This window comes from Uliginosibacterium flavum, from assembly GCF_040566545.1.
Lineage (GTDB): Bacteria > Pseudomonadota > Gammaproteobacteria > Burkholderiales > Rhodocyclaceae > Uliginosibacterium > Uliginosibacterium flavum.
In genome coordinates this window covers 109,718-166,382 of record NZ_JBEWZI010000009.1, presented here as the reverse complement: position 1 = coordinate 166,382, position 56,665 = coordinate 109,718, and the positions used below count along the sequence as shown (strand labels likewise).

General features: G+C 60.6%; 49 protein-coding genes (1 of these 49 only partly in view). 25 read left to right on the top strand and 24 right to left on the bottom strand.

The window, feature by feature from the left end:
- Positions 1-2: 2 nt before the first annotated feature.
- The 6 genes from ABXR19_RS10505 to ald form a co-directional block, all read right to left on the bottom strand.
- Complete coding sequence (locus tag ABXR19_RS10505) at positions 3-632, bottom strand: hypothetical protein (RefSeq protein WP_354601073.1); 630 nt, start codon at positions 630-632, stop codon at positions 3-5.
- Positions 633-944: 312 nt separating this feature from the next.
- Positions 945-2,306 carry a chromate efflux transporter gene (gene chrA, locus ABXR19_RS10500; RefSeq protein WP_354601072.1) on the bottom strand — a complete coding sequence of 454 codons (1,362 nt, stop codon included), beginning with the start codon at positions 2,304-2,306 and terminating at the stop codon, positions 945-947.
- 390 nt (positions 2,307-2,696) lie between these two features.
- Positions 2,697-2,912: a hypothetical protein gene (locus ABXR19_RS10495; RefSeq protein ID WP_354601071.1), complete on the bottom strand. Its 216-nt coding sequence runs from the start codon at positions 2,910-2,912 to the stop codon at positions 2,697-2,699.
- Between the two features lie 103 nt (positions 2,913-3,015).
- Positions 3,016-4,839: a glutamine--tRNA ligase/YqeY domain fusion protein gene (locus tag ABXR19_RS10490; RefSeq protein WP_354601070.1), complete on the bottom strand. Its 1,824-nt coding sequence runs from the start codon at positions 4,837-4,839 to the stop codon at positions 3,016-3,018.
- A 120-nt stretch (positions 4,840-4,959) separates the two neighbouring features.
- A complete protein-coding gene (locus ABXR19_RS10485; RefSeq protein WP_354601069.1) occupies positions 4,960-5,412 on the bottom strand; it encodes a DUF4124 domain-containing protein in 453 nt (150 codons plus the stop codon).
- A gap of 123 nt (positions 5,413-5,535) precedes the next feature.
- Positions 5,536-6,651: an alanine dehydrogenase gene (gene ald, locus ABXR19_RS10480; protein WP_354601068.1), complete on the bottom strand. Its 1,116-nt coding sequence runs from the start codon at positions 6,649-6,651 to the stop codon at positions 5,536-5,538.
- Between the two features lie 191 nt (positions 6,652-6,842).
- Here ald and ABXR19_RS10475 point away from each other — a divergent pair, with 191 nt between their 5' ends.
- Complete coding sequence (locus ABXR19_RS10475) at positions 6,843-8,042, top strand: MFS transporter (protein WP_354601067.1); 1,200 nt, start codon at positions 6,843-6,845, stop codon at positions 8,040-8,042.
- Between the two features lie 191 nt (positions 8,043-8,233).
- Positions 8,234-9,259: a patatin-like phospholipase family protein gene (locus tag ABXR19_RS10470; RefSeq protein ID WP_354601066.1), complete on the top strand. Its 1,026-nt coding sequence runs from the start codon at positions 8,234-8,236 to the stop codon at positions 9,257-9,259.
- Positions 9,260-9,344: 85 nt separating this feature from the next.
- Here the strand turns inward: ABXR19_RS10470 and ABXR19_RS10465 are convergent, their stop codons facing one another.
- Entirely contained in the window at positions 9,345-11,921 is a 2,577-nt protein-coding gene (locus ABXR19_RS10465; protein WP_354601065.1) for a [protein-PII] uridylyltransferase, read from the bottom strand.
- 3 nt (positions 11,922-11,924) lie between these two features.
- Positions 11,925-13,055 (bottom strand): type I methionyl aminopeptidase, encoded by a 1,131-nt coding sequence (map, locus tag ABXR19_RS10460; RefSeq protein ID WP_354601064.1) that lies wholly within the window; start codon positions 13,053-13,055, stop codon positions 11,925-11,927.
- A gap of 163 nt (positions 13,056-13,218) precedes the next feature.
- Here map and rpsB point away from each other — a divergent pair, with 163 nt between their 5' ends.
- From rpsB to ABXR19_RS10370, 18 genes are all read left to right on the top strand, one after another.
- The gene (rpsB, locus tag ABXR19_RS10455) at positions 13,219-13,968 is read left to right on the top strand and encodes a 30S ribosomal protein S2 (protein WP_354601063.1); all 750 of its coding nucleotides are present in this window, start codon (positions 13,219-13,221) and stop codon (positions 13,966-13,968) included.
- Positions 13,969-14,064: 96 nt separating this feature from the next.
- Positions 14,065-14,964, top strand: a complete 900-nt coding sequence (gene tsf, locus ABXR19_RS10450) for a translation elongation factor Ts (protein WP_354601062.1) — start codon at positions 14,065-14,067, stop codon at positions 14,962-14,964.
- Between the two features lie 14 nt (positions 14,965-14,978).
- The gene (gene pyrH, locus ABXR19_RS10445; protein WP_354601061.1) at positions 14,979-15,692 is read left to right on the top strand and encodes a UMP kinase; all 714 of its coding nucleotides are present in this window, start codon (positions 14,979-14,981) and stop codon (positions 15,690-15,692) included.
- Between the two features lie 10 nt (positions 15,693-15,702).
- Positions 15,703-16,260 (top strand): ribosome recycling factor, encoded by a 558-nt coding sequence (gene frr, locus ABXR19_RS10440; protein ID WP_354601060.1) that lies wholly within the window; start codon positions 15,703-15,705, stop codon positions 16,258-16,260.
- A gap of 34 nt (positions 16,261-16,294) precedes the next feature.
- Entirely contained in the window at positions 16,295-17,071 is a 777-nt protein-coding gene (gene uppS / locus ABXR19_RS10435) for a polyprenyl diphosphate synthase (protein ID WP_354601059.1), read from the top strand.
- Positions 17,072-17,073: 2 nt separating this feature from the next.
- Entirely contained in the window at positions 17,074-17,898 is an 825-nt protein-coding gene (locus tag ABXR19_RS10430; RefSeq protein ID WP_354601058.1) for a phosphatidate cytidylyltransferase, read from the top strand.
- Positions 17,899-17,911: 13 nt separating this feature from the next.
- Complete coding sequence (gene ispC, locus ABXR19_RS10425) at positions 17,912-19,105, top strand: 1-deoxy-D-xylulose-5-phosphate reductoisomerase (protein ID WP_354601057.1); 1,194 nt, start codon at positions 17,912-17,914, stop codon at positions 19,103-19,105.
- Positions 19,102-20,463: an RIP metalloprotease RseP gene (gene rseP, locus ABXR19_RS10420; protein WP_354601056.1), complete on the top strand. Its 1,362-nt coding sequence runs from the start codon at positions 19,102-19,104 to the stop codon at positions 20,461-20,463. Before ispC ends, rseP begins: the two co-directional genes overlap by 4 nt.
- Positions 20,463-22,814, top strand: coding sequence for an outer membrane protein assembly factor BamA (gene bamA / locus ABXR19_RS10415; RefSeq protein WP_354601055.1), 2,352 nt, complete (start codon positions 20,463-20,465; stop codon positions 22,812-22,814). The genes rseP and bamA overlap by 1 nt, the downstream gene beginning before the upstream one ends.
- A gap of 10 nt (positions 22,815-22,824) precedes the next feature.
- Positions 22,825-23,322 carry an OmpH/Skp family outer membrane protein gene (locus tag ABXR19_RS10410; RefSeq protein WP_354601054.1) on the top strand — a complete coding sequence of 166 codons (498 nt, stop codon included), beginning with the start codon at positions 22,825-22,827 and terminating at the stop codon, positions 23,320-23,322.
- Positions 23,323-23,329: 7 nt separating this feature from the next.
- Positions 23,330-24,358, top strand: a complete 1,029-nt coding sequence (lpxD, locus tag ABXR19_RS10405; protein ID WP_354601053.1) for a UDP-3-O-(3-hydroxymyristoyl)glucosamine N-acyltransferase — start codon at positions 23,330-23,332, stop codon at positions 24,356-24,358.
- Positions 24,359-24,363: 5 nt separating this feature from the next.
- Positions 24,364-24,801: a 3-hydroxyacyl-ACP dehydratase FabZ gene (fabZ, locus tag ABXR19_RS10400; protein WP_354601082.1), complete on the top strand. Its 438-nt coding sequence runs from the start codon at positions 24,364-24,366 to the stop codon at positions 24,799-24,801.
- Positions 24,798-25,568: an acyl-ACP--UDP-N-acetylglucosamine O-acyltransferase gene (gene lpxA / locus ABXR19_RS10395; protein ID WP_435594317.1), complete on the top strand. Its 771-nt coding sequence runs from the start codon at positions 24,798-24,800 to the stop codon at positions 25,566-25,568. The genes fabZ and lpxA overlap by 4 nt, the downstream gene beginning before the upstream one ends.
- A 12-nt stretch (positions 25,569-25,580) precedes the next feature.
- On the top strand, positions 25,581-26,720 hold the full coding sequence (gene lpxB, locus ABXR19_RS10390) for a lipid-A-disaccharide synthase (protein ID WP_354601052.1): 1,140 nt from the start codon (positions 25,581-25,583) through the stop codon (positions 26,718-26,720).
- Positions 26,717-27,316: a ribonuclease HII gene (rnhB, locus tag ABXR19_RS10385; protein WP_435594316.1), complete on the top strand. Its 600-nt coding sequence runs from the start codon at positions 26,717-26,719 to the stop codon at positions 27,314-27,316. Before lpxB ends, rnhB begins: the two co-directional genes overlap by 4 nt.
- A gap of 1 nt (position 27,317) precedes the next feature.
- On the top strand, positions 27,318-28,118 hold the full coding sequence (locus tag ABXR19_RS10380; protein ID WP_354601051.1) for a TrmH family RNA methyltransferase: 801 nt from the start codon (positions 27,318-27,320) through the stop codon (positions 28,116-28,118).
- 154 nt (positions 28,119-28,272) lie between these two features.
- Positions 28,273-28,626 (top strand): YkgJ family cysteine cluster protein, encoded by a 354-nt coding sequence (locus tag ABXR19_RS10375; RefSeq protein ID WP_354601050.1) that lies wholly within the window; start codon positions 28,273-28,275, stop codon positions 28,624-28,626.
- Between the two features lie 87 nt (positions 28,627-28,713).
- On the top strand, positions 28,714-30,339 hold the full coding sequence (locus ABXR19_RS10370) for an NAD(P)/FAD-dependent oxidoreductase (RefSeq protein ID WP_354601049.1): 1,626 nt from the start codon (positions 28,714-28,716) through the stop codon (positions 30,337-30,339).
- Positions 30,340-30,520: 181 nt separating this feature from the next.
- Here the strand turns inward: ABXR19_RS10370 and ABXR19_RS10365 are convergent, their stop codons facing one another.
- The 3 genes from ABXR19_RS10365 to ABXR19_RS10355 form a co-directional block, all read right to left on the bottom strand.
- Positions 30,521-31,276: a TerC family protein gene (locus ABXR19_RS10365; RefSeq protein ID WP_354601048.1), complete on the bottom strand. Its 756-nt coding sequence runs from the start codon at positions 31,274-31,276 to the stop codon at positions 30,521-30,523.
- A 102-nt stretch (positions 31,277-31,378) separates the two neighbouring features.
- Positions 31,379-32,776: a DUF1501 domain-containing protein gene (locus ABXR19_RS10360; protein WP_354601047.1), complete on the bottom strand. Its 1,398-nt coding sequence runs from the start codon at positions 32,774-32,776 to the stop codon at positions 31,379-31,381.
- Positions 32,777-32,786: 10 nt separating this feature from the next.
- Positions 32,787-34,505 (bottom strand): DUF1800 domain-containing protein, encoded by a 1,719-nt coding sequence (locus ABXR19_RS10355; protein WP_354601046.1) that lies wholly within the window; start codon positions 34,503-34,505, stop codon positions 32,787-32,789.
- Positions 34,506-34,828: 323 nt separating this feature from the next.
- On the opposite strand from ABXR19_RS10355, the gene ABXR19_RS10350 reads away from it, so the two are divergent.
- Positions 34,829-35,914: a pectate lyase gene (locus ABXR19_RS10350; protein ID WP_354601045.1), complete on the top strand. Its 1,086-nt coding sequence runs from the start codon at positions 34,829-34,831 to the stop codon at positions 35,912-35,914.
- Positions 35,915-36,376: 462 nt separating this feature from the next.
- Here ABXR19_RS10350 and ABXR19_RS10345 read toward each other — a convergent pair whose 3' ends face one another.
- Positions 36,377-38,461 (bottom strand): WD40/YVTN/BNR-like repeat-containing protein, encoded by a 2,085-nt coding sequence (locus ABXR19_RS10345; protein ID WP_354601044.1) that lies wholly within the window; start codon positions 38,459-38,461, stop codon positions 36,377-36,379.
- A 398-nt stretch (positions 38,462-38,859) separates the two neighbouring features.
- Between ABXR19_RS10345 and ABXR19_RS10340 the strand changes: the two genes are divergently transcribed.
- Positions 38,860-39,942, top strand: a complete 1,083-nt coding sequence (locus ABXR19_RS10340) for a pectate lyase (protein ID WP_354601043.1) — start codon at positions 38,860-38,862, stop codon at positions 39,940-39,942.
- 129 nt (positions 39,943-40,071) lie between these two features.
- Here ABXR19_RS10340 and ABXR19_RS10335 read toward each other — a convergent pair whose 3' ends face one another.
- From ABXR19_RS10335 to mutL, 3 genes are all read right to left on the bottom strand, one after another.
- Complete coding sequence (locus ABXR19_RS10335) at positions 40,072-41,874, bottom strand: pseudouridine synthase (RefSeq protein WP_354601042.1); 1,803 nt, start codon at positions 41,872-41,874, stop codon at positions 40,072-40,074.
- A 78-nt stretch (positions 41,875-41,952) separates the two neighbouring features.
- A complete protein-coding gene (locus tag ABXR19_RS10330; RefSeq protein ID WP_354601041.1) occupies positions 41,953-42,672 on the bottom strand; it encodes a pseudouridine synthase in 720 nt (239 codons plus the stop codon).
- A gap of 130 nt (positions 42,673-42,802) precedes the next feature.
- Positions 42,803-44,656, bottom strand: a complete 1,854-nt coding sequence (mutL, locus tag ABXR19_RS10325) for a DNA mismatch repair endonuclease MutL (protein WP_354601040.1) — start codon at positions 44,654-44,656, stop codon at positions 42,803-42,805.
- A 262-nt stretch (positions 44,657-44,918) separates the two neighbouring features.
- Here mutL and ABXR19_RS10320 point away from each other — a divergent pair, with 262 nt between their 5' ends.
- The 3 genes from ABXR19_RS10320 (at position 44,919) to ABXR19_RS10310 (ending at position 49,269) form a co-directional block, all read left to right on the top strand.
- Positions 44,919-46,382 carry a pectate lyase family protein gene (locus tag ABXR19_RS10320; protein WP_354601039.1) on the top strand — a complete coding sequence of 488 codons (1,464 nt, stop codon included), beginning with the start codon at positions 44,919-44,921 and terminating at the stop codon, positions 46,380-46,382.
- A gap of 352 nt (positions 46,383-46,734) precedes the next feature.
- Entirely contained in the window at positions 46,735-48,006 is a 1,272-nt protein-coding gene (locus ABXR19_RS10315; protein WP_354601038.1) for an ankyrin repeat domain-containing protein, read from the top strand.
- Complete coding sequence (locus ABXR19_RS10310; RefSeq protein WP_354601037.1) at positions 48,007-49,269, top strand: hypothetical protein; 1,263 nt, start codon at positions 48,007-48,009, stop codon at positions 49,267-49,269.
- 338 nt (positions 49,270-49,607) lie between these two features.
- On the opposite strand, the gene panB is transcribed toward ABXR19_RS10310, so the two are convergent.
- From panB to hda, 9 genes are all read right to left on the bottom strand, one after another.
- Positions 49,608-50,423 (bottom strand): 3-methyl-2-oxobutanoate hydroxymethyltransferase, encoded by an 816-nt coding sequence (gene panB / locus ABXR19_RS10305; RefSeq protein ID WP_354601036.1) that lies wholly within the window; start codon positions 50,421-50,423, stop codon positions 49,608-49,610.
- 154 nt (positions 50,424-50,577) lie between these two features.
- Positions 50,578-51,213, bottom strand: coding sequence for a deoxynucleoside kinase (locus tag ABXR19_RS10300; protein WP_354601035.1), 636 nt, complete (start codon positions 51,211-51,213; stop codon positions 50,578-50,580).
- A 102-nt stretch (positions 51,214-51,315) separates the two neighbouring features.
- Positions 51,316-51,657 (bottom strand): DMT family protein, encoded by a 342-nt coding sequence (locus ABXR19_RS10295; RefSeq protein WP_354601034.1) that lies wholly within the window; start codon positions 51,655-51,657, stop codon positions 51,316-51,318.
- 13 nt (positions 51,658-51,670) lie between these two features.
- Positions 51,671-52,162: a 2-amino-4-hydroxy-6-hydroxymethyldihydropteridine diphosphokinase gene (gene folK / locus ABXR19_RS10290; protein WP_354601033.1), complete on the bottom strand. Its 492-nt coding sequence runs from the start codon at positions 52,160-52,162 to the stop codon at positions 51,671-51,673.
- Positions 52,163-52,167: 5 nt separating this feature from the next.
- Positions 52,168-53,532, bottom strand: coding sequence for a polynucleotide adenylyltransferase PcnB (gene pcnB / locus ABXR19_RS10285; RefSeq protein ID WP_354601032.1), 1,365 nt, complete (start codon positions 53,530-53,532; stop codon positions 52,168-52,170).
- Positions 53,533-53,673: 141 nt separating this feature from the next.
- Positions 53,674-55,386, bottom strand: coding sequence for an NAD-binding protein (locus ABXR19_RS10280; protein WP_354601031.1), 1,713 nt, complete (start codon positions 55,384-55,386; stop codon positions 53,674-53,676).
- Positions 55,387-55,396: 10 nt separating this feature from the next.
- The gene (locus tag ABXR19_RS10275; RefSeq protein WP_354601030.1) at positions 55,397-55,780 is read right to left on the bottom strand and encodes a DUF6394 family protein; all 384 of its coding nucleotides are present in this window, start codon (positions 55,778-55,780) and stop codon (positions 55,397-55,399) included.
- Between the two features lie 89 nt (positions 55,781-55,869).
- Positions 55,870-56,580, bottom strand: coding sequence for a histidinol-phosphatase (locus ABXR19_RS10270; RefSeq protein ID WP_354601029.1), 711 nt, complete (start codon positions 56,578-56,580; stop codon positions 55,870-55,872).
- A gap of 38 nt (positions 56,581-56,618) precedes the next feature.
- Positions 56,619-56,665, bottom strand: the end of a protein-coding gene (hda, locus tag ABXR19_RS10265; RefSeq protein ID WP_354601028.1) for a DnaA regulatory inactivator Hda. 640 nt of this gene lie beyond the right edge of the window; only the last 47 of its 687 coding nucleotides appear in the window; the start codon falls outside the window, past its right edge — the gene reads right to left on this strand; it ends in the stop codon at positions 56,619-56,621.

Genomic DNA, 56,665 nt, shown 5'->3' with positions numbered 1-56,665 from the left:
GACTAAACTAAGGGGTTATTCTGGGCGCGGGAGATGCGCCGAATTATGCTGGTGGACTTGTGTTGAATGGGGTGGCCACTAAGTCCATCATAAGATGCGAGGAAAATTGAACTTTCGATTTTTGCCATATGACAATGATCGGACACGCTACTCCCCTTGTACTTCGCTCTGATTACGCTACGAGTATTCTGAAACTGATTACGCTCGTAATCGATAGAGTTGCTTTCTGCGGGATATCCGATTACCCATAATTCTTCGTCAACGGTCAGTTTCTCCGCAGGGAGAGAACCGTTTTTAATATCTTGCGCGACTAGTTGTGCGTCGCCGAACTCGTCGAATTCGTCAATATTTATTCGAAGTGCAAAAATGTCTTTGTGTTCCTCGTCTTCAGAAATTTCAGTTTTTACTGTGTACTGCTCATTAAATGGCAGAGATATTTTTGAATTTTCAGAAGGAAAGATGCGAAGAGTTTGTGCAGAGCCGCCCATGGCGGTAATTACATGGGACGCAGTAAGCCAATAATAGTTATTCGAGGTCGCAAGAAGAACAGAGGATCCCTTTCCCCAATACGGGAAATCGATATCGCCGTTACCGAAAATAACTGGACGAGCAGTTTCCTCAAAGCGGTTCATGCGACGACTCCAAAAAATGTAATGGACTATTCTTCAAATTTTATGCATACAGTGTAGCCCGCATACTCGGGCACGACGCGTAGGGCGTCAATGAGCAAAGTGAATTGCGCCGCATGTTTTCTCGTCTATGCAGGAAGAATTCAGAACGGTCGATCTTCTGCCTGAAGAGCCGCCCCCAGTCCGCCTGTGCAGCCACCCTGCCGCTAGATCCAAGCCCCGCGCGGCTCTCTGGCACATGCTTCGAAATACGGGTTGTGGGTGATTTGCCAGGCGGTGCAATTCGCTGCGCTTCATTGGCACCCTACAAAACGCTCAAGCCATCAGCATCTTCAGAATCAATCCAAACAACGCGCAGCCAATGATGACGTGGATGACATTGCGCTTGTAGCGGAACAAGGCCAGCGCGGCGGCGATGGCGATGGCGGTGGCGATCCAGTCGATGGGCGCGTCAAAGCCCTTGGGCCACAGCACGTGGTAGCCGAAGAACAGCGCCAGATTCAGGATCACGCCGACCACGGCGGCGGTGATGGCGGTGAGCGGGGCGGTGAATTTCAGATCCTTGTGGGTGGTTTCGATCAGCGGCCCGCCGGCCAGGATGAAGATGAAAGAGGGCAGGAAGGTGAACCAGGTGACCAGTGTGGCGGCTACGGCGCCGGCCAGAAACAGGCTGTCCGGCCCGAGCACGGCTTTCTGATAGCCGCCGACAAAGGCGACGAAGGCCACGACCATGATCAGCGGGCCCGGTGTGGTTTCGCCCAGCGCCAGGCCATCGACCATCTGCGGGGCGGAGAGCCAGCCGTAATGCCCTACGGCGCCCTGATACACATAGGGCAGCACGGCGTAGGCGCCGCCGAAGGTGAGCAGGGCCGCCTTGGTGAAGAACCAGCCCATCTGCGTCAGGGTGTGATCCCAGCCGAGGCCGCCGACGAGCAATCCCATTGGAATTGCCCAGAGCAGCGCGCCGATGAGGGCAACGCGGGCCAGCCGCGACCATTTGAAGCGGGCATGTTCGGGTGTGGGCGTGTCATCGTCGATCACGGCCGGGCCAAAGGATGGGCTGGCCTTGCCGTGGCCGCCACCGACCTGGAATTTATCCGGCGCCAGGCGCCCGCCAATGGCGCCGATCAACGCGGCGGCGACGACGATGGCAGGGAAGGGCAGGTTCAGCGCAAAGATCGCCACGAAGGACGCCGCAGCAATCGCCCACAGCAGGCTGTTCTTCAAGGCGCGGGTGCCGATGCGGTGCGCCGCCTGCACGACGATGGCGGTCACCGCCGGCTTGATGCCGTAGAACAGCCCGGCGATCAGCGTGGTCTCGCCAAACGCGATGTACAGCCAGGACAGTGCAATCAGGATGAACAGTGAGGGCAGCACAAAGAGCACGCCAGCGGCGATGCCGCCCCATGTGCGATGCATCAGCCAGCCGATGTAGGTAGCCAGCTGCTGCGCCTCCGGCCCGGGCAGAACCATGCAGTAGTTCAGTGCGTGGAGGAAACGGCCTTCCGAAATCCATCGCCGCCGCTCGACCAGCTCCTGATGCATGATGGATATCTGCCCGGCCGGGCCGCCGAAGCTGATGAAGCCGAGTTTGAGCCAGAACAGGAAGGCCGCGCGGAAGCTGATGGGGGCGGGGGCTGTGCGGGTGTCGGGCGTCGAGGTTTCGGGGGCGCTCATGGCGGGCTTCTCTGGTCGGGTTTGCTGGCCGGCCTCTGTGTGCCGTTTGGTGATTATGCGGCAGGTGCGTCAATTTGATCGTTCCCATGCTCCGCGTGGGAAGGTCGTGCTGGACGCTCCTGCGTCCGGTTTTTTTACGGGTGCGGCGAGCAGCGAAAACCTGGCGCGGAGCGCCGATAGAGGCGTTTCCACGCAGAGCGTGGGAACGATCTGGAATGTTCGGGCCCGCGACTTGCGACTTGCGATTTTATGGATGGCTGTACAGCCGCACCCCGCTTGCCTCTGCAACATGCCACCCGGCAGACTGAATGTTGGCGCGGCTCTTCAAGCATGCCTCACTCAGCCTCTCAGCTCTCATTGCTCGGCACTTCGCCGCTGTGCGGCGGTACATCAGAACGGTAAACGTCTGCGCGGTTTGTCGGCGGGCTTCTCAGGCTCGGCAGGCGCTTCAGCTTTTACCGGTTTGCGTGGCAGGTTCATTTCAGCGCGCGCAAACCGGACTTTGCCTTCCATCACGCAGCCGCGCATGCCCGGCTCGCACACGGCGCCCAGCACTTTCTGGCAGACGCCATTCAGGTCATGCGGGCAACCCCAGGCGCCACTCATGATTTCGAGTCCAAGCCAATCCTGCCTTTGTCGACGTCGGCTTGCCGTGCAGGTGCACTGTTCTGCGCCTTGTCTTCGCGGCAGGCTTGGCTTGGCACTGAAATCACTTGCCCCAGCTGTCTTTCAACGTAGTGGTGCGATTGAACACGAGTTTGCCGGCGCCGTGATCCTTGCTGTCGGCCACGAAATAGCCATGGCGTTCGAACTGGAAGTTGCTGCCGGCGGCGGCACTGGCCAGGCCCGGTTCGACCCAGCCTTGCACGACTTTCTTGGCATTCGGGTTGAGCACTTCGAGGAAGTCGCGGCCGCCCGCATCGGGGTGCGCTTCGGTGAACAGGCGGTCAAACAGGCGGATTTCGGCCGGCGCGCCTTGCGTGGCGGAGACCCAGGTGAGCACGCCCTTGACCTTGACGCTGTCGGCGCCTGGCGTGCCGCTCTTGGTGTCCGGCACGATCTCGGCGAGGACGGCGCTGATCTTGCCATCGGCGTCTTTCTCGCAGCCCGTGCAGCGGATGACGTAGCCGTATTTCAGGCGAGCCATGCTGCCGGCAACCTCCACTCCGGCTGCATCGCTGCGCGGCGGGCTCAGGCGGTGATAGCCCTTGGGCGGCACTTCCATGAAATCTTCGCGCTCGATCCAGACTTCGCCGGTGAGGTTGAACTGGCGGCGGCCCATGTCTTCGTGGTGCGGGTGCACCGGGGCAGAGCAGGGCTCGGCGTGATCGGCGCCGAACAGCGCATCCCAGTTGGTGAGCTTGAGTTTGAGCGGGTCGAGCACAGCCATGGCACGCGCTGCTTTTTCGTCCAGATCGTCGCGCAGCGCGCCTTCGAGGATCGAGTAGTCGATCCAGCTGTCGCCCTTGGATACACCGATGCGATCGCAGAACAGGTGGATCGCGCCGGCACTGTAGCCACGGCGGCGCAGGCCGACGATGGTGGGCATGCGCGGATCGTCCCAGCCATCGACGTGTTTTTCGGTCACGAGCTGCATCAGCTTGCGTTTGCTGGTGATCACGTAGGTCAGGTTCAGACGCGCGAATTCGTACTGGTGTGGCAGCGGATCGGCAAACATGCCGGCGTCACGCAGCTGGCCCAGCAGCCAGTCGTAGAAGGGGCGCTGATCTTCGAATTCCAGCGTGCAGATCGAGTGCGTGATGCGTTCCAGTGCGTCTTCGATCGGATGCGCAAAGGTGTACATCGGGTAGATGCACCACTTGTTGCCAGTGTTGTGGTGCTCGGCAAAGCGGATGCGGTAGATCGCCGGGTCGCGCAGATTGATGTTGGGCGAGCCCATGTCGATCTTGGCGCGCAGGATCATGCTGCCTTCCTGATGCTTGCCGTCCTTCATCTCGCGGAACAGGCGCAGGTTTTCCTCGGCCGTGCGGTCGCGCCAGGGCGAGTTCTTGCCGGCTTCGGTCAGGGTGCCGCGATTGGCGCGCATCTCGTCGGGCGTCTGCTGGTCGACGTAGGCGTGGCCGCCTTCGATCAGCAGTTCGGCGGCGTGGTACATGAAGTCGAAATAGTCGCTGGCCTGATACTGGTGCGAGGTGCCATTGGCATCCCACGAGAAACCCAGCCACTGGATCGCGTCGAGGATGGAGTTGACGTACTCCAGATCCTCTTTCTCGGGATTGGTGTCGTCAAAACGCATGTGGCATACGCCGCCGTATTCGCGGGCGAGGCCGAAATTCAGGCAGATCGACTTGGCATGACCCACGTGCAGATAGCCATTCGGCTCGGGCGGGAAACGCGTGCGGATCTTCGCCGGGTCGGGCTGGCCGGCGGCATGCAGGCTGGCTTCGCCGGGCACGCCGGCCCAGTTGCGCGTGGCGAACTTGTTCGCGGCCAGATCGGCCTCGATGATGTTCTTGAGGAAGTTGGTGGTTTGCGCTGCGCCAGGGGCAGCGTTCTTGTCAGGTGCGCTCACGTGATTCGGTCCCGAAGATGTTGCGGTGGGAAACTTGATGAAAATCGTCGAAGACGATCGTCAATGAGTTTCGCAAAGCAGCATTCTACCGTCTGGCGTGAGGCCTTGGCGTCCGGACGTCTAGTGGCAATACGCGCGGATATCGTTTTGCGCAATATCCCGGTCATTCTGGTCGGTCTTGCTATGCATGCGCTGGATCGCGCCGCTGAGGATATCCCGGGCGAAGTTGCAACGTGACTCATCGGTGTCGCCGACCCTGGCGCCCGAGAGCGACTTGGGGCGTTTATCCACCGGCGGCTTGGCCATTTCGTCGGCCTGCTTTTGCGCCTGACGTTGCTGCAGCAGCCTTTCCTGCTCTTGCCAGGAGAGCGAGGGCTGGTTGCTTGCTTGTGTCGTTTTTTTGACCTTCAGTTCGACCACGTCAGTCTTGCCGGCGTCTTCCTTTCTCTCTGAATAATGCGTTTTGCCGTTCGCATCGACCCATTTATAGATTTCTGCATGGACGGCGGGCGAGACCAGCAACAGGGCCAGACAGGCGCTGATCAGGGGGTGATTGAGGCGTGAGATTTTCATGGCAAGGTGCATGTCTTCTGGAAGCGGGCGGCTTCGACAGCATGGATCTTAACCCCTTTGACATGTAGCGAAATGCTGGCGGACAAGCTTATGCCCGAATTGTCCGCCCGCAGGTTTTGTAACTCAGCCGATCAGTTGTTCTGCGGGCACATAGGCATGGCTCAAGGCAGCGGCAACTTCGGCACAAGTGACCTTGCCCGCGCAGACGTTCAGGCCGTTGCGCAGGTGTACGTCATCCCGCAGGGCGGTTTGCCAGCCCTTGTCGGCCAAGGTGATCACGAAGGGCAGGGTGGCGGCGTTGAGTGCATCGGTGGCGGTGCGGGCCACGGCGCCGGGCATGTTGGCCACGCAGTAATGCACGATGCCGTCGACGATATAAGTGGGCGAGGCGTGGGTGGTGGCGTGGGAGGTTTCGCAGCAGCCGCCCTGATCGATAGCGACATCGACGATCACGCTGCCAGCCTGCATGCCGGCGAGCATGGTGCGGGTAATCAGTTTGGGCGCAGCGGCGCCGGGCACCAGCACGGCGCCGATGACCAGATCGGCGGCGTGGACGGCCTGGGTGATGCTGGCCTGATTGGCGTGCACGGTCTTGACGCGCGCACCGAATTGCGCGGCGAGCCGGCGCAGCACGGTCGGCGAGCGATCCAGCACGGTCACGTCTGCCCCCATGCCTGCAGCGATCAGCGCGGCGCCGCTTCCCACCATGCCCCCGCCAAGAATGGCTACCCGCGCGGGTGCCACGCCGGGCACTCCGGAGAGCAAGATCCCGCGCCCGCCTTGGGCGGTCTCCAGACAATGCGCGCCGGCCTGCACGCTCATGCGCCCGGCCACTTCCGACATCGGGGCGAGCAGCGGCAGGCTGCCATCGGCGGCCGTGACGGTCTCGTAGGCAATGCAGATGGCGCCGCTGGCGATCAGATCGCGCGCCTGTTCCGGATCGGGCGCCAGATGCAGATAGGTGAACAGGATCTGGCCGCCTCGCAACAGGGCGCGCTCGGCCGCTTGCGGCTCTTTTACTTTGACGATCAGTTCGGCGCGGGCGAAGACTTCGGCGGCCGTGTCCACGATCACGCCACCGGCGGTACGGTAGGCCTCGTCGCTGGCGCCGATGCCGGCGCCGGCTAATGTCTCGATCAGCACGCTGTGGCCACCTGCGCACAGTTCGCCCACCGAAGCTGGGGTGAGGCCGACGCGGTATTCGTGATTCTTGATCTCTTTGGGAACGCCGATCAGCATGGCTGGGCTCCTTGTGCAGTAAATGCTTGTAACGGCAGTGGAGCGATGGCTCTGAACGGTGGCGTCGATGTTGCGCAGCAGGGATAATCCGGCTTCCCTCTCCCCCAGCCCCTCTCCCCCGAGGGGCGAGGGGAGCGACCAGAAGCCGCTGTGCGGCTTTTTTAACGAGGCTGCAAAGCCTGGAGCAGATTTTGGCAGCAGAAAACAGCATCAAGCAGGAAACGTCCTATCGTGTGCTCGGGGCGATCAGCGTCTCGCACTTCCTGAACGACATGATGCAATCGCTGATTCTGGCGATGTATCCGATACTCAAAGGTGGCTTCAATCTGAGTTTCGCGCAGATCGGCTTGATCACCTTCACCTTTCAGGCGACTGCGTCGCTGCTGCAGCCGCTGGTGGGGATGTATACCGACAAGCATCCGAAGCCGTATTCGCTGATGTTCGGCATGTGCTGCACGCTGGTGGGTTTGCTGCTGCTGGCCACCGCCACGAATTACCCGATGCTCTTGTGCGCGGCTGCGCTGGTCGGCACGGGCTCGTCGATCTTTCATCCGGAGTCTTCGCGTGTGGCGCGCATGGCCTCGGGTGGCAAATTCGGTCTGGCGCAGTCGGTGTTTCAGGTGGGCGGTAATGCCGGCACGGCGATGGGGCCGCTGCTGACTGCGCTGATCGTGATACCGAACGGCCGCGGCAGCGTGGCCTGGTTCTCGCTGGCGGCGCTGCTGGCGATTGCGGTGTTGTGGAAGGTCGGGCAATGGTATGCGCATCAGCAGGCGATCGGGCATTTCAAGGCCAAATTGCGCCAGGGCGCGGTGGATACGGGCTTGTCGCGTGGCAAAGTGGTCGTCTCCATCGGCATCCTGCTGACCCTGATTTTTTCCAAATATTTCTATCTGTCCAGCCTGTCGAGCTATTTCACGTTTTACCTGATGGAGAAATTCCAGCTCTCGCCGCAGTCTGCACAGCTGCACCTGTTCGTGTTCCTGTTCGCGGTGGCGCTGGGCACCATCATTGGCGGGCCGGTGGGTGATCGCATCGGGCGCAAGCGCGTGATCTGGGTGTCGATTCTGGGTGTGGCGCCGTTTACGCTGATCCTGCCGCATGTGGGCCTGACGGCGACCACGGTGCTGAGCTTTGTTGTCGGCCTGATCCTCGCCTCGGCCTTCTCGGCGATCATCGTGTATGCGCAGGAATTGTTGCCGGGGCGGGTCGGGATGGTCGCCGGCCTGTTCTTCGGCTTCTCGTTCGGCATGGGCGCGATTGGCGCTGCGCTGCTCGGTAAGCTGGCGGATCTGCGCGGCATCGAGTATGTGTATCAGGTCTGCGCTTTCCTGCCGCTGCTGGGCCTGCTGACGGTGTTCCTGCCGGATGTGAGGCGCAAGACTGCCTGAAGAGCCGCGTCGGCCTTGCCTCTTCGGACTGCCTGTCCGTACATTCAGGCAGGGTGCGGCTGAGCGGGCTGGGTGGCTGAAAAACCTTACCGGGAGCTGTTATTCGAGGTGGATTCTTTTACGACTAAAGTCTTGTGTTGCAGTGCACCATCGGGCACACTTGAGCCGTCTCTTCATGCATCAAGCCGATCATGTTCAAACATCGTGAATCCGCACCGCGTCTGAGTCTGGCCCTGCAAGGCGGCGGCGCGCATGGCGCTTTCACCTGGGGCGTGCTGGACGCGCTGCTGGAAGACGGGCGTTTCGAGTTCGACGGGATCAGCGGCACCAGTGCCGGGGCGATGAACGCGCTGGCGCTGGCCAATGGCTGGTTGAAAGGCGGGGCGGAGGGCGCGCGGGAATGTCTGGCAGCCTTTTGGAACGGCGTGGCCCTGATGAGCCATTCCGAGCTGGCCTCGCCAGTGATGGATGCCTCGGCAGTGGCGCCGGGGACGGCCTGGATGATGCAGCTGACGCGCTGGTTTTCACCCTACCAGCTCAATCCACTGGATTTGAATCCGCTGCGCGATCTGGTGGTGGAGCTGTTCGATTTCGAGCGTCTGCGCACCGAGTCGACTTTCCAGTTGTTCGTGGCCGCCACGCATGCCAACAGCGGCCATCTGAAGCTGTTCCGTAATGCCGATCTGAGTGCCGACGCCTTGCTCGCCTCGGCCTGCCTGCCGACAGTGCATCATGCCATCATGATTGACGGCGAGCCTTACTGGGATGGCGGCTACGCGGCCAATCCGGCGGTGTTTCCGCTGTTCCGTTATTGCGACAGCCGCGACATCCTGCTGGTGCTGCTCGCGCCGCTGGAGCACGAGCGCACCCCGCGCGGGGCCGAGGAAATCCAGCAGCGCACGCTGGAGCTGGGTTTCAACAATGCCTTCCTGCGTGAAATGCGTCTGTTTGTGGCGATGCGCGACATGGCCGAGGAGAGTGGTTGGCTCAGCGGCACGCTGGAGCAACGCCTGCGCGGCGCGCGCTTTCATATGATTGAGGGTGAAGAGGCGCTGGGCAGTCTGGCCGCGACAACCAAGATCGTGGCCAATCAGGCCTTCCTGCACCGTTTGCGCGATGCCGGCCGGGCCAACGCCAAGCGCTGGCTGGCGGCGCATGCGCTGGCTGTGGGGCATCGGCCCAGTGTGGATATCCAGAAACTGTTTTTGCCGAACTGAGCGGGGTGTGCTGAAGAGCCGCGTCAGTCGGGCTTCTTCAGGCATGCTTGCTCAAGAGTCAAGCGGGGTGCGGCTCTTCAGGCTTTCAGATCTTCAGGCGTTCGATCAGGGCGGATTCCAGCTGCACGGTCTTGGCGGTATTGCTCAGGTTCGGGCTGCTGACGAGGAAGGTGTCTTCGGCACGCTCGCCCAGGGTGGCAATCTTGGCGGTGTGCAGGTTGATGCCATGTTCGGCCAGCGTTTGCGCCACGGCGAAGAGCAGGCCTGGCCGATCCGCCGCAACAATCGACAGGATGAAATGCTGACCGGCTTCGTCCGGTTGGAGCGTGACCGAGGGCGCAATCGGAAAGTGTTTGAGCTGGCGTGAAACGCGGCCGCTGGCGGGAACGTCGATGGGGCTTTCACTGCTCAGTTTGTCGGTCAAGCCGTGTTCGATCAGGCTGACCATGTCGCGATAGTTGCCGTTGGCATTCGGATCCATCACGACGAAGCTGTCCAGCGCGTAGCCGTGGCCGGTGGTGTGGATCTTGGCATCGAGAATGCTGTAGCCGATGCGCGCGAAGTAGCCGCACAGACGCACGAAAAGCTCGCGCTGATCGCGTGTGTAGACCATCACCTGAATGCCGGTGTCGACCTGACTCGGGCGGGCTTTGACGACCGGCGTTTCGCTGCGCGGGCAGTGGTAGAGCATGCGCGTATGCCAGGCGATTTCGTCGGCGTCGTGGCGCAGGAAGTAGAGGGTGTCCAGCTCCTTCCAGAACGGCGTTTCGGTGTCCGGGCGCAAACCGAAGAAACGCAATTTCTGGCGAGCCACTTCCTGGCGTTCGGAAATTCCCAGCACCTGATCGGGTGTATTGCCGCGCAGCAGCTGGCGCGTGGCGAGAAACAGCTCCTCCAGCAGCTTGGCCTTCCAGCCATTCCAGACCTTGGGACTGGTGCCGCGAATGTCGGCGTGGGTCAGGATGTAGAGCGCGGTCAGGCGGCGTTCGGTCTTGACCAGAGCGGCAAATTTGCGGATGACGTCCGGGTTTGACAGATCCTGTTTCTGGGCGACCTGCGACATGGTCAGGTGGTGTTCGACCAGCCATACGACTAGATCGCTGTCCTCTTTCATGAGGCCGTGGTCGCGGCAGAAACGCCGGGTGTCGGCCATGCCCAGTGTTGAGTGATCGCCCCCCCGGCCCTTGGCGATGTCATGAAACAGGGCCGCGATGAAGATCAGCCAGAAACGGTCGAATTCGTTGGCCAGGCGGGTGATCAGCGGGTATTCGTGGGCGTGTTCTTCCATCACGAAGCGGCGCACGTTGCGCAGCACTTGCAGGATGTGCTGATCGACGGTGTAGGCGTGAAACAGGTCGTGCTGCATCTGGCCGACGATGCGGCCGAAGTTCGGCAGGTAGGTGCCGAGGATGCTGTACTGGTTCAGGCGGCGGAATTCGTGGGTCTGGCCGCGCGGCTCCTGCAGCAGGCGCAGGAACAGGGCGCGATTGGCCGGGTCGCGGCGAAACGCCGGGGTGATCAGCTTGCGGGCATGCCACAGGGCGCGCAGGGTGCGCACGGTCATGCCCTTGAGTTCGGCGTGCTGCTCCATGAGCAGGAAGGCTTCGAGGATGGCGCTGGGGCTGCGCTCGAAGACCTGATCGTCAACGATGTCCAACTGATCTCCGATGCTGTGGAAGCGCTCGTTGATCGGCTGGGCCTGATAGGCCGCCAGAGGCAAGTATTGCGCGCCCAGATTCTGCAGCAGGATGGTGTTGAGCTGGGTAACCTTCTTTGCTGCCAGATAGTAGCGCTGCATCATCGCTTCCGAGGCGCGGCGGGCCTTGGTGGGCTTGACCGCGAAGGCTTTGGCGAGGGCTTCCTGATGGTCGAAAATCAGGCGATCTTCACGCCGCCCGGCGATGTAATGCAGACGGATGCGGATCTGCTGCAAGGTGCGTTCGTTGCTGCGCAGGGCGCGGACTTCTTCGGGCGTGATCAGGCCGTGGCGTGCCAGATCGCTCCAGCGCGTGCCGAGTCCCGAGGCGAGCGCAATCCAGATGATGTTCTGCAGGTCGCGCAGGCCGCCGGGGCCTTCTTTGCAGTTGGGTTCGACGGCGTAAGGCGTCTGGTTGAAGCGGTTGTAGCGCTGCTCCTGCTCGGCGCGCTTGGCGTGGAAAAAGGCTTCCGGATCGAGGCAGGCCGTGGTGCCGGCAATGAAGCGACGATATAGCGGCGCGCTGCCGGTGAGGCGGCGCGATTCCAGCATGTTGGTCTGGATCGTGACGTCGCGCGCAGCCTCTTCCACACAGGCTTCGACGGTGCGCACGCTGTGGCCGATATCCAGACCCAGATCCCAGAGCTGGCCGATGAAATGCTGGATGTGCTCGCCTTGTTCCGGCGACGGCTCCTCGTTCAGCAGTACCAGCAGGTCGATGTCCGAGTAAGGATAGAGCTCGCCCCGGCCATAGCCGCCGACTGCAATCAGCGCGGTGTCGTCGGGGAAGCCGGCGTTCTGCCAGAGCTCGGCCAGCACGCCGTCTACCAATCGGGTGCGGCCTTGCAGCAGGCGGCTCGGACTGGCGTGGGCTTCATATTCCGCTCGCAAGTTGCGCTGGCCTTCTTGCAGGCGACTGCGCAAGGCGTCGAAGCTCGCGCGGCTGGCGTCGGTGGGGTGATTCACGGTTTAGCCAATCGGCGGATAGGTCGGGATGATGATGGGTTTGCCGGCGAACCAGTCCGGCGCTGCGGGCGCGCCGGCCGAGTAGGTCAGCACCTCGGCGCCGTCGGCGGTGACGAGGATGGTGTGTTCCCACTGGGCCGAAAGCGAGCGATCCTTGGTGATGATGGTCCAGCCATCCGGCAACTCGGAGATCGCGGCCTTGCCAGCGTTGATCATCGGCTCGATGGTGAAGATCATGCCTTCCTTGATCTCGATGCCGGTGCCGGGGCGGCCGTAATGCACGACCTGCGGATCTTCATGAAACTTGTGGCCGATGCCGTGGCCGCAGAATTCGCGCACCACCGAGAAGCCGGCGCCTTCAGCGTGTTTCTGGATGGCGTGGCCGATATCGCCCAGACGCGCGCCGGGGCGTACCTGCGCGATGCCCAGCCACAAGCACTCTAGGGTGACCTGACATAGGCGCTTGGCCTGGATGCTGGCTTCGCCGACCACGAACATGCGGCTGGTGTCGCCGTGCAAGCCGTCCTTGATGACGGTGATGTCCAGATTGACGATATCGCCCTTTTTCAGTGCTTTCTTGCCGGGAACACCGTGACAGACCTGATGGTTGATCGAGGTGCAGATCGACTTCGGATAAGGCTGGTAGCCCGGCGGGGCGTAATTGAGCGGCGCCGGAATGCAGCCTTGAACATTGACCTGATAGTCGTGGCAGAGCCGGTCCAACTCCTCGGTGGTGACGTCGGCCTGAACAAAAGGCGTGATGTAGTCGAGCACCTCGGAGGCGAGGCGGCCGGCAATGCGCATCTTTTCGATGTCTTCTGCGGTTTTGATGACAATACTCATGCTGTTTGTACGTGTTTGTGCGGCGTTGGGGGAGGCTGCAAGGCTATCGCAGAAGGGCGGGGCGGGCAAATGCGGATTGCTGACGTCAGCTGAAGTTTTACAGGGAGGGCGAAGTGGTGGCTGAAGAGCCGCTCCCGGCTTGGCTGTGCAGCGGGGTTGCTTGAAGAGGTCCGTCCGGTGAGGCTCTGCGACATGCTGCTTTTTACGCCTTTCGTTGTCGATTTGCGGTTCTTGGCGTGAGTTTGTCGCTGCTGTGGCTTGAGGCAAAGGCCTGCGCGCTGCTATAATCACCGGCTAAGTTCGTATCCGGACTTGGCTGGATGTGTATTGCATCCGGAAATCCACACGTTCGCCGGGAACGGGTCTGCTTCATTCGTGAGGCAGCTAGCATGCAGTGATCGAAAAATCCTGCATCACGGCGGGCGGAGGCTAACCCTGAAATTTGGAGTATCAAATGGCTGTAACCATGCGTCAAATGCTGGAAGCCGGTGTCCACTTCGGTCACCAAACGCGCTTCTGGAACCCCAAGATGGCCCCTTTCATCTTCGGTCATCGCAACAAGATTCACATCGTTAACCTCGAAAAGACCTTGGCCAAGTACAACGAAGCCATCGCTTTCGTGAAGAAGCTGTCCGCCAACAAAGGCAACGTGCTGTTCGTCAGCACCAAGCGTCAAGCTCGCGAGATCCTGGCTGAAGAAGCACAGCGCGCTGGCATGCCTTACGTTGATGAGCGCTGGCTCGGCGGCATGCTGACCAACTTCAAGACGGTCAAAGGCTCGATCAAGCGTCTGAAGGACATGGAACAGATGGTTGCCGATGGCTCCATCGAGCGCCTGACCAAGAAAGAAGCGCTGGTGACCACGCGCGAACTGGAAAAGCTGCAGAAGAGCCTGGGCGGTATCAAGGATATGAACGGCTTGCCGGACGCGATTTTCATCATCGACGTCGGTTACCACAAGATTGCCATCACCGAAGCCAAGAAGCTGGGTATTCCGGTGATCGGTGTGGTCGATACCAATCACTCGCCTGAAGGTGTGGATTACATCATTCCGGGTAATGATGACTCCAGCCGTGCCATCCGTCTGTATGCGCAAGGTGTTGCGGATGCAGTGCTGGAAGGTCGTGAGAACGCCGGTCAGGGTGCCGCAGTCGCCGCTTCTGACGAGTTCGTGGAAGTGCAAGACGCCGCCGCACAAGCGTAATCTTTGCATTGCAAGCTTGTCATCGGAGTCGCGTAAGCGCACTTGGGTGACAAGCTTTTTGTCTTTTTAATCTAATTAAAGAATTCAGGAGTAAGCATGGCGGCTATTACCGCAAGCATGGTTGCTGAGCTGCGCGCCAAGACTGACGCGCCCATGATGGAATGCAAAAAAGCGCTGACCGAAGCCGATGGTGACATGGGCAAGGCGGAGGAGATTCTGCGCGTCAAGCTGGGTAACAAGGCCAGCAAGGCCGCGACCCGCGTGACGGCCGAAGGCATTGTTGGCACGTTCATCGCCGCTGATGGCAAATTGGCCTCGCTGGTCGAAGTGAACTGCGAAACTGACTTCGTTGCCAAGAACGACGATTTCCTGGCTTTCACCAAGAACGTGGCTGAGCTGATCGCCACCCAGAACCCGGCTGATGTGGCTGCGCTGTTGGCGCTGCCGCTGGATGGTTCGACGGTGGATAGCGTGCGCGCTGCGCTGGTCGGCAAGATTGGCGAAAACCTGAGTATCCGCCGCTTCCAGCGCGTGGCTGCTCAAGGTCAGGTTGCTGCCTATATTCACGGCGGTGCCAAAATTGGCGTGCTGGTGGATCTGGTGGGGGGTGAAGAGTCTCTGGCCAAGGATATCGCGATGCATATCGCTGCCTTCAAGCCGAAGTCACTGGACGCCTCGGGCGTGCCGGCAGACCTGATTGAAGTCGAGCGTCGCGTGGCGATCGAGAAGGCCAAGGAAGCCGGCAAGCCGGAAGCCATGATCGAGAAGATTGCCGAAGGCAGCGTGCAGAAGTTCCTCAAGGACGTGACCCTGTTGGGCCAGGTTTTTGTGAAGGCAGAAGACGGCAAGCAGACCATTGAGCAACTGCTCAAGGCCAAGTCCGCTTCGGTCGCCAGCTTTGCGCTGTTCAGCGTGGGCGAGGGCATCGAGAAGAAGGTGAATGACTTTGCCGCTGAAGTGGCCGAACAAGCCGCTAAGGCTGCTGCTGCACGTTAATCGGAGAGCGAAAAATGCCCACTGCCTATAAGCGAATTCTTCTGAAATTGTCCGGTGAAGCCCTGATGGGCGATGGCGCGTATGGCATCAGCCAGAGCGTGGTGTCGCGTATCGTGGCTGAGGTGGCGGAAGTTTCGCGTCTCGGTGTCGAAGTCGGCATCGTGATTGGTGGCGGCAATATTTTTCGCGGCATGGCTGGCGCGGCTTCCGGTATGGACCGCGCCACCGCCGATTACATGGGCATGATGGCGACCATCATGAATGCGATGGCGCTGGGTGATGCGATGCGCGTGGCGGGGGTTTCGGCCCGCGTGCAGTCGGCCCTGAATGTGGAACAGGTGGTTGAACCCTACATCCGCAACAAGGCGATTCGCTATCTCGAAGAAGGCAAGATCGTGATTTTTGCGGCTGGTACCGGTAATCCGTTCTTCACGACGGACACTGCTGCTGCGCTACGCGGTACGGAAATGGAAGCCGAGATCGTTCTCAAGGCAACCAAAGTCGACGGCATTTACAATGCCGATCCGAACAAGGATCCCACTGCAACACGTTTCGACAAGATTTCCTTTGACGAGGCGATTTCACGCAACTTGCAGGTGATGGACGCCACGGCGTTTGCGTTGTGTCGCGACCAGCGTTTGCCGATCAAGGTTTTCAGCATTTTCAAGCCGGGCGCGCTGATGCGGGTTGTCATGGGTGAAGATGAAGGCACGCTCGTGCATATTTAAGGGGCTGACGATGATTCCCGAGCTGAAGAAAAACACCGAACAAAAAATGCAGAAGTCGCTTGAGGCGCTTAAGAACGACCTCGGCAAGGTGCGCACGGGTCGTGCGCATACTGGCTTGCTGGACCACGTGATGGTCGATTACTACGGCACGCCGACTGCGATCAATCAGGTCGCCAATGTAACCCTGCTGGATGCCCGCACCATCGGCGTTCAGCCTTGGGAAAAGCCCATGATTGCGAAGGTCGAAAAGGCCATTCGTGATGCAGATCTGGGGCTCAATCCCTCCACCATGGGCGATATCGTGCGCGTGCCGATGCCCATGCTGACCGAAGAGCGTCGCAAAGACCTGATCAAGGTCGTGCGCAGCGAAGCCGAAGATGCACGCATTGCCATTCGCAACCTGCGTCGTGATGCCAATCACAGCCTGAAGGAAGCGGTCAAAGCCAAGGAGATTTCCGAGGATGATGATCGCCGCACTCAGGACGATGTGCAGAAGCTGACGGATCGCTATATCGCTGAAGCAGACAAAATGCTTGCTCTCAAAGAGCAGGAGTTGCTGCAGGTTTGATGCGCGAAACCGCCATCAATCGGTTCGACATCTCATGCTATCCAGGCTGATCAGTTCCACGCGCGCCATTCCCGAGGGGTATGCCGTGCCGCAGCACATTGCCGTCGTCATGGATGGGAATGGGCGCTGGGCGCGCAAGCGCTTTTTGCCGCGCGTAGCGGGGCACAAACGCGGCCTGGATACCGTGCGCAATGTGGTCAAACTGTGCATCGATCGCGGCGTGCAGCACCTGACCTTGTTTGCGTTCAGTTCCGAAAACTGGCGTCGTCCGCAGGATGAGGTATCTTTCCTGATGCAACTCTTCATGCAGGCGCTGCGTGAAGAAGTCAAAAAACTCCACAAGAACAATATCCGTTTACGAGTGATAGGCGATCTTTCGCGTTTTGATGCGAAGCTGGTCGAAACGATCGCGCAGGCGGAAGCGTTGACGGCCGGAAATACCGCGCTGACCCTGTCTATCGCTGCAAATTACGGCGGGCGCTGGGATATTCTCAATGCCATGAATCGCATGTTGGCGAGCGATGCCGGCAAGCGTGACAATTTCACCGAGGAAGATCTGGCTCCGCATTTGTGCCTAGCGGATGCGCCGGAGCCTGATCTGTTCATCCGCACCGGCGGTGAGCAGCGCGTCAGCAATTTTCTGCTCTGGCAACTGGCCTATACCGAGTTCTATTTTACCGATTGCCTGTGGCCGGACTTCGATGAAGCGGCGTTTGATCTGGCAATTGACTCCTATCGCAAGCGTGAGCGCCGTTTTGGGCGGACCAGCGAACAACTGACGGGCGCATCGCCCCAAGACAAACAGGATTGAAAATGCTGAAGCAGCGTGTATTGACCGCAGTATGTCTGGCTGTCGGCATGTTGCTGGCGATCTTCTTTTTTCCTGACTGGGCCTGGGGCTGTGTCGTGGCGATCATCGTTGTGCTGGCGTTGCACGAATGGTGCGCATTGGTGGATATCGGGCGCATCGGGCAGGTCGTTCTGAGTGTCCTTTGCGTCCTGCCGATTGCGTACTGCGCGGTGGTGGCCCCAAGCCTTGAAAGCGACGCGACGTTTTTAATCGGTGCGATCTACGCAGTCAGTATTTCATTCTGGTTGTTCTCAGCGCCGACCTTCCTGTATTTCCATCTGGAACCGGTGGGTTGGTACTGGCGCTATGGTGTCGGCTTTCTGATGATGGTGCCGACGGGTATTGCCATGCTGGAGTTGCGGCGGGCAGATCCATTATTGATGGTTGCCGCCTTGTTGCTGGTGAGTGCGGCAGATATTGCAGCTTTTTTTGTCGGGCGTGCGATTGGCAAGCATAAGCTGGCGCCCGAAATCAGCCCGGGAAAGACCTGGGAAGGTGTCGGCGGGGCAGTGGTGGGGGTTCTGTTGTTCTGCTCCGCTTTGTGGTTTTTTGTGCCTGCCATTCATAACCAAATGGCGCTGCTGTGGGTTGTCGTGCTGGCTTTAATTTACGTGCTCGTTTGCGTGCTCGGTGATTTGTTCGAGTCGCTCGTCAAGCGCGAGGCTGGCGTGAAAGACAGCGGGAAGTTGCTGCCCGGGCACGGCGGGGTGCTGGATCGCGTGGACGCCATGCTGGCTTTCCTCCCGTTTGCGGGCGCGACGCTGTTGGCATTGCAACTGCTTGATTGAGTCTGGAGTTGTGATGAACAAACAGGTGCTGACCGTTTTAGGGGCGACCGGATCCATCGGTTTGAGCACGCTGGATGTCGTCGCACGCCACCCCGAGCGTTATGAAATTTTTGCTCTTTCGGCGCATCGTCAGGTTGAAAAGCTGGCCGATCTATGTCGGCGTTTTCAACCGCAACATGCCGTCGTGGCGGGGCCTGCTGAGGCCGTTATCTTGCGTGAGTTGCTGAGCGATTTTCCGACGCTCAATATCATGCATGGCCCATCGGCGCTGGAGCAGATTGCGGCCGCGCCTGAGGTGACGACGGTAATGGCGGCGATTGTCGGGGCTGCGGGTCTGGGCTCGTCACTGGCTGCGGCGCAGGCCGGCAAGCGTGTGTTGCTGGCCAACAAGGAAGCCTTGGTCATGGCCGGCGATGTTTTCATCGCAGCTCTGCGCAAATCGAGCGGAACTCTTCTGCCGATTGATAGTGAACACAATGCTGTTTTCCAGTCCTTGCCTGCCGGTTTTGAGTACGGTCTGCGACAGTGTGGCGTGCGCAAGGTGGTGCTGACGGCTTCGGGCGGACCCTTTCGCAAAACGCCTCTGGATGCCTTGCAGCATGTCACACCCGATCAGGCCTGCGCGCACCCGAACTGGGTGATGGGGCGGAAGATTTCGGTTGATTCGGCGACCATGATGAATAAGGGGCTGGAGGTCATTGAGGCCAGCTGGATTTTCGGAGTTGAAGCGGATCGTATCGATGTGCTGATTCATCCCGAAAGCGTGATCCACTCCATGGTGCAGTATGAGGATGGCTCCGTACTCGCTGAGCTGGGGAATCCGGATATGCGCACGCCTATCGCGCACGCCTTGGCGTATCCCGAGCGGATTGCTTCCGGGGTGGCGAGTCTGGATCTGGTCAAGATTGCCGCTCTGTCTTTTGAGGCTCCGGATTTTTCCCGTTTTCCGTGCCTTCAGCTTGCCTATGACGCATTGCGCGCCGGCGGGAGTGCTCCGGCTACCTTGAATGCCGCCAATGAAGAAGCTGTAGCGGCCTTTCTGGATGGCGGATTGCGTTTCGACCGGATTGCGGGTGTCGTGGCGGAGGCGCTGGAAAAGATTCCCGTAACCCCGCTTTCTTCGCTGGATGATGTTCTCGCTGCAGACCGTGCCGCAAGAGCTTTTGTCCAGGAACGCCTGTCACGCAAACTCTTGCTGTCCGCATGAACTCCGCCCATTACATTTTCTTTTTCCTGTTGGCCATCGGCATCCTGATCGTGGTGCATGAGCTTGGCCATTACGCTGCCGCGCGTTTGTGTGGCGTGAAAGTCTTGCGCTTCTCCCTGGGTTTCGGTCCGCAAATCCTGATGCGCAGAGTGGGGTCGGATCAGACGGAATGGTCCCTGGCTGCTGTGCCGCTGGGTGGTTACGTGAAGATGCTTGATGAGCGCGAAGGCTCAGTGAATGTCGGCGAGCGTCATCGCGCGTTCAATACCCAGTCTCTGGGACGGAGGTCTTTTATTGTCGCAGCGGGACCCTTGGCTAATCTGCTTCTGGCGATCCTGATCTATTGGGGGATGGCGTGCGCTGGAACGCGCGACTTTCCCGCTGTTCTGGGACCGGTGGCTTCAGGTTCGTCTGCCGCGCAAGCTGGTCTCGTGGAAGGGGATCGCGTAACCCGATTTGCAGGCGTGGAGATTCGTGGCTGGAGCGATCTTAAGTGGCTGGTTGTTCAGCATGCACTGGATGCAGAACGGGTCAAGCTTGAAGTGCAGCGCGAAGGCATAGGTCTCGCCAGTTTTGATCTGGCTATGCAGGGGGTGCTGATTGACGAAAAAGCCCCGGATGCTTTGAAGCAGCTCGGAGTGAGCTTGCCAGCAATACTGACGGTTCCAGTGTTGGGGCGTCCTTTGGCGGATAGTCCGGCCGATCTCGCTGGCTTTGCCGAGGGTGATCGGGTGCGCAAAGTGGACGGGTTTGAACTCGGATCTGCGGCTGAATTCGTAAAAATAATCGCCGCATCGCCGGGGCGAACGTTGAGTGTGCAGGTCGAGCGTGCGGGCAAGCTGTTGACGCTTGAGGTGAGGCCTGAGTCGGTAGCTGATAAGCCACTTCAAGGTCGGATCGGGATTCCGGTCGGTATGGACAGGGATGCTGTCGCGAAAAGCATCATTACTGTGCGCTATGGCGTACTGGAGGGGGGCGTGCACGCGGTAAGTCAGACCTTCAGTACGGCTGGGTTCTATTTGCAGGCAATCTGGCATATCGTCAAAGGCAATATTTCCTGGCGCAATGTCAGTGGCCCCATTGCTATTGCCGATGCGGCCGGGCAGAGTGCTAAGGCCGGGGTTGACGCGTATCTAGGCTTGATTGCGGCTTTGAGCGTCAGTCTGGGCGTGCTCAATCTCTTGCCCATTCCGATTCTGGACGGGGGGCACTTACTGTATTATGCGATCGAGCGTATCCGGGGGCGAGCCTTGTCCGAGGGGGCTGAAGAGCTCTCGCAGCGGATTGGTTTGGTCATGCTTGTGTTGCTGATGTCTCTGGCCTTTTTCAACGACTTTCATCGGGTTTTCTTCGGCTGATGTCCAAGACTTTCACTGCAATCCAGATCGGAGTGCTGGCACTCCTGTCTCCGTTGGCGCTGGCCTACTCCCCTTTTGTTGTCAAGGATATCCGCGTGGAAGGAATTCAGCGGACCGAGGCGGGTACGGTGTTCAATTATCTGCCCATCCGCATTGGCGATTCCGTGAGCGAAGATGTGGTCGCCAAAGCGGTAAAGGCTTTGTATGCGACCGGTTTCTATCGCGATGTGCGTATTGATGTTGATAAGGATGTATTGGTCGTAATCGTCGACGAACGTCCGGCAATTGCCCAAGTTGATTTCTCCGGCAACAAGGCTTTTGACTCGAAAGATCTCCTGAAAGGACTCAAGGAGATCGGAATTGTCGAGTCCCGTACTTTCGACCGTTCTCAGCTTGAGAAGGCTGAGCAGGAAATCAAGCGCCTGTATCTGACACGGAGCTATTACGGCGTCTCGGTAAAAACCACCGTATCACCCTTGGAGCGGAATCGGGTTGCCATCAATTTTGAGATTGCCGAAGGTGAAGTTGCCAAGATAAGCAGCATTCGCATCATCGGGGCCAAGGCTTTCAAGGAAGGCCGTTTGCTCGATTTAATGGTGCTCGAAGAGTCGGGCGGCATGTTTGCATGGTTTCGCCATGACAAATATTCAAAGCAGGAGCTCCAGGCGGACATCGAGGAATTGAAGTCCTGGTATCTGGACCGTGGATATCTGAATTTCGCCGTAGAGTCTACGCAGGTTTCGATTACGCCCGACAAAAAAGACGTCTATATCTCGATTGCCATTAACGAAGGTGAGCAGTACAAAATTTCTTCGGTGAAGTTGGCTGGTGAGTTGCTGCTGCCAGAGGCCGAGTTGCGCAAACTGGTGACATTGAAGAGTGGTGAAATTTACTCACGCTCCCGAGTAAATGAAGCCACTCGAGCAGTTTCTGATCGTTTGGGTAACGATGGTTATGCTTTTGCCAATGTGAATGCAGTTCCGGAGCTGAATGACGATACGCGCGAAGTCGCACTGACCTTGTTTGTTGATCCTGGTCGGCGTGCTTATGTCAATCGTATTAATGTTGTGGGTAATAATCGTTCTCGTGACGAAGTAATCCGGCGTGAAATGCTCCAGATGGAGAGTGCGTGGTTTGATCGCCAGAAGGTCGATCGTTCGAAGATTCGTGTTGATCGAACCGGTTTTTTTGAGGACGTTTCGGTTGATACCGTTCCGGTGACTGGTGCAGCAGATCAGGTTGATCTAAATGTTAATGTCAAGGAGCGTGCTACAGGTTCCCTGTCGCTGGGGGTTGGATACTCCGCAACTGAAAAGTTGGGTTTCATGGGCTCGATTTCCCAGAATAACTTGTTCGGTTCGGGGAATGCTTTGTCCTTATCCGTGAACACAGGCAAGGTTAATCGGTCTGCCACCGTATCTTTTGAGAACCCATACTGGACCGAGGATGGCGTGAGTCGCGGTTTCGATGTTTATAATCGCAAATCCGACACTCGCTCATTGGCGGTTGCTGGTTACAAGTCGGATTCATTGGGGGCGGGTATCCGTTTCGGTGTACCTATTGCGTTGGATGACCGGATTTTCTTGGGTTTGTCGGTCGATCAGACCAAAATTGAAACGTATGAAGATAGTCCGAAACTGTACAAGGATTTCATCAAGGAATTCGGGTGCGAGGGCTCGTCGGACGCGGATTGCACACAATCCTCAGTGACAACAACAACTTTGCTATCGACCTTGGGGTGGCTGAGTGACAAGCGCAATAGCGCGACCTATCCGACCAATGGAACATATCAGCGAGTTAATCTGGAGTTGGCGATTCCTCCGGGCGATATGCAATATGGGCGCCTGAGCTACCAGTGGCAGCGTTACGTTCCGCTGACGAATACCTACACATTGATGTTTAACTCTGATTTTGGCCTCGCCGAAGGTTATGGAGGCAAGCCAGTTCCGTTTTACAAGAATTATTATGCCGGCGGTATTGGTACGATTCGTGGTTACAAAGACAACTCGATCGGCCCCAAGGCTGAGAGTAATTACTCCGATGGATCCTCGTCGTCAGTGTCCGTGGGCGGAACTCGGCGGATTACGGGGGGGCTTGAATTTCTGTTTCCGATGCCCGGTGTGAAGGAGAAAGATCGGAGCATGCGTTTGAGTGCGTTCATTGATGGCGGGGTTCTTTGGGACGATAAAACGACGAGTTTTGCCATGACTGATTTTCGTTACAGCACCGGATTCGGCATGAGCTGGTTGTCACCTATTGGCCCTTTGAAATTCAGCCTCGGTTTTCCTTTGAGAAAGAAGCTTGGCGATGATGTGCAACGCTTCCAGTTCCTTATCGGGACTGCAATGTAGGAGTTATGGCATGCGCAGGGTGATCGGGTTGTTTTTGATTGTATTGTTGGCGATGCCGGCCGCGACATGGGCGCAGATGCGTATTGGCTTTGTCAATGCCGAGCGGGTGATGCGTGAATCGGCGCCGGCGGCGCGCGCCTTGAAGAAGCTCGAGAAAGAGTTTGAGCGGCGTGAGCAGGATTTGCAGAAAATAAGCAAAACCTTGCAGGGGATGCAGTCTTCGCTCGAGAAAGCATCACTCTCCTTGCCCGAAGCAGAGCGCAAGACCAAGGAGCGTGAATTTTCGGATATGAGCCGTGACTTCCAGCGCCGTGAGCGCACTTTGCGTGAAGATTATGCACAGCGTCAGCATGAAGAGCTGGCGGGGATTCAGGAGCAGGCGAACCGGGTGATCCAGCAGATTGCAGAGCGGGAAAAATATGATCTGATCCTGCAGGAGGCAGTTTACGCGAGTCCGGCGATCGATATTACTGACAAGGTCATCAAGTCCTTGGTCGATGTGAAGTGAGTTGAATGTGGCTTTGAGTATTCAAGAGATCGCTGCCCAGTTGGGTGGCGAAGTACGTGGTGATGCTGATGTCACTATCGATCAGGTGGCTCCGCTAGAGCGTGCGAATGGTCGGGAAATCGGTTTTGTTGCCCATCCGAAGTATCTCAAGGCCTTGCAGGCGACTTCTGCAGCAGCGGTAATTGTGCCGCTGGCCTTGGCCGACTCAACAGATTTGCCACGCATTGTTGTGCGGGATCCTTACCTGTATTTCGCGCAGGTCGCGCAGTTGCTCAATCCTGTCGTCTCTCCGTATCGAGGCGTGCATCCTAGTGCGGTGGTGCAGTCGACCTTGCCAGCTTCGGCGGCTGTCGCTCCCTTGGCCTTTATTGGCGAAGATTGCGAGATTGGCGAGAATGTGGTGATCGGCCCAGGTTGCATGATTGAACGCGGTTCCAGCATCGGCGAAGGGACGCTTTTTCATGCCAATGTTGTTGTGTATGCGGACTCAAGTATCGGGGCTCGTTGCATTCTGCATGCCGGTTGCGAGATTGGCAGCGATGGATTCGGCTTTGCGCCCCGGCGTGATGGCAGCTGGGAAAAAATTCCGCAAATTGGTCGCGTATTGATCGGTGATGATGTTGAAGTCGGCGCCAACTGCACGATTGATCGTGGTGCGCTTGACGACACCGTGATCGAGAGCGGCGTGAAGCTCGATAACATGGTGCATATTGCGCACAATTGCAGGATTGGCGAGAACTCTGCGATTGCCGGGCAGTCCGGGATGGCCGGCAGTTCCACAATCGGCAAGCGCGTGAGGATTGGCGGGCAGTCCGGAATCCTGGGGCATATCGAGGTGTGTGACGATGTCGTCCTTTCCGGGCGTTCGCTCATCAGCAAGTCGGTCAGTGAGAAGGGGGTGTATACCTCCACGATTGCATCGCAGCCGCATCAGGAGTGGTTGCGTAATACGGTGCATCTGAGGCATCTCGACGAGATGGCAAACAGACTTCGGGCACTTGAGAAGAAAATGAAAGAATTGGAGAGTAAAGCGTGAGTGCAATGAATATCCACGAGGTCATGAAATATCTGCCTCACCGCTATCCGTTTTTGCTGGTGGATCGTGTGCTGGAAATGACTTTGGGCGAGCGGATTGTGGCGATCAAGAATGTCACGATCAATGAACCGTTTTTTGTGGGCCATTTTCCGCACTCGCCGGTGATGCCGGGCGTGCTGATCATCGAGGCGATGGCACAGGCTGCGGCCATTCTGGCGTTCAAGACGCGTGGGGCTGTGCCGGATGAGAATTCGGTGCTGTATTTTGCGGCGATCGATAATGCGCGTTTCAAACGTCCCGTATTGCCGGGTGATACGCTGACTTTTGAGATGACGCTTACCCGTGAGATGCGTGGCGTCTGGAAGTTTTCAGGAGTCGCCCGCGTCGGCGATGAAATGGCTGCTCAGGCCGATTTGATGTGTGCCATCAAGCAATTGCCATGATTCATTCCAGTGCCATCATCCATCCGGGCGCGAAGATCGCTGCTGGCGTCGAAGTCGGGCCGTTCAGCATCATCGGCGAACACGTCGAGATCGGCGAAGGAACGGTAGTTGCGTCGCACTGCGTGATCAAGGGGCGTACCCGTATCGGGCGCGAAAACCGGATTTTCCAGTTTGCTTCGCTAGGTGAAATTCCGCAGGACAAGAAGTATGCGGGCGAGCCAACTTCGCTGGAGATCGGCGACCGCAATTCGATTCGCGAGTATTGCAACTTCAATATCGGTACTGCCCAGGATGCGGGCGTTACCCGTATCGGCAATGACAACTGGTTCATGGCTGGCGTGCACATCGGGCACGACTGTCAGGTCGGCAACAACACGATCATGGCCAATAACGTGACCCTTGGCGGTCATGTGCATGTCGGTGATTTTGCGATTCTTGGCGGCATGGCTGCTGTGCATCAGTTCGCCATCATCGGCGCGCACAGCATGGCGGGTGGTGGCTCCATCATCACTCAGGACATTCCGCCTTTCGTTATGTGTTCGGGCAACCCGGTTGCGCCGCATGGCGTGAATAGCGAAGGTTTGCGGCGGCGTGGCTTCTCGGCCGAAGCCATTACCCAGATCAAGCGTGCTTACAAGGCGATGTATCGGCAGAATCTTTCGCTGGAGGAGGCGCGTGCCAGCATTGCTGTCGCCTCTGCGGAGACTCCGGAACTGCAGGTCATGCTCGACTTTTTCGCGGCGTCCACTCGCGGCATCATTCGTTAAGGAACGGGCGTCATGCGCATAGCCATGGTCGCAGGCGAGGCCTCGGGGGATTTGCTCGCAGCTCACCTGATCCGGGCCTTGCGCGTAAAGTTTCCGATGGCTTCATTCGTCGGAATTGGTGGCCCGAAGATGCAGGCCCAAGGCTTCGATGCCTGGTGGCCTTGCGAAACTTTATCGGTGATGGGCTATGTTGATGCCATCAAACGTCTCCCCGAGCTGCTACGCGTACGTCGCGGTTTATTGGCGCGGCTGAAGCAGAATCCCCCGGATGTTTTCATCGGTATCGACGCCCCGGATTTCAATCTGGGCGTGGAGACGCGTTTGCGCCGCGCCGGCGTGCGCACCCTGCATTACGTCAGTCCTTCAATCTGGGCCTGGCGTGGCAGCCGTGTGCACAAAATCGGTCGTGCGGCTGAGCATATCCTCTGTCTGTTTCCGTTTGAGCCTGAAATTTATGCCAGACATGGTATTCAGGCGACGTTTGTAGGCCATCCGCTGGCCGACGAGTTTCCCATTGCTTCACAAGTGGGACCCGCACGCGAGATCCTGCAGCTTGAGGTGGATGCGCAGATTGTCGCCATCCTGCCCGGCAGTCGCGAAGGCGAAGTGCGGCGGCTTGCCGCTACCTATATCGAAACGATCAAGTTGCTCGCTGCAGAGCGGCCGGCGCTGCAGTTTCTGGTGCCCCTGATTACCCGGCAGACACGGCAGATTTTCGAAGAAGCCTTGTATCTCGCGGGCGCTCAGCATTTGTCGGTACGTCTCTTGTTCGGTCATGCGCACGAAGCGATGGCTGCCGCCGACGTGGTGCTGGTGGCCAGCGGTACCGCCACGCTCGAGGCCGCATTGCTCAAGCGCCCGATGGTGATCTCCTACAAGGTTGGCGCGCTGATGTATCGCATCGCCAAATACCTGACTTACCTGCCCTGGGTGGGCTTGCCGAATATTCTGGCGCGCGAGTTTCTGGTGCCCGAACTTATCCAGAACGAGGCGACGCCGGACAAGCTGGCCGCCGCCGTGGGCAAATGGCTGGATGACAAAGACGCCTGTGCGCTGCTGGCGACGCGTTTCGAGACGATCCATCTGAGTCTGCGCCAGAACAATGCCGAGAAAGCTGCCGAGGCCGTGGCCTTGCTGCTGGCTCGGGCATGAAGCCCATGTCCTTGATCTGCGGCGTGGATGAGGCGGGGCGTGGCCCCTTGTGCGGCTCGGTGGTGGCGGCAGCCGTGATCCTCGATCCTGCTTTTCATATTGCCGGCCTCGCTGACTCAAAAAAACTCAGCGCGGCGAAGCGCGACAAGCTGGCCATCGAAATCAAGGCGCATGCCTTGGCCTGGGCAATTGCCGAGGCCAGCGTGGAAGAGATTGATCGCCTCAACATCTTGCATGCCACCATGCTGGCTATGCGCCGCGCGGTAGAAGCCTTGAAGATTGCGCCACATGAGGTTTTGATCGATGGTAATCGCGTGCCCACTGGCCTGCTGATCTCGGCGCGTGCCATTGTCAAAGGCGATGCGACCGAGCCATCCATCTCCGCGGCATCAATTCTCGCCAAAACCCATCGCGATGCACAGCTGGTCGAGATGGATCAGCGTTACCCGCAATACGGTTTTGCCGGGCACAAAGGTTATCCCACCGCCGCGCACATTCAGGCCTTGGCCACCTACGGCGTGACGCCCGAGCATCGGCGCAGCTTCGGGCCGGTCGCCGTCTTGCTGGGGCAAGGCTCGCTGTTTGGTGATCGCTGACATGAAATTTATTTCCTCACGCGACAATCCGGGCTTCAAGCGTCTGCGCGCCTTGCTGGATGACGCGCGCATGCGCCGCACGGAGCGGGCCAGCATTATCGATGGCGAGCACTTGCTGCAGGCCGCGCTGGATGCCGACTGGCCGATTCGACAGCTGCTGCTGCGCGAAGACGTGCTGGAGTCTGCCGTCGTTGCTGACGTGCTGCAGCGCTTGAAAAACGTAGATCCCGAGCTGCCGGTGCTGGTCATGGCGCCTGCGCTTTTCAATGCGCTCAGCCCAGTGCTGACGCCGACTGGCATGCTTGCTGAGATTGCCTTGCCCTCCGTTTTGGCCGAAGACTCGGGCGCAGGCGATGTGCTGGCCTTGGCGGGCGTACAGGATGCGGGCAATCTGGGAAGCTTGTTGCGCACGGCTGTGGCAGCCGGAGTGACGCGTGTCTGGCTCGACGCGCAGACGACGCAAGCTTGGTCGCCAAAAGCCTTGCGTGCCGGCATGGGCGCACAGTTTTGTTTGGCCATTGAAGAAGGCTGCGATCTGCTGCCGCGCCTGACGGGCAGCTCGCGCCCGGTCTTGGTGACCAGTTTGGGCCCCGCGTCTGTTTCGCTCTACGCACTTGATTTGCGCCAGCCAAACATCTGGGTGTTCGGTGCCGAGGGGCAGGGCGTGCCGGCCGTTTTGCAGGCCTTGGCACAACATCGTGTGCGCATCCCAATGCCTGGAAAAATTGAATCCCTGAATGTCGGCGCCGCTGCCGCTGTCTGCTTGTTTGAGCAGGTGCGTCAGCGCGAAGTAGCCGCTTGAGTTCCGCCTGAGTTGAAGCGTGCCGAAGAGCCGCTCCTAGCGGACTTTTTCAGGATGGCATGCTGAAAATCAAGGCTACATGCGGGGCTACAGGTAGGCTTCCGATTCGCCAGTTTTCGCCCCGGCCGCCATTTTGCGAAGGCAGAACTTCATCTTGAATACCCACCGCCAGCAAATTCGCTTCTTTCGCGAACGCATTCCCGCGTTTGAATGTCAGCCGGGCTGTCATGATTGTTGTGGCCCGGTCACCACGTCCAGTGAAGAAATGTCGCGTCTGCCGCGTGTCAGTGCAGCGGCACATGAGGCGGCGCTGGCTGCGCTGACTTGCCCGCATCTCGGTCCGCAAGGCTGCACGGTGTATGCCGAGCGCCCACTCATTTGTCGCCTGTTTGGCACGACGCCGCGCATGCCTTGTCCTGTCGGCAAGCGGCCAGCGCTGATGATTGATGAGCGTGTCGAAGCGCAGATTCACCGTTTCATGGCCGAGACCCGGCAGGTGCTGGTCTGATCTGATGCCTGTTTCAGAGCCGCTCTGTTAACATAGCGCCCCTTGGCGAAGCCTTGTCTTGCTGCCGTATTTCTCAGGATTTTCCGTATGTTGCGCCTCACCGAAATAAAGCTTCCCCTCGATCATGACGATGCCGCCCTGCACGCCGCGATTCTTGCGCGTCTGGGAATCGAGGCGGCGGAGCTGCTGCGCTTCAGCGTCTACAAGCGCAGTCCGGACGCACGCAAGCGCACCGAGATCAAGCTGATCTACTCGGTGGATGTGGAGCTGCGCGACGAGGCGGCCGTGCGCGAACGCCTGGCTGGCACACCGCACATCACACCGACGCCAGACATGAGTTACCGCTTTGTGGCGCAGGCGCCGGAGGGGCTGGCCGAGCGGCCGATCATCATCGGCTTCGGCCCTTGCGGTATTCTGGCTGCGCTGACCCTGGCACAGATGGGCTTCAAGCCGATCGTGCTGGAGCGCGGCAAGGCGGTGCGCGAACGCACGCAGGACACCTGGGGCCTGTGGCGCAAGAACAAGCTTAATCCCGAATCCAATGTGCAGTTCGGTGAGGGCGGAGCCGGCACCTTCTCGGACGGCAAGCTCTACAGCCAGATCAAGGATCCACGCTTTCTCGGCCGCAAGGTGCTGACCGAGTTCGTGAAGGCCGGAGCGCCGGAAGAAATCCTGTGGATCAATCGGCCACACATCGGCACTTTCCGTCTGGTCGGCATGGTCGAGAAAATGCGCGCCGACATCATCGCGCTGGGCGGTGAGATCCGCTTTCAGAGCCGGGTCGAGGACATCGTGATTGAAGATGGGCAAGTGTGCGGTGTACTCGTGAATGGTGAATTGCTGCCAAGCCGGCATGTGGTGTTGGCGGTCGGCCACAGTGCGCGCGACACCTTCCAGATGCTGCATGCGCGCGGCGTCTATATGGAGGCCAAGCCCTACTCGATCGGCTTTCGCATCGAGCATCCGCAGAGCCTGATCGACGCGTGCCGCTATGGCGCTGCTGCCGGTCATCCGATTCTTGGCGCGGCAGATTACAAGCTGGTGCACCACTGCAAGAACGGCCGCTCGGTGTATTCCTTCTGCATGTGCCCCGGCGGCACCGTGGTGGCAGCGACCTCCGAAGAAGGCCGCGTCGTGACCAATGGCATGAGTCAGTATTCGCGCAACGAGCGCAACGCCAACGCTGGCCTCGTCGTCGCTATCAATCCCGAGGATTTCCCCGGCTACCCGGAGAACCCGCTGGCGGGCATGGACTTCCAGCGCCACTGGGAAAGCCGCGCCTTCGAGCTGGGCGGGCGCAATTACAACGCTCCGGCGCAACTGGTCGGTGACTTCCTGGCCGGGCGGCCCTCGACGAAACTCGGCGAAGTCGAGCCTTCCTACAAGCCGGGCGTGACGCTGACCGATCTGTCGACCGCGCTGCCTGATTACGCCATCACCGCGCTGCGCGAAGCGATTCCAGCACTGGCCCGCCAGATTCGCGGCTATGCGATGAATGATGCGGTGTTGACCGGCGTGGAAACGCGCACGTCATCGCCGATCCGCATCCGGCGTGGGCAGGATTATCAAAGCGTGAATACGCGCGGCCTGTATCCGGCAGGCGAGGGTGCCAGCTACGCCGGTGGCATTCTGTCGGCCGCGGTAGATGGGATTGAGGTGGCCGAGGCGCTGGCCCTGAGCATGGTTGCCGCCTGCGGCGGCAGTGCTGAGTAACGAGGATTGAGTGCTGAGTGAAGTTTCCGCCGATCTTGTCGGCGCAGAATTTGTAGGTGCGACTTCAGTCGCTCGCTGGTCGTGGATCGCCGAGCGCAATGTGCGACTGAAGTCGCACCTAAAAAAACCTGCCCGGAGAACCGCTCTGGGCGCGGCTCTCCGGGTATTGATCAGGCAATGTTCAGTCTTCGCCCGGAATTTCCTTGAGCAGCTTCAGGCGATGTTCGGTCTTCTTGCGCAGGCGGATGTTGATCATCTCCACGCCCAGCGAGAAGGCCATCGCGAAGTACACATAGCCCTTCGGAATGTGCGTGCCGAAACCTTCGGCGATCAGGGTCACGCCGACGATGACAAGGAAGCTCAGCGCGAGCATCTTGATGGTCGGGTTGGTATCCACGAACTCGCCAATCGGCTTGGCCGCAAACATCATCATGGCGACTGACAACAGGATCGCCGTGATCATCACGCCCACCTGATCGACCAGGCCGACGGCGGTAATGACCGAATCCAGCGAGAACACGATGTCGATGATGGCGATCTGCACCAGCACAGAGCCAAAGGCTGCGCGGGCCGGGTTGCTGGTGCTGTGGTGCTCTTCCATGCCTTCGAGCGAACCGTGGATTTCATGCACGCTCTTCCACAACAGGAACAGGCCGCCGACGATCAGGATGATGTCGCGCCCCGAAATTTCCTGACCGAATACGGCGAAAAGCGGATCGGTGAGTTTCATGATCCAGGCCAGCGACAGCAGCAGCAGGATGCGTGTGAGCATGGCCAGACCCAGCCCCAGGCGGCGGGCCAGATTGCGGCGAGATTCCTCGACGCGGCCGACGAGGATGGAGATGAAGATGATGTTGTCGATGCCGAGCACGATCTCCAGCGCGGTGAGCGTGGCGAGGGCGATCCAGGCATTCGGGTCTGCGAGCCATTCGAACATGATGAAATCCGGTTTTGAGCGAAGGGCGTGAGACTAGCGCATTTTGGTGAGGATCCGCGAGTTTGAAGCGTGCGCGGGCTAGCGGAATTTCTCCGGGCTGAATCAGCCTGACTTCATGATGCCCAGATCGCTTGTGGCGAAGTTGCCGATGTTAGGCAACACCAGCGGTAGATCGCGTTCCGCCACGCCCATCCAGCGTGCCAGGGTGGCGGCATATTGATCGACGGCCGTAGTGGGTAGAAGACGCCCGTTGCCCACGTCTGTGCTGGTGTTCAGTGCGACCTCCGGGAACTGGCCATAGAGCTTGCCGCCCTTGACCGCGCCGCCGACGATGAAGTGGTGGCTGCCCCAGCCGTGATCGGAGCCGTCGCCGTTGGACAGCAGGGCGCGGCCGAAATCCGAAGCGGTGAACAGGGTGACCTTGTCGGCCACGCCCAGCTCTTCCATCGACTCCTGAAAGTAGGCGATGGATTGCGCGACGCTGCGCAAGAGTTCGGCCTGCTTGTCGAGCTGGTGATCGTGGGTGTCGAAGCCGTTCAGCGAGACGAAGAAGACCTGGCGTTTCTGCTGGATGTTGTCGTCATCACGCACGCCGATCAGGCGCGCGACGATGCGCAGCTGCTGGGCGAGCTTGTCCTGTGCCAGTTCGGGCGGCAGGGCGACGCGCGGATCGGCTTCGGGCAGCTTGGCGAGCGCGGCGGAGACGAGGCCGTGCGCCTCGATGCTGCGATTGACCACCGTGCCGTATTCCTGACCGAAGAGATCCCCTTGCGCGGCGGCAATCTGCGCACGCAGGGCTTCCGCACCCTTGGCCGAACCGAAAATATTGCCGGCACTCGTCCGGTTGAAGCCGATCGCGCCGCTGTTGGTGATCTGGTACTGGATGGTCTTGTCGCTGGCCAGAAACACGGCGTTGCCCGCTGCCGAGATGGCGGTGAAGAGATGCTTGCCATTCTGCGCGGCGAGCAGATCGGCGATGCGTCCACCCCAGCCGATCTTCGCGCCTTCGGGCGAGAAGGCTTGCCAGATGGCCTGCTGGTCGTTATGCGAGAAGAGTTTCGGCGGCCGAGCGATGTTCGTGCCCTTGAAAGTCGCGGCGTCCTTGATCGGTACGACGAGCGGGCCGACGTTGGCAAGGATGGCTGCAGAGCCGCTCTGGTAAAGCTTCTGCAAGGCCCCTAGCTCGGGATGCAAGCCCAGTGATCCTTGCGCAGCGCCCTGCCCGGAGGCCAAGGGCAGGAGCGCGTCTCGGGGCAGGGCGATGACGGAGCGTGCACTGGCGTAGCGCGCATAGGCGTCGGCGTTCAGTGGCACGATTGTGTTGTGCCCATCGTTGGCGCCGTACATGAACAGGCAGACGATGGCACGGTAGTCATTCGGCTGGGTCGCTGCTGCAGCAGCACCGATGCCGGCCAGTTGCAGGCCGAGTGGGCCGGCTGTGTGCAGCAGGCTGAAGGCGCCTGCGCGGCGCAGGAATTCACGGCGGGAGGCTTGGCTCATGGCGACGTCCTTATTTTTGCACCAGATATTCCGGCGACACCATGATCAGCAAGGTGGCGAGCTTGACGCGGTTGCGCCGGGCGTTCTCGGCATTGGCGGGGTTGTTGGCGGGAATGCCAATACCGGTCACGGCCTCGGCAATGCGTGTGCGGCTGCCGACACTCAGGCGCTGGCCCGTGAGCAGCAGATCCAGCTGGTCGACGAGCTGGACCGGCTTGTCGGCGACTGCCATCTGCGCGCTGTAATCTGCCTGTACATCGCGCTTGCCGCCTTCCGCGCGGCCCACACCGGCTTCGATGGTGCTCTGCATGAAGTTGGCGTAACCGGCGACGGCGCTTTCGGAGACGATCTGCATCTCCGGCGCTACCATGTTCTGGCGCGCGATCTCGGTGCCGGGCGGCATGAAGCCGGGGCGGTAGTAATTGAATACGCTGGAGGAGCGCAGCGGGCTCTGGCCCAGCGAGGTTCCGGGGTTGTCGGTGTTCTGGATGCGGAATTCGCCCGAGGCCGATGTCGCGTTGAAGGCCCGCAGCCATTGCGACAGGCGCAGGATCGGTTCGCGCAGCTTGCCACTCGTTGATGGCGCCGGATTACGCGCTTCCGGATCGAGCAGCACGGCGCGGATCACCGCCTGCATGTCGCCACGCACGCCAGTGCCATTGTCATTGAAGGCACGCGCGACGCGTTCGACATAGGTCGGGCTGGGGTTGCTGGTAACCAGGCGTTGAATGAGCTGACGGCCGAAAAAGGGGCCGACGTTGGGGTGATTGAACAGCGCATCAAGCGCAATCTTCAGATCGCCTTCCGGGTCGGCCACGGTCTGTGGCTTGATCGTGACGCCGAGGAAATCCTTCTGGCTGGTGGAGTGAAACTTCGGGTAGCCCTTCATGGGGACGATATCCCAGCGTGGCTCGCGGCCCTGATTGTTGAAGTGCCGATCGGTCTCGCCGGGGCCGCCGTAGGAAAAACCGGTGAACACCTTGGCCAGCCCGGTGATGTCGTCCATGTCGTAGGTTTCGATGGGTACGCCGTTCTTCAGCTTCGGCGAGCCGTCCAGGTTCAGCTCATACAAGCCGATGGTGAACAGCTGCATCAGCTCGCGTGCATAGTTTTCATCCGGCACGCGGCCCTTGGTCGGGTCTTCCTTCTGGTTTTTCAGGTGCGAGAGGTAGATGCCCATCATCGGGTGACGACTGACTTCCTCGATCAGGCTGCGGAAGTCGCCAAAAGCATTGCGACCCAGCATGTCGTAATAAGAGGCCGCACCACGGATCTTCACGTCCAGCTGGCCCTCGAAGGAGATTACGAAGATTTCGGACAGTGCGAAGGCTACACGCTGGCGCAGTTGGTCCGGCGCGTTGGTCGCGTTTTTCCAGAACAGACCGAAGAACAATGGCTGATGCAGGTTCTGGCCCTTGGCGAGCTTGGCGTGCTCGGGCTCTACCGCAGGGAGGAAAAGCGTTTGCGGCGTAGCGAACTGGGTCTTGAACCAAGCTTTATAGTTGCTGCGACTGAGCGCCTCGATCTCGGCCGGGTTCGGGCCGAATGTGGCTTGCTGCAGGAAACGCGAAGCTTCGGCGGGCGAAGGAGCCGGGTATTTCGGCTCGGCCGGGGAGGACGGGCGGCTGAGCGCGCGTGGGTTTGCGGGATATTCGCCGCGCTGTAGCGGGCTGGTGCAGGCTCCAAGTAGTAGCAGGCAGCAGTACAAACTCAGGCGGGTAAATGGCATGTGGCGTTCTCTTTGAGGCTTATGCGGATACTAAACGGGCCAGCTGTTACCGGGCTCAACCAAGGAGGTAGGGGTTTTCCCTGTATTAAAATAATTGATCTGTGCATTAGCGTTTTGTTTTTGTTGGTTATTTTCTTTTTTCGGGTGACGTTCTGCCGCTAAGCAGCGCTGGGCGGCGTTGACGTTCGCAGGCGATGAGTCTAATTTTCGGCCACTTGTCTGATTTGCTTGTAGGTAACAGTCCTACATTGACAGGCTAAAACAAGACAGCTTCAGAATCCGGGGATTTCCCGAAATTCAATGAGTGTGAGGAGACAAACATAATGCGTAACAAGATCATTCTGAGCCTGGCGGCTCTGGCTTTTGCAGGCAGCTCTTTTGCCGCATCCGATGCCCCTTCGGGCTACACCAAGTGCGCCCAGAATACCGGCGCTACTTGTGCTGTGTCCGGCACCCGCAATGTGGCGCTCGGCAAGTCCGGCTCCTTTGTGTATGCCGTCAAGACTGGCAACTTCGCCTGCTCCAGCTCTGCTTTCCCGAGCAATAGCTACGCTTCGTCGGCCTGGTGTTCGGTTGGTGCCGCGACCACCAGCTCCAGCAGCTCGTCGTCCAGCTCCAGCAGCTCGTCGTCGTCCAGCTCCAGCTCGGGTAGCTCGTCTTCCAGCAGCTCCAGCAGCTCCTCTTCGGGCGGCAGCACCGGCACCATCAACATGACGATCCCGTCGGCTACCGCCACCGTGACCAACCCTGGCACGACCACGATCCCGGCTGGAACTTCCAAGAGCTACGGCAATCAGCGTATCGGCGTGAAGAACTCCAAGAACTGCACGAGCGAAGGCCAGATCCCGGTGTTCATCCTTGAAGAAGGTGCAACCCTGAAGGATGTGATCATCGCTGGCGGTTTGCCAGGCTCCGATGGTGTGCATTGCAAGGGCTCCTGCACGATCCAGAACGTGTATTGGGAAGATACCTGCGAAGATGCCGCCTCCAACCTCGGCGCTGGCGCAACGATGACCGTGAAGAATGTGATCATCGCCGGTGCGACCGACAAGGCTCTGCAGCACAACAGCAAGAACTCCACAACCGTGATCCAGGATTCCTACATTGTGGATACCGGCAAGGTCTGGCGTTCGTGCGGTAACTGCACCAATAATGGCGGCCCACGCAAGCTGACCATGACCAACGTCAAGGTTGGCAAGGCTGGTTCCATCGCTGGTGCGAACGGCAACTACGGCGACGTGGTCACCATCCGCAAATTGCAGATCAAGGGTTACAAGTCTGGCAGCCCGGCCGTTTGTGTCGAGTACAAAGGTATCGAGAAAAACGGTAGCGCTGAATCGCCGAAGATTGGCGAGAAGTGGAATACTTCAGTTTGCAACGTCAGCACTTCCGACGTGACTGCATACTGATCTGCTTCGCAGGACAGTTTGAAATGAAACGGGCGCTTCGGCGCCCGTTTTTGCGTTGACGGGATTCTTGATCAGCTCACGTGAAGTTTGATGTCGCAGATTCCATGTTGAAGGGCAAGGCTTCTTGCGCAGAACGCAACGTTCTACACACGGCCGCGTTTTATTTCCTTTGGCAGGACATGAGAAACAAATCCGTGAAATATTCTGATGCCGCGGTGATTCGCGGCTTGAGTAGGGATGCCGCGTGTTGCGCCCAATAGCTGAGCCCGATTGTTGCCCGCCGATACAAGATGCCTTCGTGTGAGGCGCAGGCGCAGCAAGGCGAGCCTCTACACATGATCTGCCCTAAGAGGCTTGCTGGATAAGCTTCTTCTGACTGGTATGTTGTAGCGCCTTGATTTTCGGACTTCTGCGGGCAGGCATGCCGCACAGCAAGGCTGCGTGCAGCTCTTCAGGCTGTGTTTATGGCGTACCTGCGTGCGTCACGCGCAGGATGCGGTCACCCCAGAACAGGATTGCGCCGCTTGCAGGATTACGCCAGACGCCGGAAATGCGCGTTTCCGATGTGCTGCTGGCTCTCTGCCAGCTGAGGCCCTGATCTGCCGATTGAAGCAGGGCACCACCACGTCCCGCCACCAGCAGGGTCTTGCTGGCGGGTTCGGCCACCATCACGCGCAGCAGGTTCGTGCTGCCGGACTCGATGTTTGTCCAGCTCAGGCCCTTGTCGGTCGAGCGCAGGATTTTGCCTTTGCTGCCCACGGCGAGCATGCCACCGGACACTTCCGGGATCTGGGAAAAATCGATCAGCGTAGTGAAGACGGGGAGCATGATTTTTTCAAAGCTGCGGCCTGTATCGGTCGAGCGCAGGATGCTGCCCTCGTTGCCGGAGGCCAGGAATACGCCGGCAATGTTGCGCACGCGGACGATGCCTGCGCCAAGGCTGTCAGGTAGTTTTTCCCAGGTCTTGCCATCGTCGGCACTGCGCGCGAGGGTGTTGTCGCGCCCGGCTGCAACGAGGATTCTGCTTTTGGGATCTTCGGCGAGGGATAGCCAGATGATGTCTTTGTCCGCATCGCTGGCTTGCCAACTGGCGCCGCCGTCATCGGAGTACAGGATGCCGGCGTCAGTGCTCAGAGCCAGGATGCGCCCGGAGGTAAGCAGGATCAGCTGGTCGAGGGTGGCATCGCCCGCTACGCGCTTGTCCTGCCAGGTCTTGCCGCCGTCGGTGGAGCGCATGATGTGGCTGAAGCTGCCTGCGGCCAGAAAGGAGCCGCTGGCCGGGTGATACAGCGCGCTGAAGAAATAGACATCCTCTGGCGTGGGCACGGGCGACCAGCTGCGTCCGTCGTCGCTCGAACGCGCAAGGTGGCCATTCACGCCAGCGGCAACCAGAATGCCGCGATCCGGCGCGCCAGCAATGGCGTGGGTGTATTTGCTTTGGCCGTTGCGAACCAGTTGCCAGCTGCGGCCTTCATCGACGCTGCGGGCAATCACGCCGCCCACGCCGGGGGCGATCAATTCGCCGCCGGGCAGGCGGGCGATGGATTCGAGATCCTGCTGTGTGCCACTGGGCTGAAGGGTCCAGAGGAGGCCGTTTTCCGAGGAGCGCAAAATCGCCCCCTTGGCGCCGACTGCTATGAATTCACCATCGGGCAGTGCCTGAATTCCCATGAGGAAAGCGTTCGTTCCGGTGTTGATGTATTGCCAGCTCAGACCTGTGTCGCTGGACAGCAGGACGCGGCCATCCTGGGTGACCGCTGCAATGCGGCCGTTGTCGGCCTGGGCGATACCGTTAATGATCGGTGTTCTGGCCGAGCCAGGGACGTGCGTGGATTGCCAGCGCTTACCCGCATCCGTCGAGCGCAAAACCTGTCCATTGCTGAAGGCTGCCAGCAGGACGCCGTTGCGAAGCTCCAGCAATTGGGTCAGGTCGGCCGTTTTGGGTGTGCCTGCGAGCGTTTTCCAGTGACTGCCGGTATCGCTGGAGCGCAGCAACAAGCCCTTCTCGCCGCCAGCAATAAGGACTTTGCTGCGCGAGTGCTGCAGCAGGTGGCCGATGTAAGCGGGGCTGTTGGTGCGGATGGTTTGCCAGTGTGCGCCGCCATCGCTTGAGCGGACAATCGCGCCTTGTGCGCCGACGCCAACAAGAATGCCTTGTTGCGTATCCACGACCTTCACGCTGCGCAGATTCTGATCGACCGGGCTCTCGATCGCTTGCCAGTGCGCGCCGCAATCGCTGGCGCGCAGGATGCTGCCATTGCTGCCGACGGCAATGAATTGCTGGCGTGCCGCGTCAGCCAGGATGGCTGAAAACGTGATGGCATCTCCACCCTCAGCGGGCTGCCAAGTCTGGCCTGCGTCGCCGGAGCGCAGGATTGTGCCGTCGCTGCCGACAATCACGCTGGCTTTGCATTCGGGGCTGTGGGCGCTGACAAACAGGTTGGCGTTGCTGGTTTCGATGCGCCATTGCTGCGTCTCGGTGGCATGGCCGGGAAGGCTCAGTGCAGCAAGAAGCAGCGTCGGGCAAAGCAGGGCAGAGTAGCGCATGGCAGGCTTGGCAGACAGTGGACGAAGAGGCTGGATTATCGCCCGAAGCACTTGTGCTGGAAGCAGTTTCCAGCATGAATTCGTATGCAGGTGTTTGATCTTTCATTTGTGCTGAGCGGGCCGGACACATTGCCGCCATTGTCATGGCTTGCGAAGCCGGCGGTAGCGCGTGAAATTTGGTGAATTTGTTAAATTTGGTGTTTATTGTGGTTTTCCCTAGTTGGTGGATTTTCTTGATACCCGGAACATGCACTCCGACATCTACTACTTTCGTTTATTGCACTGCGCAAACGAAATGGCTGATTCTCTTGTCTGGAATGAGCGTTATTGCTGCAGACAGGGCATTGGAAACAGGAACTCCGGACCGAACCGGAGTCCGCCACACGAGGAAATACCACATGCTTCGCAAAATTCTGTTTGGCCTCGCCACCCTCTCCTTTGCTGGCAGCGTGCTGGCTGCCGCCGACGCACCCTCTGGCTATACCAAGTGTGCCCAGATCGGCGCCACCTGCAGCATGAGCGGCACGCACAAGGCTGCCATCGGGAAATCCGGCGTGTTTGCCTACAAGACGGTCACGGGCAATTTCGCCTGCACCCTGGCGAACTTCCCGGGGGCGCCAGCAACATCGTCCTGGTGTTCTTATGACCCGGCGGTGAGCAGCTCCAGTTCCTCGTCCTCTTCGAGCAGTTCCAGCTCTTCCAGCAGCTCCAGCAGCTCCTCGTCATCAAGCAGCTCTTCTTCCTCTTCTTCGGGCGGGACGAGCACGGGCACGGTCAATATGACCATCCCGGCCGCAACCTCTACCACGATCAATCCCGCGACGACCACGATTCCGGCCAACACGGTCAAGAGCTATGGTAACCAGCGCATCGGCGTGAAGAATGCGGTCGGCAACTGCGAAGATGAAGGCCAGATCCCGGTGTTCATCCTCGAAAATGGCGCGACCCTCAAGGACGTGATCATCTATGGCGGCGTGAATGGCTCTGACGGCGTGCATTGCAAAGGCTCCTGCACCATCCAGAACGTGTATTGGGAGGATGTCTGCGAAGATGCCGCCTCCAATCTGGGCGCGGGCGGCACGGTGACGATCAAGAATGTGATCGCCATAGGTGCGAAAGACAAGGTCTTCCAGCACAACAGCAAGAACAGCACGACCGCTCTGTCGGATTCCTACATCAAGGATTCCGGCAAGCTGTGGCGCTCCTGTGGGAACTGCACCAACAACGGCGGTCCGCGCAAACTCTCGATCAGCAACGTGAAGATCGATACGATCGGCTCCATTGCTGGCGTGAATGCCAATTACGGCGATGTGGCGACGATCCGCAATCTGCAGATCAAGGGCTACAAGTCCGGCAGCCCGAGCGTGTGTGTCGAATACACAGGGATCGAGAAGAACGGTAGCGCCGAATCACCGAAGATTGGCGAGAAATGGAATACCGCCGCTTGCAACGTCAGCACGACGGATGTGACGGCTTACTGATCCGGGCGGGGAAGCAGGAAAAACGGGTGCCGCGGCGCCCGTTTTTGCGTTGACAGGCTGGCGCGCGCCTTGCAAACGCAGGCGTAAAAAAGCCGGGAACGCGTCCCGGCTTTTTGTTCGCTACAGGCTTCAGAAGCTTTCGAACTCGCTCAGATAGCGCCACTGGCCGACCGGCAATTTGCCCAGTGGAATCTTGCCGATACGGATGCGCTTCAGACCCACCACGCGCAGACCGACCATCTCGCACATGCGGCGGATCTGGCGTTTGCGGCCTTCGTGCAGGGCGAAGCGCAGCTGATCTTCGTTCTGCCAGCTGACCTTGGCCGGTTGCAGCTCCACGCCATCCAGGGTCAGGCCGTGGTGCAGCAGGCGCATACCTTCTTCCGACAATTCACCTTCCACGCGCACCAGATATTCCTTCTCGATGTCGCTGCGCTCACCGACCAGTTGCTTGGCGATGCGCCCGTCCTGAGTCAGCACCAGCAGGCCTGTAGAGTCGATATCCAGACGGCCGGCTGGAGCCAGCTTGCGGACGACACGGCTCTCGAAACGGCGACGCGTCGGATCTTCGGCCCAGTGATTTTCCGGCGTGATCAGCACGGCGGCCGGCTCGTAGCCGTCTTCGGCCTGACCGGAGACGTAGCCAATCGGCTTGTTGATCAGGATGGTGATGCGCTGGAGCTGGATTTCTTCGGCCACTGGCGCCAGTACGATTTCCTGATGCGGCATGACCTTGCTGCCCAACTCATCGACGACGACACCATCCACCGATACCCAGCCGCGCTCGATGTAATCATCGGCTTCACGACGCGAACACAGGCCCAGTTCCGACATCAGCTTGGAGAGTCGCACTGCGCCTGGCTGATCGACAGGCATGTCTGCAGAGCCGCCTGGCGTGGCCTTCTCCGGGCGACCTGCCTTGCGAGGCCCGTCCCATGCGGCTTGCGGGCGAGTATCGTTGCGGGATTCATCGCGGGGCTCGGCGCGGCTGCGGCCGAAGCTGTGACCCACCGGCGCGGCCGGCATCTGCTCGTCGCTGAAAGTTGCCGGGCGTGCCGGGCCGTCGCGTTCCTCATTGCGGCGCGGGCGCTCGGCATAGGTACGTGGCGACTCATTGCGCTGCGGACGATCACCGAAGGCGGGGCGTTCGCCTTCACGGCGCGGGGCCGGGCGATCATTGTCACGTGCAGGACGGTCGCCGTAGGGGCGACGTTCCTCAGCGCCACGCGGCTGCTGACGCGGCGCTTCGCCTTCGCGGAAAGTCGGGCGGGCAGGGCGATCACCATAGGCCGGACGCTCGCCATCGCGACGCGGTGCGGGACGATCATTGTCACGTTGTGGGCGGTTACCTTCGTAGCGCGGTGCGCCACGATCACCGAAGGCCGGTCGGTCATTGTCACGTTGCGGACGATCACCAAAAGACGGGCGCTCGCCTTCACGACGTGGCGGACGATCACCGTAAGACGGGCGATCTTGCGCGGGCCCACGTCCGGCGCCGCCCCGGAATTCTTCGCGCGGCAGACGGTCGCCAAAGGCGGTGCGGTTTTCTTCACGGCGCGGACCGTCAGAGGGGCGATGGCCCCGCTCCCGGTCATCGCGCTGCGGGCGATCACCAAAGGAAGGGCGGGCATCACGTTGCGGACGGTCGCCAAAAGACGGGCGTTCGCCATCACGACGTGGCGGACGATCGCCGAAAGAAGGCCGTTCTCCCTCGCGATGCGGCCGCTCACCACCCGCATTGCGCTCGTCACGCGGCGCACGATCTGCACTGGGACGGGCGTCGGTGCTTTCATCCCAGGCCCGGTGCCGGCCCGGTGCCGGTGGGCGGGGCTTGCTGGAGCCGCGCAGCGGCGCGCGCGTGCGGCGCTCGGTGCTGGGCGTGGCGGCCGGCTTGCCGGGCAGAGAGAGTTTGGAGCGCTTGGTGTCAGGCATCGTATCGGTACGTCAGTAAGGGTAATTCAATTAAATGGTGCCCGGATAAGCGCAGCGTCATCCGGGGAATGCAGGTGTTCAGGGCTGGTAACCCAGCAGCGCCAAGTGCTTCGGGCGCAGGTAGCACCAGTCCTCCAGTTCCAGTTCGGGCAGCGTGCCATCTTCCAGCGACAGGCCACCCACGCCGAAGCGGTGCAGCGCATCCACATGGTTGCCGGCTGCCGCGATCATGCGTTTGACGAGGTGGTACTGGCCGTGGTCGATGACCAGTTCGATTTCCTTGTCGCCGGTCTTGCGTGCTTGTAGCGCGTGGATCGGTTCGTTGTCGTCGTACAGCTTCACGCCGCTCAGCAGCGCCTCGATCTGCGCATCTTCGACCGGCTGATTGGTCGTGGCACGGTAGCTCTTGGTGACCTGACGCTTGGCGCTGGAGATCGCGTGGATGAACTGGCCATCGTCCGAGAACAGCAGCAGCCCGGTGGTATCCACGTCCAGACGGCCCACGCTCTGCACATTGCGCAGCACCAGAGGATCCGGCAGCAGGTCGTAGACGCATTCGTTGTGTTTGGGTTTGTGCGAGCACTCGTAGCCGACCGGCTTGTGCAGGGCGATGTAGACCTTTTCGCTGTATTCCCACTCCCAGTCATTCAGTTCGAAAGTGAAGCCATTCTCGTCATATTCCGCAAAGGGATCGACGGCAACGACGCCAGCGATCTTCACTTCGCCATCGCGCACCAGTTTGCGGCATTCCTTGCGAGTGCCGAAGCCTTGGGTCTGGAGGATTTTGTCGAGTTGCATCAGGGACTTGGGGGTAAACAGAAAAAGGGTCGCGATTATCTCACCTTGGCGAGCCTTTTCGCGTCAATTTTGCGCAATACCCGGTGAACAAAGGATTCTGCTGCCTTGAAAGCGTCGCCAGTGTCCAGTTTTACTGCCCGCGCATGAAGAGCTTGTCCAGATCGCTCATCGACAGCTGCGTCCAGGTCGGCCGGCCGTGGTTACACTGATCGGCGCGTTCGGTGGCTTCCATGTCGCGCAGCAGGGCGTTCATTTCGGGCAGGGTCAGTTGGCGGTTGGCGCGCACCGCGCCGTGGCAGGCCATGGTGGCGAGGAGTTCGTTGCGCCGCGCAGCGATGACTTCGGTGGCCGGGAAATCGCGCAGCTCGGCCAGCAGCGCACGCAGCAACTCGCTGACGTTGGCGCGGCCGAGCAGGGCCGGCACGCTGCGCACGGCCAGTTCGTGCGGGCCAGCGGGCGCCACGTCGAAACCCATGCGATTGAGCGTGTCGGCGTGTTCTTCGGCGGTGGCTAGTTCGATCTTGCTGGCGTTGAATACAGCCGGAATCAGCAGGCGCTGCACGCTGGGCGCGCCTTCGAGCACGTGCTTGAGCTGCTCGTAAAGGATGCGCTCGTGCGCTGCGTGCATGTCGACCAGCACCAGCCCGGACTCGTTCTGTGCCAGCACGTACACGCCGTGAATCTGGCCCAGTGCATAGCCCAGTGGCGCGGCCCGCGTCGGATCGGCTTGTGCAGGCAGGCTGCCTGCAGAGCCGCGCGCAGCAAGGCTCTGCAACATGGCATGGCTGACAGCGCCGCTGGATGCGGGTCTTGAGAAGGTGGCTGGGCGGAAATTTCCTGAATTTTCCGGGAAGCCTGCGGCAGAACCCCGGAAGTCGCCTTGCTCTTCCAGGCTACGTTGGGGCCAATTGTTCTGACGGGGTTCTTCCACCGCCATGCGGCCCTGTTCGGTCGGGCCGGTGTAATACGGAATTTCGGCGGCTTCGGCGACCGGCGTGACGTGTTGCAGCGGGCTGGCCAGCGCCCGTGTCAGGCCGTGGAAAACGAACTGGTGGATGGCGCGGCCTTCGCGGAAGCGCACCTCGGTCTTGGCTGGATGCACGTTCACGTCGACCCCGGCCGGGTCCATGTCGAGGAACAGGACGAAGGCCGGATGCCGTGCGCCGTGCAGGATGTCGGCGTAGGCCTGGCGCAGTGCGTGCTGGATCAGCTTGTCGCGCACGAAACGGCCGTTTACATAGAAGAACTGGGCGTCGCGGTTGGCGCGCGCGTAGGCGGGCAGGGCGGCGAATCCGGACAGGCGCATGGCGCCGGCATCGACCTCGACGCGCCGGCTGTGGGTCATGAACTCGTCGCCAAGGATTTCGCGCACACGGCGCTCGGCATCACCCGCCGCCAGACGCAAAGTCAGGCGGCCGTTGTGGCTGAGCTGGAAACCGACATCCGGCCGGGCCAGCGCCACGCGGCGGAACACGTCATCGCAATGACCGAATTCGGTGGCGTCGGATTTGAGGAATTTGCGCCGCGCCGGAGTGTTGTAATACAGGTCTTCCACCTCGATCACCGTGCCGCCATTCAGCGCCGCCGGCACTGGTTCGCGTGCACGTTCGGTCACGCGCCAGGCGTGGGCCGCATCGGGCGTGCGGCTGGTGATCTGGGTGCGCGCCACCGAGGCAATCGCCGCCAGCGCTTCACCGCGAAAACCCATGGTGCCGACCGCTTCCAGATCTTCCAGCGAGGCGATCTTGCTGGTGGCGTGGCGTTCCAGCGCCAGTCCCAGATCGCCCTGATCGATGCCACAGCCATCGTCGCTGATGCGCAGTTGCTTGATGCCGCCCTGGGTCAACTGTACTTCGACCGCGCGGCTGCCCGCGTCCAGGCTGTTTTCCATCAGCTCCTTGAGCACCGAGGCCGGGCGCTCCACCACCTCGCCGGCGGCGATCTGGTTGATCAGGACTTCGGGAAGCTTGTGGATGGCGGGCATGCGGTGGATGGCGGGGCGAGGGGAGGCGGCATTATCGCGGAAATGCGTGGGGCACGCATCTTGGAAAAATTGCCGAAGCCGGGATTTTGTAGGGCGGACCCTTCGATAAGCTCAGGAGGTCCTTCAGTCCGCTACCACGCGTGGTGTGCGACTGAAGTCGCACCTACAGGGGTGTGTTTCATCTGCACGTCGGTGTAATTCAGCCTTGCTCCCAAGTGTGGCGAACGTTTACGATGGACATCCGATTGCCGAGGGCCGTGTCATGAAGTCGAGCATCCTGATTGCATCCATTCTGGCGCTGGGCGCCTGTGCGTCCGCACCGCAGCAGCCGGTTTATCCGGGTGGCGTCGTGCCGCTGGAGCGTCAGACTTTGCCCGCCGGTGATGGCTGGGGCGCCGAGGGCGCGGGCACCACGGGCGGTGCGGCGGCGAAGGCGGGCGATGTGTATACCGTGACGAGCCGCAAACAGTTTGTCGATGCGCTCAAACGCTCCGGCAACAGCCCGAAGATCATTCGCGTGCAGGGCACGATCAATTTGAGTAGCGACGATTCCGGTCGCGCGCTGGGCTACAAGGATTACGCAGATCCCGCCTACGATTTCGATGCCTACGCGAAAGCCTACGATCCCGCGGTGTGGAATCGTCAGCCGCTGGTGAATGGCCGGCCGCCGAAAGTGGCCGGTCCGCTGGAGGAGGCGCGTCTGCGCTCGTGGAACCGGCAGAAAGCTGTCGTGCAGGTGCTGATCCCGTCCAACACCACGCTAGTCGGCATCGGCTCGGATGCCCGGATCATCAAAGGCAACCTGTATCTGGACAGGGGCGTCAGCAACATCATCATCCGCAACATTGCATTTGAAGATGCCTACGATTATTTCCCCGGCTGGAATGCGGGCGACTCCTACAGCACCACGCGCACCGCGCCGGTGATCGATTACAAGGGGATCAACCACACGGTGCCTGGCTGTCAGGCGGTACTCGTGGATGACACGCACGGCCCGCATCGCTGCAACGGCGGGCGCTGGAATTCGGAGTTCGATCTGATCTCGCTGAAGGGCGCGACGCAGGTGTGGATTGATCACTGCAGCTTCAGTGACGGTCAGAGTCTGGCCAAAACGCTGCGTAACCTCTACGCCTTGCCCTACGATCAACCCGAGCAGAAAGTCACGCCGCACGATGGCCTGCTGGACATCACCAACGAATCGAACTTCGTCACCGTGTCCAACAGCCACTTCTTCAATCACGACAAAGCCATGCTGATTGGCGGCAGCGACAATGCACCGGCCGATGAAGGCAAGCTCAAGGTTACCTATCATCACAACCTGTACGAGAACCTGCGTCAGCGTCAGCAACTGGTGCGCTACGGGCAGGTGCATAGCTTCAACAACCTGTTCGTCGGGGATGTTGCCGGCGAGCAATACCCGTTTGCCTACGCCTTCGGCCTGGGCGCTGCCGCCAAAATTCAGTCCGAGAACAATGTCTTCCAGATTGCCGGCCTCAATGATCCGGCCGCTCTGGTCAGTTTCTTTGTCGCCGACACGGCGCTGCAGGACAAGGGCTCATTGCTGAATGGCAAGCCGGTCAGCATCGTCGGCAGTTTCAACGCGAGCGGGCCGAAGACGCCCATCAAGACTGACATCGGCTGGACGCCGCCCGTACCCGCCAGCCTGTTGTCACCTGAGACCGTGCCGGCGCATGTGCGCGCCAATGCCGGGGCGGGCAAGCTTTAATGCTGTCTGCGGCAGAGTGCTGAGCAATGAGGACTGAGTGCTGAGTGGGCATGCTTGAAGAGGCCCGCCCAGTAAGCCTCTTCGGGCAGGTATGCTGCAGAGATCCGGCCGGTGCGGCTCTTCAGGCTGTGTGTTGATTTTTCCGATGCTGGGTGCTGCCAGGGTGATACCGCAGATAGGGCCTGGCGCTGGCCGGCCCGACCCGCAGTCTGAAGATCTGCGCGATCCGTTGAATCCATGTCACAGGCCCTGCTCGGTTTTGCCTGCCTTTTGGTGTGCCGCGCCGAGCGGCGGCGCCTTTCGCACAGTATGATGTTCCTTGTGTTGAACGCGATTGTGGTCGCCACGCTTCATGAATTCTGAATCCGCTCATCAATTCCTTGCTGTCTCCTCAGGTGCCGTGGCTTTGCCGCCGCCCGAACGGCAGGCGCTCGCCGTGGTGCAGGATGCGGCGGGCTTCGTCAATCGGGGCCTGGCCATCCTCTGGCGCGAGGTGCTGGGCAGCGAGGCGGTCGACGGCCTGGTCATCAGTGCCGATCTGGCCAGCCATTACGCCGATGCCCGTACGCTCATCGAGCGCGACGATCTCGCCAGCCTGGGGCGTCTGCTGCACGCCCATCTCGAATTGCCCGCCTACCGTGCGCCGGAAGGCGACGGTTCCCAGCTTCTGCATCTCGCGGCCCGCTGCGGTTCGACCGCCTGCATTGGTCTGCTGATCGAGCGCGGCGCGCTGCTGGAGGCGCCTTGTGGCCTTGCGGCGGACGGCGCGACCGCCTTGCTGATTGCGGCAGAGGCGGGACGTGAGGAGGCCGCGCTGGAACTGCTCGTGGCAGGCGCGAACCCGAATGCCTGTTTGCCTGCCGGGCGTGAAACGCCCCTGCAACTGGCCGCCGCGCATGGGCTTGAAGCCTTGGCTACCGCCTTGATCAACATGGGCGCCGATCTGGAGGCGCAAGCCAGCTGGCACTCCTATGACGACCAGCTGGGCACCTACGGCGGCAATGGCGCTCTGCATGCGGCAGCGCTGAATAATCGCCCGGAGATCGTGCGCCTGCTGCTCAAGGCCGGCGCCGAGCGCGATAGCTGCGGCGCGGATTTGCGCACGCCCTTGCACTACGCGGCAGCGCGTGGCTGTACAGAGGCCCTGGAGGTATTGCTGGCAGCCGGCGCTGATCCGGATGCGCTCGACTCCTGTGCGCTGGAATCCTTGAGTACGCGTTTGTCGCCGCTGCATTACGCAGTGATCAACGATCACGCTGCGGCGGTGGCGATGCTGCTGTGTTACGGCGCCAATCCCGCACTGGTCGAGGCCGGCAGTGGCGAAAGCGCGCTGATGATGGCTGAGCGCAGCGAAGATCCGCAGCTGGCCGCGCTGCTCTCGCGTGCGCAGCGCGGCGAGGCGGGCGAGGGCGTGTTCAGTCATCTTGATGACCAGTACATCGTCTGCTTGCCTGCTAACTATGTCGAGTTGCGCGCCTTCTTGCTCAATCTGCTGTCGGAATTCCCGGTCGGCAGCAAGAGTCTGCTGGTGCTGAGCGACTGGCTGGCCGAGATGCTGGGCGCCGAAAACCGGCCGCATCTGGTGCGCGCCTACCGCGAAAGCCTGAGCGGAGGGATTCACTGAGTGTTCCAGTGGCTCAACCGTGACAAGCCGGCGCCCGAGCAATTGGAGCTCGATGGCAAGCTGCAGCAGCTCGAAGTGCTCGAAGAGCGCTACGCCGAGGTGCAGACCGAATACGTCACCCTGCAGAACGCACTGGCGGCCTTCAAGCTGCGCTACTGGCGCCGGGTGGGTGATCTGTATGCCAAGCTTGATGCGCTGCGTGCCGAGGCGGCGCGCCTGCGTGCCCGTCTGGCGCCGCGCGATCCCTTGCGGCAAGCTGCGGTCAAGGCCGCTACGACGCAGGCGCGGGCCAGCGCCGATGCCGCGCGCGAGATTGATGTGGATCTGGGCCGCGAAGATTTTTCGCCGACTGAAGATCTGCGCAAGTTCTACCGCATGGCCGCCAAGATCGTCCATCCGGATCGCGCTGGCGATGAAGATGATCGCGATCTGCGTGACGAGATCATGTCGCGCGTGAATGTGGCCTACCGCGACGGCCATGTGCACACCATCCAGGCCCTGATCGATGAATATCAGATGCGTGCCCAGCCCGGCCATGATGACGCCGCCACCCGCCTGATCCGCACGATCCGCCTGATGTCGCGGGTGCGCGAGCAGATTGGCGAAATCAGCCAGGCCACCGCCATGCTGCGCGAATCCGGCTTGCACCGGCTCTTCAAAACGGTGGAAGAGGCCGAGGCGCGCGGCGAAGACAAGCTGCGCGTGATCGAAATTGGTGTCGAACGCGATATCGCGCGGGCCGAGATCGAGCTGGCGCGTTTGCACAAGCAACTGAATGAATTGAGTTTTTCCGGGACAGAGGCTTCTGAAGAACCTGCCCCGCAAGCCGCATCGGACGGACCTGTACAGGCAGGTATGCCGGAGACGCCCGCCGATACTGAGTCCGTAGAGGTTGTGCCTGAAGCGCCAGTCCGGGGGCGGGTCTCCAGTCAGGCCGAATTGGCCATTGCCGGCTTGCTCGACGAGCTGGGCCTGGCCTGTGCCTATCTGCAACCGCTGGCCGGCAGTGATTACGCGCCAGCTTTTACGCTGGTGGATCGCGACAATCAGACCCTGCTGTGGGAACACCAGACGCACACCGAGGACGAAGAGGCGCGCGTCGATTGGCTGGCGCGTCAGGCTTGGTACGCGGCGAACGGCTTCGATACCGGCGTGAATCTGTTCGTGACCCGCGACGAGCCGGATGGCTCCTTCAAGCTGGAGCGCCTGCGCAAGGTGGCGGAGTACATTCGAGCCACCTGCGGTGGCAGGACTGAGCAATGAGAACTGAGTGCTGAGTGCTGAGTGGGCATGCTTGCAGAGCCTCGCCCGTATTGGTTCTTCGGGCAAGTGTGCTGTAGAGGCAATACAGGCGCGATTCCTGGAAAGGGTGACGTAGGAGCTAGCGAAGCTGGCGATCCACGTCGGTAATCGCCAGCTTCGTTAGCTCCTACGGGACATGCTTGCAGAGCCTCGTCCGGCAAGTGTCTTCGGGCTACTGTGCTGAAGAGGCTTGACTGGCGCGGCTCTTGGGATACTCTGCCTCAGTCCTCAGTCCTCAGTCCTCAGTCCTCAGTCCTCAGTCCTCAGTCCTCAGTCCTCAGTCCTCAGCCGCAGGCCGCTCAATACGTATGTTCCGCCGCCGGGAAGCTGCCGTCTTTCACCGCCGCTGAATACGCCGCCACGGCGGCATCGATGCTCGCCGCGCCGTCCATGAAATTCTTTACGAAGCGCGCCTTTTTACCGGGATAGACGCTCAGCATGTCGTGCAGCACCAGCACCTGTCCATCGCAGTCCTTGCCCGCGCCGATGCCGATGGTGGCCATGCTCGTCAGTGATTGGGTGATTTCGGCGGCCAGTGTTGCCGGCACCATTTCCAGTACGACCATGGCCGCGCCAGCGGCTTCCAGCGCCAGCGCATCGGCCTTCATCTGCGCTGCGCCCGCTTCGGTCTTGCCCTGCACGCGATAGCCGCCGAGCTGATGCACCGATTGCGGGGTCAGGCCGATATGGGCGCAGACCGGCACGCCACGTTCGACCAGAAAACGCACCGTCTCAGCCATGTAGGTGCCGCCTTCCAGCTTCACCATCTGCGCACCCGCAGCCAGCAGGCGCGCCGAATTGCGCAGGGCCTGGGCCGGGCTTTCCTGATAGCTGCCGAAGGGCAGGTCGGCGATCACCCAGGCGCGCTGCGCGGCGCGGGCCACGCATTCGGTGTGATACACCATGTGCTCCATCGTTACCGGCAGGGTGCTTTTCTGTCCCTGGATCACATTGCCCAGCGAGTCGCCGATCAGCAGCACGTCCACGCCATTGCGTTCGCACAGCGCCGCGAAGCTCGCGTCGTAGGCGGTCAGCATGACGATCCTCTCGCCCGCAGCGCGCATTTTCGCCAGAGTGGTGAGGGTGATGGGTTGGGTGTTTTCGAGGTAGCTCATTTGTGGGGACTGGGAAATGGGGACTGGGGACTGGGACGTGGGGGCTGAATAAGCAGGTTTCGGTTTGTAAAGAATCGTAGCAAAGCTTCGGACGGGTGAATCATGCTGCCAGTACCCAGTACCCAGTACCCAGTACCCAGTACCCAGTACCCACTTAAGCGTAGCTGAAATATTCGCGATAACCGCGCATGGCCTGCAGGCGTTGCAGGATCAGTTCGAAATCGTCGTCCTCTTCCACCGGGTTGAGCACTTCGGCGTTGATCACGAAGAGCGGCGCGGCCTGGTAGTCGTGGAAGAAGCGCGCATAGCGTTCCGATACGGTGGCGAGATAGCCTTCGGTGATCTTGCGTTCGGCATCCAGGCCGCGTTTGCGCACGCGCTCGATCAGCGTTTCCGGCTGGGCCTGCAGGTAGATCACCAGATCGGGTTTGAGCGGTGCGGGACGCAGCTGCTGGAAGACGCGCTCGTACAGCTTGGCTTCGTCTTCAGTGAGATTCAGGCTGGCAAACAGCGGGTCTTTTTCGAGGATGAAATCGCCAACCACGCGGTGCCCCGCCTCCAGCCGGGCCGCCGCCTGGGTAAGCAGGTCGGCGCGCTGGAACAGGAATTCGATCTGGGTGGCCAGCGCCCAGCGTTCGCGTTCGGCATAGAAGCGGCCAAGGAAGGGGTTCATCTCCGGCTGCTCCAGCACCAGATCGCCATTCAGGCGCTGCGCCAGGCGGCGCGCTAGGCTGGTCTTGCCGGCACCGATGGGGCCTTCGACGACGATGTATTGGGCTTTGTCGAGCATGGTTTTGAGTGCTTGCGAAGTGTGGCGGTATTGTAGGGCGGACTTCAGTCCGCCGTGCGGTCGGAGTGGCGGACTGAAGTCCGCCCTACGGAGTCATCGTGCTTAGCTGCGAAACATGAAATACACGGCGCCGACCATGCACAGGGTGGCCCACAAATAGTCGAGCTTGAGCGGCTGCTGCATGTAATAGACCGAGAAGGGCACGAAGACGGCGAGGGTGATCGCCTCCTGCATGATCTTGAGCTGGCCGAGCGAGAGCTCCTGCGCGCCGATGCGATTCGCGGGGACCTGAAGCAAGTACTCGAAAAGTGCGATTCCCCAGGCGATCAGCGCGGCGATCATCCACGGGCGGTGCTGCAGGTGCTTCAGATGCCCGTACCAGGCGAAGGTCATGAACACGTTGGAGGCGATGAGCAGACCGCCGGTTTGCAGCCACACGGGCATATCAGAGCCTTTGTCAGTCCGCGATGCGGTCGATGTGCGCGTCCGGCAGCGCGTCAAGCAGTTCGAGCGCCGGGCCACGGCCGGGGATGCGGGTTTCCGGGGCGAGCTCGCACAGCGGGATCAGCACGAAGGCGCGTTCGTGCATGCGCGGGTGCGGCAGGTGCAGGCCGGGTGCGTCGAGGATCTCGTGGCCATACAGCAGCAGGTCCAGATCAAGGGTGCGTGCGGCGTTGCGGGCGCTGCGCTGGCGGCCGAAGTCCTTTTCCAGTGTGAGCAGGGCGTCGAGCAACTCGGTCGGAGCCAGTGTTGTATCGAGGGCGGCCACGGCGTTGATGTAGTCGGGCTGGCCTTCGGTGCCGGGGCCGACGGGCGCCGTGCGGTACAGGCTGGAGCGGGCTACGACGCGGCTTCTCGGCAAGTTGCCGAGTGCCGCGAGCGCTTCGCGCACGGCCGCGACCGGATCACCGAGGTTGGCGCCAAGGCCGACCCATGCGAGATGCGCCATGCGGCTTATTCTCCAGCCGGGCTGCTGCTGCCACCGTCCGCAGGCTTGCGGCGCGGGGCGCGGCGTTTGCGCGGGGCGTCGCTCTTCTTGTCGGCGACCAGCATGGCTTCGCGCTCGTCGGTGTGGGCGTGGGCGAAGCGATCCCACCAGTCGGCCAGTTCGATGTCGATTTCACCCGATTCGCCGCGCAGGCGCAGGAAGTCGTAACCGGCGCGATAGCGTGGCTGCTCGATCAGGCGGAAGGGCGCCTTGCCGGCACGCTTCTCGAAGCGCGGCTGGAGGGCCCAGATTTCGGTGATGTCGCCGGCGATGCGGCGCGTGATGGCGAGTTTCTCGGCCTGCGAGGCGAGCACTTCATCCATGGCTTCGAACAGCGCCGGTTGCGAGTGTTGCTTGTTGGCCTTGCGCGCCGTCCAGTTGGCCAGCACTTCATGCCACAGCAGGCAGGCAAAGAGGAAGCCGGGCGAGATCGATTTGCCGCTGCGTACGCGCTCGTCGGTGTTTTCCAGTGCCAGCCAGACGAATTTCTCGCCCTGTGGCTGCTCCAGAATCACGTCCAGCAGCGGCAGCAGGCCGTGGTGCAGGCCTTCGTCGCGCAGACGTTTGACGCTGACGACGGCGAAGCCACTGGCCAGCAGCTTGAGCATTTCGTCGAACAGGCGCGCCGCCGGCACGTTGTGCAGCAGATCGGCCATCTCGCGGATCGGCTTGCTCGCAGCAGGATCGAGCTTCAGGCCCAACTTGGCCGCCAGGCGCACGGCGCGCAGCATGCGCACCGGGTCTTCGCGGTAACGCGTGGCCGGATCGCCGATCACGCGCATGCTCTTCTTTTTCAGGTCGGCCACGCCCTTGTGATAGTCCAGCACCGTTTCGCTGGTCGGGTCGTAATACAGGGCGTTGACGGTGAAATCGCGCCGCGTGGCGTCGTCTTCGATGCAGCCATACACGTTGTCGTGCAGCACGCGGCCATGTTCGTCGGTTACCGTCTCATCATCGTGCAGGGCGCGGAAGGTGGAGACTTCGATCGTCTCCGGGCCGCTCATCACATGCACGATGCGGAAACGCCGGCCGATGATGCGCGAGCGGCGGAACAGGTGGCGCACCTGTTCGGGCGTGGCGCTGGTGGCAATGTCGAAATCCTTGGGCTCGATGCCGGCGATCAGATCGCGTACCGCACCACCCACCACATAGGCGGTGAAGCCGGCCTCCTGCAGCGTGCTGCAGATCTTGCGCGAGGCGGGCGAAACCATCTCGCGATGGATGCCATGCTGATCGAGGGAGACGACTACGCCTTTGGCTTTTGGCGTGCCTTTGGCGTGTGATGTGGCAGCACTTCGGGTGAATACCTTGCGCAGCAATTTTCGAATCATGCTTGTGTCGAGAGGGGCCGTGGCCCTAGTAAGGGTGCGTGGAAAATCAAGAGTATACCGGGCGGCGGCGGATTGTCCCAGAATCCCTCGCTGCACGTGGGGGCTGCGGGTGGGTGACGGGGCGGTTGAGTGATTGCCCGCTCAAGACTTTCTGGCCCGTCGTTCCGCCAAGTGCGCCTGCAATGTGCGAAACAGCCAGCTGCGTGGCGGCTCAATGCCACTGCGCACATACTCCAGCGGGCTTGGGTCGAGGTAGAAGCGGTGTTGCAGCCGCTCTATCCCGCCGCGACCGGCAAACAGGATGCGGTCGCCCGATTGAAGCTTGGCGTCGAGGGCGGGCAGCATGGTCTCGGTTTCTCCGCGTAGCAGTAGTAGTGGCACTGCTCGGAGTGTTTCGGGCGGGGCGACAGGATTGATCAGCAGTTCGCGCAGCAGCAAGGGGTGCGCGGTCTCTCCGTTGAGCACGGCGCGCAGTCCGGGGTGAGCGGGTTCGCAATCGAAGACCCAGATATGCGGCACCCGTTCTTCCAGTTCGGTGAGCAGGCGTACGGCAATCTGCTCGGCCAGTTGCGAGCCGTGTTTGCGTACCTGCAGCAGGAAGCGGTTGAGCAGCGGTGAAACCAGTAGTTGCAGGCATTCACGCACCATGATTTCGGATTTCACGAAGCACAGATGGGCACGCGCCGCTTCGATCAGGCTGCGCTCGGCCACGTGATTCTGGCGCACGATGACGTGCAGACCCGGTTTGAGTTTGCGGGCGCGGGTGACGAGCGCGAGGTTCATGGCGTCGCGGTCCGTGCAGGCCACGATGCCTACGGCGTTCTCGATGCCGGCAGTGTGCAGGCTGTCGACCGAGTTGTCGCTGTGCTGCAGGTGGGGTTCGTCGGCCAGCCGGTCGTTCGAATCAATAGCTGTCCAGCTTGAGCCGGTACGTTCCAGCGCGCGCGCCACTGCATGGCCAAAGCGCCCGTAGCCCAGCACCAGCCAGTGGCCTTGTGGCACGACGGGCGGCTCCGGGCAGGCGCTGCCGGGCACGCTGGATAGCCACTCCTCCACCCACAGCACCGCCGGGGTGGCGAGCGCCATCTCCAGATTGATGGCAAAGGTATCGAAGGGGTCGATGACGGCGATATTCGCGAAACTGTCCAGATTGGCGCGAGCCAGTGTGCTGTGCACCCGGGCAATGATCGTCAGTTCGGGCGCCAGCGCGGCCGCGCCGATGGCAATCGCCTGAGCCGCTTCGTCATCGCCCACCAGGACGATCAGGGCTTTGCAACGTGGGTGAGCCGCGCCAGCGTCCTGGAGCACGTCGGGCCAGCGGGCGTCGGCGCAGAGCGACAGCGGCGGTTCGTGGTAGATCTCCACATCGGGCCGAGCGGCGCGTTCGGGGCGCAGTTCGATCAGAACGCTGCGCGTGCCCAGCTCGTCGAAGGCATGCGCCAGGGCCGTACCGCTCTGGCCATAGCCAGCGATGATGTAGAACGGTTCGTCCAGCCTGCGTACCCGGCGGGCAAAGCTGCTGCGCGCGATGGCCGTACGGAATACCGCTTCCTGCACCAGCGCGAAAATACTGCCCAGTGCATACGCCCAGCAGGTGACCGACAGATAGATCGTGAACGTGATCCAGGCGCGCTGGGCATCGGTGAAGACGAAAGGCAACTCGCCGAAACCGATGGTGGTGGCGGTGTAACTGACGACATAGAAGGCGTGAAAGAAGCTCAGCGACGCAGCTTGCCCTTGCGCGTCCAGACCAGGCATCGCGACCAGGCCGGCCACCGAAATCGCGTAAGCCAGAATCAGCGTGATCAGCGGCGTGCGCAGTCGGCGCAGCGCGATGAACAGTACGTCACCCACGTTGGCAGCCTTAGCGGCTTTGCTTGAGGGTTTCGCCGATCAGCAGGATCACCGAAATCATGTTGGCAACCAGCGCACCCGCCGACAGCGAAACCACCACGGAAATGATGCTTCCGTCCATCGGCTGTTGGTGAATGTACAGCTGCCATGTCCACACCAGACTTGCTGCCACCAGCTGGACCAGCGCGACCAGACTGGTTGCCAGATGAGTCGCTCCGATGTGAGTGCGGTCGCCGAACTTGAGCACGGTAGCAATCAGGTTGACGACCAGTGCAGCAAAGAGCTCTGAGGGATGATGCAGGTCCACTCGGTCCAGATCGCCGATAACGAAGCCGAAATTCAGCGTGCAGGCGAGGATGATGAAGAAGCCGAAGATAACTTTTTCAAGGTTCATGGCGATGAAGTCCGGGTTGGTTATTTACATCCTGCCAGCAAGCTGCGGGGCGCGAGGTGGCCTTGCCCGAAGGGGGCAGGGCTGCCATCTCAAGCCTTCAGGATGATGCCTTCGCCCGCGCCTTCTTCATCGCGCCCGCGCAAGCTGATGATCGGCCAGCCCAGAGTCTCGGCACGCAGGCGCAGGCCTGCATCCGGATCGACGACGACAGGGTCGCTCACCACTTCCAGCAGCGGCACGTCGTTCAGCGAATCACTGTAGAACCAGCTCTTTTCGAAGCAGCCCAGATCCAGCGCCATCGATTCCAGCCAGGCATTCACGCGGGTGACCTTGCCTTCGCGGAAAGCTGGCGTGCCGCGCGCCTTGCCGGTGAACTGGCCGTTATCGAGGGCCGGCACGGTGGCGATCAGGTGCGGCACGTGGAAGTAGTAGCGCACGATGCGCTCGGTCACGAAGGCATTGGTGGCGGTCACGATGGCGCACAGATCGCCCTGTGCCAGGTGCCAGTTCACCAACTGCTTGCCCATTTCGTTGACCATGCCAAAGGCTACGTCATTCATGAACTCGTCATGCAGAATCATCAGTTCTTCGCGTGAACGGCTGGCCAGCGGGGCAAGGACGAAGTCGAGGAATTCGTTGATCTGCAGCGTGCCGGCCTTGTATTGCTCGTAGAAAGCATCGTTGCGTGCCTTGAATTCCACGGGGTCGACGACCCCTTTGTCGCAGAGGAACTGGCCCCAGGCGTGATCGGAATCGCCGTCGAGGAGGGTGTTGTCGAGATCGAAGAGAGCGAGGTTCATGGTGTTTCGGTGAGGCGTTAGGTGTTAAGGATGAGGCGTCAAAAAGGCAGGCCCGGTTCGCATTCGTCGTGCAGGATTTCGCGCA

Excerpts from the sequence above, each read along its gene's own strand:
- ABXR19_RS10505 (WP_354601073.1), bottom strand. The coding sequence starts at position 632 with ATGAACCGCTTTGAGGAAACTGCTCGTCCAGTTATTTTCGGTAACGGC.
- chrA (WP_354601072.1), bottom strand. The coding sequence starts at position 2,306 with ATGAGCGCCCCCGAAACCTCGACGCCCGACACCCGCACAGCCCCCGCC.
- ABXR19_RS10495 (WP_354601071.1), bottom strand. The coding sequence starts at position 2,912 with ATGAGTGGCGCCTGGGGTTGCCCGCATGACCTGAATGGCGTCTGCCAG.
- ABXR19_RS10485 (WP_354601069.1), bottom strand. The coding sequence starts at position 5,412 with ATGAAAATCTCACGCCTCAATCACCCCCTGATCAGCGCCTGTCTGGCC.
- ald (WP_354601068.1), bottom strand. The coding sequence starts at position 6,651 with ATGCTGATCGGCGTTCCCAAAGAGATCAAGAATCACGAATACCGCGTC.
- ABXR19_RS10470 (WP_354601066.1), top strand. The coding sequence starts at position 8,234 with ATGTTCAAACATCGTGAATCCGCACCGCGTCTGAGTCTGGCCCTGCAA.
- rpsB (WP_354601063.1), top strand. The coding sequence starts at position 13,219 with ATGGCTGTAACCATGCGTCAAATGCTGGAAGCCGGTGTCCACTTCGGT.
- tsf (WP_354601062.1), top strand. The coding sequence starts at position 14,065 with ATGGCGGCTATTACCGCAAGCATGGTTGCTGAGCTGCGCGCCAAGACT.
- pyrH (WP_354601061.1), top strand. The coding sequence starts at position 14,979 with ATGCCCACTGCCTATAAGCGAATTCTTCTGAAATTGTCCGGTGAAGCC.
- frr (WP_354601060.1), top strand. The coding sequence starts at position 15,703 with ATGATTCCCGAGCTGAAGAAAAACACCGAACAAAAAATGCAGAAGTCG.
- uppS (WP_354601059.1), top strand. The coding sequence starts at position 16,295 with ATGCTATCCAGGCTGATCAGTTCCACGCGCGCCATTCCCGAGGGGTAT.
- ABXR19_RS10430 (WP_354601058.1), top strand. The coding sequence starts at position 17,074 with ATGCTGAAGCAGCGTGTATTGACCGCAGTATGTCTGGCTGTCGGCATG.
- ispC (WP_354601057.1), top strand. The coding sequence starts at position 17,912 with ATGAACAAACAGGTGCTGACCGTTTTAGGGGCGACCGGATCCATCGGT.
- rseP (WP_354601056.1), top strand. The coding sequence starts at position 19,102 with ATGAACTCCGCCCATTACATTTTCTTTTTCCTGTTGGCCATCGGCATC.
- bamA (WP_354601055.1), top strand. The coding sequence starts at position 20,463 with ATGTCCAAGACTTTCACTGCAATCCAGATCGGAGTGCTGGCACTCCTG.
- ABXR19_RS10410 (WP_354601054.1), top strand. The coding sequence starts at position 22,825 with ATGCGCAGGGTGATCGGGTTGTTTTTGATTGTATTGTTGGCGATGCCG.
- fabZ (WP_354601082.1), top strand. The coding sequence starts at position 24,364 with ATGAATATCCACGAGGTCATGAAATATCTGCCTCACCGCTATCCGTTT.
- lpxA (WP_435594317.1), top strand. The coding sequence starts at position 24,798 with ATGATTCATTCCAGTGCCATCATCCATCCGGGCGCGAAGATCGCTGCT.
- lpxB (WP_354601052.1), top strand. The coding sequence starts at position 25,581 with ATGCGCATAGCCATGGTCGCAGGCGAGGCCTCGGGGGATTTGCTCGCA.
- rnhB (WP_435594316.1), top strand. The coding sequence starts at position 26,717 with ATGAAGCCCATGTCCTTGATCTGCGGCGTGGATGAGGCGGGGCGTGGC.
- ABXR19_RS10380 (WP_354601051.1), top strand. The coding sequence starts at position 27,318 with ATGAAATTTATTTCCTCACGCGACAATCCGGGCTTCAAGCGTCTGCGC.
- ABXR19_RS10370 (WP_354601049.1), top strand. The coding sequence starts at position 28,714 with ATGTTGCGCCTCACCGAAATAAAGCTTCCCCTCGATCATGACGATGCC.
- ABXR19_RS10365 (WP_354601048.1), bottom strand. The coding sequence starts at position 31,276 with ATGTTCGAATGGCTCGCAGACCCGAATGCCTGGATCGCCCTCGCCACG.
- ABXR19_RS10360 (WP_354601047.1), bottom strand. The coding sequence starts at position 32,776 with ATGAGCCAAGCCTCCCGCCGTGAATTCCTGCGCCGCGCAGGCGCCTTC.
- ABXR19_RS10355 (WP_354601046.1), bottom strand. The coding sequence starts at position 34,505 with ATGCCATTTACCCGCCTGAGTTTGTACTGCTGCCTGCTACTACTTGGA.
- ABXR19_RS10350 (WP_354601045.1), top strand. The coding sequence starts at position 34,829 with ATGCGTAACAAGATCATTCTGAGCCTGGCGGCTCTGGCTTTTGCAGGC.
- ABXR19_RS10345 (WP_354601044.1), bottom strand. The coding sequence starts at position 38,461 with ATGCGCTACTCTGCCCTGCTTTGCCCGACGCTGCTTCTTGCTGCACTG.
- ABXR19_RS10340 (WP_354601043.1), top strand. The coding sequence starts at position 38,860 with ATGCTTCGCAAAATTCTGTTTGGCCTCGCCACCCTCTCCTTTGCTGGC.
- ABXR19_RS10335 (WP_354601042.1), bottom strand. The coding sequence starts at position 41,874 with ATGCCTGACACCAAGCGCTCCAAACTCTCTCTGCCCGGCAAGCCGGCC.
- ABXR19_RS10330 (WP_354601041.1), bottom strand. The coding sequence starts at position 42,672 with ATGCAACTCGACAAAATCCTCCAGACCCAAGGCTTCGGCACTCGCAAG.
- mutL (WP_354601040.1), bottom strand. The coding sequence starts at position 44,656 with ATGCCCGCCATCCACAAGCTTCCCGAAGTCCTGATCAACCAGATCGCC.
- ABXR19_RS10320 (WP_354601039.1), top strand. The coding sequence starts at position 44,919 with ATGAAGTCGAGCATCCTGATTGCATCCATTCTGGCGCTGGGCGCCTGT.
- ABXR19_RS10315 (WP_354601038.1), top strand. The coding sequence starts at position 46,735 with ATGAATTCTGAATCCGCTCATCAATTCCTTGCTGTCTCCTCAGGTGCC.
- panB (WP_354601036.1), bottom strand. The coding sequence starts at position 50,423 with ATGAGCTACCTCGAAAACACCCAACCCATCACCCTCACCACTCTGGCG.
- ABXR19_RS10300 (WP_354601035.1), bottom strand. The coding sequence starts at position 51,213 with ATGCTCGACAAAGCCCAATACATCGTCGTCGAAGGCCCCATCGGTGCC.
- ABXR19_RS10295 (WP_354601034.1), bottom strand. The coding sequence starts at position 51,657 with ATGCCCGTGTGGCTGCAAACCGGCGGTCTGCTCATCGCCTCCAACGTG.
- folK (WP_354601033.1), bottom strand. The coding sequence starts at position 52,162 with ATGGCGCATCTCGCATGGGTCGGCCTTGGCGCCAACCTCGGTGATCCG.
- pcnB (WP_354601032.1), bottom strand. The coding sequence starts at position 53,532 with ATGATTCGAAAATTGCTGCGCAAGGTATTCACCCGAAGTGCTGCCACA.
- ABXR19_RS10275 (WP_354601030.1), bottom strand. The coding sequence starts at position 55,780 with ATGAACCTTGAAAAAGTTATCTTCGGCTTCTTCATCATCCTCGCCTGC.
- ABXR19_RS10270 (WP_354601029.1), bottom strand. The coding sequence starts at position 56,580 with ATGAACCTCGCTCTCTTCGATCTCGACAACACCCTCCTCGACGGCGAT.